The following is a 57,671-nucleotide window of genomic DNA, read 5'->3' on the forward strand; positions in this document are numbered from 1 at the left end:
GAAAGAACGAAGCAAAGCGCTTACAAGGAAGAGGTTCCTTCGGGGTTCGCGTTCCAGGCATCTTAAATGACTGCCCACGCTAGCTTGACACTGACTTCATCCAATCACCCTTTTTTTATTCGTACATCCGGCTGCGATACTGATTGTAAACCGAATTGGTTTTGTCTTCCTTGACTTCCAGAGCATCGATAAACTTGTTCAAAGCAGCCACCAATTTTTTTAACATTTGAACAACCTCCTCCCGATCTATAGCTTTATTATCGTATCTCCGTCAGGTTTTGACAAAGCCGATATTCCTCTATGAAAACGGCAATCATTTCCAATGAAAATCAATGAAAGCGGGTATCATGCCACCCGGTCTCAGGATTTTAACGAATTTCAGAGTTTTTCATCACTTTTCATAAAATCCGGTTTGAAACGGGGGATTTAACACTCCGCAAACATTTGAAGGGTATAGTGGTAACAAGGCATGTGGAGGTGGAATTCATGAAAAATTATCCGATCATCGCTTCGGTCACTAAGGAGGAGCAAATACAAAGCGTGCTGGACAGCGGCGTCAAACGGGTGAATCTGATGGCAGGACATATCGGTAATCTGGAAACGATCATTCAGCAAATCCATGACAGCGGCAAACAGGTTTACGTCCATTTGGAGATGGTCTCGGGCTTGGGCAGGGATTCGCACACCGTGGACTACTTGGCGAAGCAATTTAAGGTGGACGGGATCGTAACGACAAAGTCTAATGCGGTAGCTGCGGCCAGGCAAGCGGGAATCCAGAGCATTCAGCGCATCTTTGCCATTGATACGGCGGCCGTCCATACGGCCATTCGAATGATCGCCAGCACACAGCCCGATGAGGTCGAACTGATGCCCGGTTTGATGCCAAGGGTCATTCGCGAGCTGAAGAACACGATTAAGCAGCCGTTGATTGTGGGCGGCCTGATCCGTTATGAGGAGGAAATAATCGAAGCGCTGGAAAGCGGCGCGGATTTTATTTCCAGCGGCGATCCGTCCATGTGGCGGCAGCGGCCTTCATGGAGAAATTTACAAAACAACAACATGTCGTTTATCGCCCCTTAACAAAACGATCTTATGATCTACCTATAAGTAGAACAGATTTACTGGTGAATATGGGTTGAGAAGAGGAGAAAACCCTTGTTCAGTAAAATGCCAAAAAAGCCGGAGCATCTATCCGATGGTTCGATGACGCTTTTTTCATTTTCGGACAAGGGTTATTTTTTGTGGAAAAGAGGCACGAAGGTGACAGGATATTGGGCATATCGCAAAAGCAAGCACGATTTTAGGCGAAGGGAAGAGGCGAAGACCAAAGGGCAGTATGCCAAACGCCCCAAAAGTTTAAATGAATTTCATGGCTATTTGTTTGATCTGGACGGCACCGTGTATTCCGGTGATACCTTACTCCCGGGTGTGCTGTCCACGTTGAATCGTCTCCGCGAACAAAACAAATCGCTGCTGTTCGTGACGAATACGACCATACGTACGGTAGAAGAGGTGCGGATGCGTCTGGAGCAGCTTGGGGTCGCTTGCAGCGAGTCTGAAATTATGACAGCATCATGTGCTGCAGGCATGTATTTTCAGGAATATGAACCGGGCGCTAGGGTGCTGATGATCGGTGAACAGGCCATGAAGCGGGAGTTGGAGCGCTTTGACGTAGAAACGACCGAGGATGCGTCCGGTGCAACGCATGTACTGGTTGGAATGGACAGGCAGTTTACGTATGACCGGCTCACCCAAGGCATGAAGGCTCTTCGCAACGGGGCGCTGCTCATCGCGGCCAACCCGGACCCGTTCTGTCCGCTGGACGACGGGGCGATACCCGATACGTGGTCGTTGGTAAGGGCGTTGGAGACGGCAAGCCTGCGGCAGACGTTTACCGTGATCGGCAAGCCTTCGGCTTATTATGCGGAAAAGGTATTCCAGAAGCTGGATATCGCTCCGGAGGAGTGCCTGATGGTCGGCGACCGGATTGAAACCGACATCCGCTTCGGCAATGATCACGGCATGTATTCTGCGCTCGTCCTGACAGGAGCGGATTCACGCAAAGACATCGTGTTAACGGGGATCGAGCCGGATTATGTCCTTGCTTCCCTTAGGGATATACTGGCCGACTGGTAGGATGATACGGAGCGCGGTATGATGCTAACGGCAAGGATAAGAGATAGAAGACAATAGCAGGGAGAATTGAACGGCTGCGCGAATATGGCCATGCCTACGTCAGCGGCCATTTTTTTATGGCATTATTTTAATATTATGTAAATTTGATTTTCATTTTAAAAACGTAATAAAAAGATTGACTGGAAAATTATTCCTTTGATATAATTTAAATTGTCAAAATAATTATTTTTTTGGGAGGGGTCGTATGAAAAACTATTCGGGTGAGAAGTTCACGGTAGCTGCGGTGCAAGCATCTTCGATTTTGTATGATCGGGACAAGTGTTTGGACAAAGCCATATCGCTTATAGAAGAAGCCGCCAAGCAAGGGGCACAGCTGGTCGTGTTGCCTGAATCGTACATCCCCGGGTACCCGTATCACATCTGGCTCGGAACCCCCATGTGGTACCATGGGCTGTTTAAAGAATGGTTTTTGAACTCGGTTGAAATTCCAAGCAAAACCGTTGATGCCTTATGTGAAAGCGCTAACAAAAATAATATCCACGTGGTAATCGGCATATCCGAACGCGACGGGAATACATGCTACAACACGATTTTGTTTATCGATAACCGGGGGAAAATATTCGGCAAGCACAGAAAATTGATGCCGACCCATGTGGAGCGCGTACACTGGGGCATGGGAGACGGAAGCTACCTGAATGTATATGATACGGATCTGGGCCGGATGAGCGGACTCGTATGTTGGGAACATACCATGGATTTGGTGCGCCATTCTCTTATTGCCCAGCGTGCTCAGCTTCATTGCGCCGTTTGGGTCGGATTCTCGAGCATTACGGGATGGGAAACCCTGTTCGACATGTCCACGGAACTTTCCGCCCGCTATCATGCGCATGTGGGAGAATGCTTTGTCCTAAATTCCCAAAGTACGGTCGACAAAGAAAACGTTGAGAAATTGTCGCAGACCGATTATCAGGGGCAGTGGATCAAACCTGGCGGCGGTTGGACGGCCATCATCGCACCCGGCGGGGCGATTCTGGCAGGTCCTTTGAAAGGAGAAGAAGGAATTCTATACGCTGAGGTCGATTTGAACATGATCGCCGACATGGCTCATTGGCATGATGCAACCGGACACTATTCCCGTCCGGATGTGGCAAGCTTGTTATTAAACCGCGAGCCTTATAAAGTGACGCGGAACATGAACAGCATTTCCAACAAAGCGGGATCGGCGATAGGTTTCGGAGCCTCCCAACAGTCTTCGGACCAGCTTTTGAAAATGATGCAACAATTAGAGGGTAAATTCGGCGATTCGGAAGAATGGACACGAAAATTAGCGGAGTTGAAGCAAGAAGCTTTGCAGAAAAAGAAATAGAAAAACAATTCAGTAAGGAATAGCGGTTGAATGAAGCTCTATAAACGGGCTTCATTTTTATTATATGGAACAACTCTGCTTGCCAATGAGGATCTTTGGGAGTACCGACCAGAGCTAGCACGTCACAGCCGTAAGAGGTATGCTTCATACCGAGAAGCTGTAATATGTCTTAGGGAACGGGCAGTCCGTACTACTGCAAGAGAAAGCCAATATTTGACGGAGGTGCTATAATAGCATAGAAGTGATTTGGAAAGGGAATTCGGTATGGAAGCCAGTTCAGATTTTTTCAATCGAAAGCACAAAGACCACGGCGTGGCCTTAAATCATGTCCAGAAGCAGGCGGTTCTGCAGACGGAGGGGCCCTTGCTTCTTTTGGCGGCTCCGGGTTCGGGGAAGACGACTACGATGATTATGCGAATCGGCTATCTCATTGAAGTGAAGGGAGTGGCTCCGTCGCGGATCAAGGCGGTGACCTTCAGCCGCGCATCGGCGTCCGATATGAAGGAGCGGTTCACACGCTTTTTCCCAGATCTTCCACCTGTCGATTTCTCTACCATACACAGTCTGGCCTTTGAGATCGTCCGGGAGCATTTTCGTCAAACGGGAACAGCCTATCAAATGATTGAAGGGGACATCGAGTTGGAGGAGCGGGTCGATTTTGATTCGGAGCACCCGCCGCTGCATAAGAAGCATATTTTAAGACATTTATTTAATACGATCGTTGGCGAAATCATCACGGATGATCAAATGGACGAGCTGACTACGTATATCAGCTATATTAAAAACAAAATGATCCCCAGGGAAGAATGGCCGCTCGTGGAGTGCGATGTCAAGGAAGCTGAACGGATTCTGCGGGAATATGAGGCGTTTAAACGGTCGGGCTCGGATAAGCTGCTGATCGATTACGATGATATGCTGACTCTGGGAAATGAGATTCTGGAGCGGGATAAGGTACTGCTGTGCAAATACCAGCAGCGATACGATTATGTGCTTACGGATGAAAGCCAGGACACCTCGCTGGTGCAGCACGCCATCATAGAAAAACTGGTCCGCCGGCATGGCAATCTTTGCGTCGTAGCCGACGACGATCAATCCATCTACGGCTGGAGAGGTGCGGAGCCTTCCTATTTGCTTAACTTCAAGCAAGTGTATCCGAAAGCCGTTATTTTGTTTATGGAGCAGAACTACAGGTCGTCCAAAGACATTGTAAGTGCGGCCAACCAGTTCATTAAACGAAACAAAAGCCGGTATGACAAAAACATGTTTACCCATAACCCGTCTCATCAGCCGATTAAAATCAGGAGCTTGGCCGATTATCAAGATCAGGCCAAATACTTGGTTCAGGAGATCCAAAAGGTGGAAAGCCTGCGTGATGTGGCAGTGCTGTACCGGAACAATGCTTCTTCCATTCCATTAATGAACGAATTTGACCGGGCGGGGATTCCTTTTTACATGAAGGATGGCGATATTCGATTTTTTTCCCATTGGGTAGTGAAGGACATCTTAAACTTTATGCGGATGACCTTTACGGACAAGCGTGCGGATATTTTGGAAGAGATTCACACCAAGATCAACGGGTATATTACCAGACGGCAAATGGCCGCACTGAAGGAAATAACCAATAACGAATCGGTCTTTGATAATTTGCTGAATTACGTCGAACTCAAAGATTATCAGCGTAAACCGCTGCAGGAGTGCAAAGAGACCCTCCAACAAATGAAAGGAATTCCGCCGTTGGACGCCATACGTGCAATTCGGAGAAAATTGGGGTACGAGAAAGCCGTTGAAAAGATGAGCGAGCGTCTGGGATTCAGAAAGGAATACGTGTTCGGGATTCTGAACACCCTGGAAGAAATTGCCGACGGTCTTGAAACGATGGAGGATTTTGCGAAGCGGTTAAAGTATTTGGAATCGGTGATGAAAAGCTCAAGGTTCAATAAGAACCGCAATGCGGTAACCTTCTCCACGCTTCACAGCGCAAAAGGTCTGGAGTTTAAGCGGGTTTATATGATCGATTTGATTGACGGCATTATCCCTTCTAATGATGATTTGGAGAAAAACGGTGCAGGGAAGCAGGAGTTCATGGAGGAAGCGGTTCGTTTATTCTATGTGGGGATGACCCGGGCGAAAATGGAACTGGAGCTCATCACGTACCAAAAACGGGATGGCGAAAAGGTAAAAGAGTCCCTGTTTGTTTCGGATGTCCGCAGCATTATAGCTCCTCCAAAGCCGATGCAAACACAAGTGCCTAAAGAAGAACCGTCAAAGCCTCATAACCCGAAGGCAATCCGAAATAAAAATGAATTGAAATTGGGTAGCATCGTAGAACATCGTGTTTTTGGCCGGGGAGAAATTATTAAAATCAACGGGGAACGAATCCACATCCGCTTTCAAGCCGGCGTCAAGGCCTTGTCCATTCTTACATGCATCGAAGCGGGATTGTTGGAACCGGCGGTGCGGGTTGAAGCAACAAGCGGTGAAAACGGTTATCCGGTATGAAACGACAACGGTGCAAGCCGGGGGTTCTTCCCCTGCTTTTTTAAGTTTGGCTATTCTATTTGGTTATGATAAACAATGAGGAATATGAATGATATGCTTCTGCTCATTTGTGATACGCTGGAACCAAGCCGGATGAACAAATGGGATGAAGTTGTGCCGCAGCGATGCATGATCTGCTGCTGCGGTGGAGGAGGTGCAGATGAACAAATTGTCCGGAAATGCCACGGTGCTTAAGATTGTACTGCTGATCATGCTGGGATCTCAGCTGATGTTGAATATGTCCAGACCCGTGATCACTCTATTCGCTTCCAATCTCGGTGCAAGCACCCTTGAAATCGGCTTCCTTACCGCTTCCTTTGCCTTCTTACCCCTGCTGTTTGCTATTCGCGCAGGTAAAATAGCCGATCGGTTCGGTGACCGGCTGCCGGTCGTGGCTGGGGGGATCGGCTGTTCGCTGGGGATGGCGCTGCCTTTTGTTTTTCCGGCCATGTGGGCGTTGTTTGTATCCCAGGTCCTGGTGGGGTTATCGCATGTTTTTATTGCGATTTGTTTGCAAAATGTGCTGGGAAACGCGGCGGCGTCCAAAGAACAACGGGACCACTATTTCAGTATGTTAAGCATGGTGGTCGCCATAGCCCATTTTGTCGGACCTCTGGTGGGCGGTTATACGGCGGAGCATTATTCATACCGGACGGTATTCCAGACGGCCATGCTGATCGGCATGGTTCCCATCCTTATTTCATTTTACATTCCTGTGATGTTGAGAAAGAAAGAGGAGACGGACCCGGCACCGGATTCGACGACTTTGCTCAGTCTGTTGAAGCTTCCTGTCCTTCGGAATGCGTTGGCGACGAGCGCATTGGTCCTGTATTCCAGAGATATATTTGTCGCTTACTTCCCGCTGTATGGCGAAAGGATAGGCATGTCGGATTCAAGTATCGGGTGGATTATAGCGATTCAAGGTCTGTCCATGGTACCCGTCCGGTTATTTTTATCCAGACTGACTGCGGCCTTTGGCCGGGAGCGTATCCTGCTTCTTTCCATACAAATCGCCGGCTTTGCCTTTGTTCTTATCCCCTATGCGGGACATATATCCCTGCTGCTCCTGTTAAGTGTATTCATGGGAATCGGTCTAGGGTGCGGACAGCCGCTGTCCATGTCAACAACGTATAGCGCGTCCCCCAAAAATAAAACGGGGGAAGTGCTGGGACTGCGGCTTGCAACAAACCGCCTGTCGCAGCTCATTGCTCCCCTTTTCTTCGGGGTGGTGGGCAGTTGGATCGGGTTGGTCTCCGTATTTTACGTGAGCGGGGCATTTCTTATAGGAGGCGCTTTGCTGACTAAAACGAAAGCCGGCCACCAGGATCAGGAAGGGGTAGGGATGTAACCAGGGATGAATCAGGGATGGACAAAATCAACGGATTCGCTCATATCCTGCAGATCGGTGGTTTTAATAAAGTCGACAAACGCTTTGACGACATTGTTTTGCAGCGATTCCTCATAGTAAAACATCCATGTTTCCCGCTTGAGAGGAATATTGTCCTTATCCGTCAGCTCGATTTTATAAATATCCTGTACATCCCTTAAAAACCTCGACGGCAGGAAGGCATAGCCGAGGCCGTTTTTCACCATTTCCTTGCAGGTGTCCGCCCGGTCTACCTTGATAGCGGTAAGCGGCGCCCTGGTATAACGATCCGCCCACCAACGATCGATGAGGGATTTAAATAAGGTATCGGTATAATAGTCGATTCTAGGCGCTTGGGGAAGATCGTTCAGATCGATCTTTTCTTTGGAGACGATCCATATCTTCTCCTCAAATAAAAGATGCTTCTCACCCGGCCAGCTGTAATCTCCGCGTACGAAACCGATGTGAATATCACGGTGATAGGCCATCTGAAAAATATCTTTGCTGAATGCGGTGTCTAATTGAAAATCCACACGCGGATACTGATCCCGAAACCATTTTAATAAAGCGGGAAGCTCATATTTTCCAAAATAATGGGAGACGCCGATGCGGAGCGTTCCTGCAATGTCCTGATTCATGTTCAGCACGGCTTCCTTGATTTCGCGGAACGTGGAGATCAGCTGCCCGGCCCGTTTGGCCAAATACTCTCCCTGCGGGGTAAAATGGACGCCCCGGATTCCCCGATTGACGATTTTGACCCCGAATTCCTCTTCGATATGCATCAGCCGTTTGGTTAGCGCAGGCTGTGTAATATATAAAATTTGGGCGGTTTTTGTAATGTTTTTCTGTTCGTAGAGCACGTGCAGGATAGTCCAGTCGCGTTCGTCCATGACGTTGTCCCCCGTGTACATAGAAGTGTTAACTTCAGTTTACCCTGAACAGGCCATAAATGAAAATGGGATACTGGAACTCCCGTCTGCGGCAATGCTTTTGGTTTGGGATGAACAAAGCGTTGAGCCGGGAGCCCGTCACTTCAGATTCAAAAGCTGGGGAACGGTAAGCAGCTTATAGCTTCTGCCGCGCAGCGTTTGGATGACGACGGGAAGCGCGTCTACCGATCCCTGCAGGCTTTCGCCGACACCACCGGCGCTGTGCTGAAGAACAATCGATCCTGGACGGGTATGGGCGAGGATGTTGGCTGCGACCTGCCTGCCGCTCAACTGCATCCAATCGAGGCTGTCCACATTCCACAAAATGACTTTTTTCTTCGCTTTGACCGCTTCTTCTACGACCGTATCGCTAAGCGCTCCGTAAGGCGGCCGGAAGAGAACAGGAGTGATTCCCGTCAGTCTGCGGATCACTTCGTCTGTTCGTTGGATTTGGGAACGGACGTCTTCGGCGGCTGTCAGCTTCGCAAGATTGGGATGGTTCCAGCTGTGGTTGCCGATTGCGTGTCCCTCTCTGGCGATACGCCGCAGCACATCGGGATTGGATTCGCATCGGCGGCCGACGACGAAAAAAGTGGCCTTCACATGAAAGCGGGCGAGCGCATCGAGAACCATCGGTGTCCATAGGCCGTCCGGACCATCGTCGAACGTCAAGGCCGCTTCTTTGCGCAGCGGACCGTGAAGGATGACCTCGGTCGGATATTTGGACGACCAATCGAGATGTTCAATATGGGGGGCATGTTCTTCCGGTCTCTCGGGCCCCCCGATGTGAGGTTCCACCGGCGCAGGCTCCCGTAATCCGCCATGCTGAATCGGCACGGCGGGATGGCGGTTCCGCCAATCATATGCGGTGTATGGCGTTGCGCAGCGGGAAGGACCGTAAACAACAGAGCCTTGCCGATTCACCCAGGTAACCAAAGGGAAAGGCTTGCGCATCGTTATATCTCTCCTGAATGCTTTCCTGTTCCTGCGGAAAGCTTCGATGTCGGGGGGGCGAAACCTGCATCCAATATTGCAGCGGCTTGTGCGCCGATATGTTACAGCCTATGTACTAAAGCTTATGCAGGTTCCTTCGATAACAGATCTGTCCGGCTTTTGGACGGTCTGATTTGCCCATACCGAAAAAATCCATTTGTAACCGCATACATTGCCCGTATGAGTCAAAAGTCCTTGTTTTTGTCGAAATTTCATAAAAAATCCTGAAAAAATCTAAAAGTTAGGGAGTGCCATGTCGATATATAAATATAGCCGTGTAAATAAAAAAATAACAATCCTTACTTTGGTGGGGAAGACATCGGCATCGAGCGGTTTGTTACTATACATAATGGAGGAGAACGCATGAAATGGTTTAAAAATTCGTTTAATTGGTTTAATAATTTAAAAATTTCAATGAAGTTTGTTTTGAGTTTCTCTATCGTGCTGCTTATTTTGGTAGCCATAGGGTTATTCGGAATCACTAACGCCAACAGGATCAATAATAATCTGGAAGATATCTATGCCAACCGTTTGGTGGCCATTACCGAACTGGGGACGGTGTCCTCAAATTTGCATAGAATCAACAGCAGTGTCGGCAGTTATATGTTAAACACCGATCCGGAAAGCCGTAAAGCGGAAAAAGCGAAGATTGAAGAAAGCTCCAAACAGATCGAAGAGGCGTTGCAACGGCTCTCCACTGTCCGACTCACCGATGCGGAACTCAAGGAATTGAACTTGTTTCAAAACTTATGGAAGCAGTATCTGCCTGAAGTGGACAAGGTATATGGTTACATCAACAATAACCAGATGGAATTTGCGATAACCCATTATCAGAGACAAGTATTAAACCGAATGAGCGGGGTAGACAGAAGCTTCCAAAATTTCATTGAAATGAACAAAGAAAATGCTCACACGGCCTATGTGGAATCCAATAAAGTGTACCAGGGAGTCATTCAGTTCTCGGCGATTTTTATGGTGGTATCTTTTATCCTGTCGGCACTGCTGGGTTATCTGATGACGAACTCGATCCGCAGGCCGTTGAACCAGTTGTTAAGTCTTTCGGAGAGAATTGGCCGGGGAGATCTGTCTCAGACGATCAGCATCAAGCGGAAGGATGAATTCGGAGAACTGGCGGGATCATTTGAAAAAATGAGAGTGAATCTGATCGAGATCGTTGAGAACGTGAAGCATTCCTCCGCCATACTATCCGGCTTGTTTAATGAAATTCGGGATCATGCCGACAATACCGGCAAAGCGTCCACCATGTTCTATGAAGGTTTGCAGGAAAGCGCCGAAAAGTCGAGGGTTCAATCCGAGCAAGTCACCAACGATGCCGTTATTATCAAAGAGATGGCCCATGGTCTCCAGCAGGTAGCTGTCAGTATCGATCAAATCGGAATTCATTCCATTGAAATGGAACAGTCGTCTACCAGTGGAGTCGTTGTCGTTCAAAAAGCGGTTGAAAAGATTAGCCATGTGCAAAAAGAGGTCCATCATTCATTTGAAACCATGACTGAATTAATGGAGCTGTCCAAAGAGATTGGGCAGGTCATGCACACGATCAGAAATATTGCCGAGGAGACCAACCTGTTATCCTTGAATGCCTCTATTGAAGCGGCGCGTGCCGGCGAAGCGGGACGGGGATTTGCCGTGGTCGCGCATGAAGTCAGAAAGCTCGCGGACAACAGCAGCCAGGCGGCGAATCATGTGCAGACGATGATTTCCAGAATTCAGGAAAGCAGCGAGAATGCCATGCGGTCGATCGAGCTCTCCCTTCGTGAGATCGACGAAGGTCAAGCCAGTGTTGGTGAAGCGGGTGCCGCCTTTACCGAAATTCAAAACTGGATTCTTAACATCAACAATAACATTCAGGATGTATCGGCTTCCGTTGAAGAACTGGCAGCGGGGAGTCAGCAGATCAATGTATCCATTCAAGGGATCGAACAATTCTCTTCTCAAACCGCTCAATCGAGTCAGGAGTTTGCCGCCATTTCCGCCGAGCAGATCCATTCTATGGATCAGGTGATCAGCTCTATTAAGCAGCTGTACGAGACGACGCAGGAAATGAACAAGGCGATTAACCGTTTTGTTTTGAAATAGCAGCATAGCAAGGGAACGCCGGGGTCTTAGGAAGCCGGCGTTTGCTGTTTTGTTGAAAGAGCGGCTTCTGCATGCATCGCATGACCGCAAAAAGTATCGATACATGAATAAATTATTGTTGAAATTCCCCGAATGCAATGATAGAATACTTTTGGGTAAGGTGGTACTACCACTTATCCACTATACGACCCGATCAAAGTTAAAGGTGTGATAAACATGAATTATGCTCCGATAAAAAAACAAAAAGTACATGAGATTATCATAGGCAGAATTAAAGAGTCCATCGAATCGGGAAAGTTGAAGCCTGGAGACAAGCTTCCGGCAGAAAGAGAATTGGCGGCGATGTTTTCCGTCTCCAGAGGCCCTATTCGTGAAGCGATCAGCGTACTGGCTTCGAAAGGAATTATTACGGTAAAGCCTGGAAGCGGTATCTTTTTGAATCATAATGATGATTTGTTTTCGTTGTTCGATTCCATTCTGAACGATGGAGATCACGATATTTTTGAATTGCTGGAATTGCGTATTGGTGTCGAAAGCTATGCCGCCTTTTTTGCCGCCCAGCGAAGAACCGAAGAGGAACTGAAGCGAATCAAAAGCGCGCTTGACCAAATGGAAAGCTCCATCAAGCGGGGCGAGCTTGCCGTTGAAGAAGATTTTGCCTTTCATACGGCCATTATTGAAGCCAGCCATAACTCCCTGATGATCAACACGTTTAAATTAATCTCGGATATGTTTATTCGAGGGGTGTATCAGGCCAGGATCGATGCGCTTAAAATTCCGGGAAAAACGGAAGAGGTGTTTATTGAGCACAGACTGGTCTACGAAGCGATTCTTGCTTCCGATCCTGAAATGGCCCGGAAAGCGATGGCGGACCATATCGGCAATATCTCGCATCAATTGAACGCGATGGAAGAAATCTGATCTACGGGTTCTTTCCAAGCGATCTGGAAAAGGACACCGTTTTATATATATGGAAGACGGTCATGCTTGGGTTGACGCATGTTCGCCGCATGACCGCACAAAGGAGATAGAAAGGGGCAGGCGCAACTTGGACAGCTACCAATATTTTATGCCCACGCATATGGAGTGTGGGCAGGGACTTGCGAGGAAAACAGGAGAGTTTCTGAAACCGTATACCAAAGATAAAGTTTTGATTGTTACTGATCCGGGCGTGAGAAAGGCGAACATTCTGGAGCCGGTCGAAGCGTCTTTGAAGCAGTACAGCATCCCATATGATATTTTTGATGAAGTGGAACCGAATCCAACGAGCAAGGTGGTTGATAAAGCCACTGCGTTTTTACAAAAGAGCAATTATGACCTTATATTAGCCGTTGGCGGAGGAAGCAGCATCGATACGGCGAAGGCTATAGCTGTAATGGCCAATAACAGTGGAAGCATTCTCGATTATGAGGGGGTGAACAAAATACCCAATCCTTCTCTTCCGTTGGTTGCCATTCCTACTACAGCCGGAACGGGGAGCGAGGCCACGCCATCGACGGTGGTTACGAACACGCAGACCTTATTTAAAACGGCCATTCTAAGTCCGTATTTATATCCGAAGCTGGCGATATTAGACCCTGAGCTTACCTTAAAGCTGCCGCCTTCCATTACTGCCGCAACGGGAATGGATGCGCTTACTCACGCGATTGAATCTTATATCTCCAAACTGGCGAGTCCTGTAAGTCAGTCTTTTGCGATTCACGCCGTAAAAATGATCGGGGATAACCTGCACAAAGCTTACTTCGTAGGGACGGACATGGAAAGCAGGAAAAATATGCTGGTGGCTTCTTTTATTGCCGGAATTGCTTTTGCGCACTCGCGACTCGGCAATGTACACGCGATTTCACATACGTTTGGAGGCGTTTTCAATATTCCTCACGGTATCGCGAATGCCACTTTGTTGCCGTATGTTCTCGCATTTAACCTGCCTGCATGTCCCGAGAAATTCAAGGATATTGCCGTAGCCTTAGGGGAAGATGTGAGTGGTTTATCTGCGATGGAAGCAGGAGGGAAAGCGATTGAAGCGGTCGTAAAGATGAACAAGGCCTTTAACATTCCGAACAATATCAAGGATTTGGGAGTATCATTGGATTACCTCCCGCAAATGATCAAGGACTCTATGAGAAGCGGTAATGTGTTGGCGAATCCGAGGCTGACCAGTGATAACGATATTAAGCAAATTATTGAAAACGCTTATCAGGGCGTTATATAAAAAAGGGGGTCATGATATTGAAAAAATCGATCTTATCCATGGTATTCGTACTTTCCGCAAGCGCTGCATTGTCCGCATGTTCATCTGCAGGTTCTTCAGGGGATACAGGAGCCGGCTCGGGCAAAACGTATGAAATTAAGGTTGCGCACGCCGCTCCCGCCACGAATGACCGGCTTGAAACCTCTTTGCAGGAATTCAAAAAAGAAGTGGAAGCCAAAAGCAACGGCGCCATCAAAATCAACACCTTTCCAGCGAGTCAGCTTGGCGGAGAAAGAGAACAAATCGAGGGCGTCCAATTAGGCTCGCTGCATATGGCTGCTGTAAGTACGGGACCGCTTCCCGGTGTATTCAAGGACTCGATGGTGTTTGATTTGCCGTTTTTGTTTAACAATGAAGAACAGGCTTATGCCGTATTGGATGGTCCGGTAGGCCAGGAGCTTTTGCAAAATATGGCGGCGCAGACGGGGATTCGCGGACTGGCATGGGGCGAGAATGGGTTCAGACATTTTACCAATAATATCAGACCCATACAAAAACCGGAGGATTTGAAAGGCTTGAAGATCAGAACGCAGGAAAATCCTCTTCATATGGATATGGTGAAGGCTTTGGCCGCCAGCCCGACACCGATGGCATTTGGAGAAGTGTACTCGGCGCTGCAGCAGGGAGTGATCGACGGCCAGGAGAACCCCATCTCATTGATTGAAAGCATGCGCTTTTACGAAGTGAATAAATACGCTACATTAGACGGTCACGTATACAGCCCTTATGTGCTTATGATCAATGACGCTTTCTATCAAACGCTTCCGCAGGATCTGCAAAAGGTGTTGGCGGATGCAGCCAAGAACTGGAGTACGGTGCAGCGTGATTTGAACAAAAAGCAAGTGGATGCCGGAGTGGAAAACCTTAAGCAAAAAGGGATGAACATTATTGAATTGACGGATGAGCAAAAGGAAGCCTTCCGGAATGCGACGAAATCCGTCTATGACAAATATCGTAATGAACTGAGCAGCGGATTGATAGATAAAGTCTTACAGGCTGCCGAAGAAGCGAAGTAAATGGAATAAGCCAGTCCGGGGAGCGCTCTTCCTGGAATGGTTGAAACAGATTGGGGGGCAGTATTATGCGGAATCTGGTTAAAAGGTTAGATAATATTCTGACCAAAGTTGAAGAGAATCTGATTTTTGTTCTGATGCTCGCCATGCTTGTCGTCGTGTTTATTGGGATTATGAATCGCTTTATTTTAAAAGAATCATTGCCGTGGGCAGAAGAGCTTTCCCGGTATTTATTAATATGGTCTGCCTTGATTGGCGCGAGTTTGGGCGTAAAGCATTCCGTTCATATCAGCATCGATGCGGTTACGAACTTTCTGCCTGCGCGACTGCAGCGGGGCATCGTCATTTTGAGCTATCTGATTTCTTTTAGTTTTTGCGTAACCGTGTTGGTTATCGGAATCCCGTTCGTGCTGAGATTAATGGAAACCAATCAGCTATCTCCGGCCATGCGAATCCCGATTTACTTTGCGTATGCTTCTGTTCCGGTAGGTATTTTCTTCATGGCCATCCGTTATTTTTGCTTAACGGTTTATGAATGCACAACCAACCGTCACACGGTTGAAAAAGTCGAAACTGATAAGGAGGTTTTGGCAGGGTGAGCGCTACATTATTTGTCTCGATGCTGACGCTGTTGGCATTAAATGTTCCGCTGGCGATCGGGATCGCATTTGCATCGATTATCGCTATTCTATTTGCGTCGGATGTACCTTCCTTTGTTGCGGTTCAAAGAATATTTACGGGTCTGGATTCGTTTACGATTATGGCCATCCCGTTCTTTGTTCTCGCCGGGAAGATCATGGAAAAGGGAGGAATATCCCAACGTTTGATCGGACTTGCGGCAAGCATTGTAGGTTCCACAACAGGCGGTCTGGCGATTATCGCGATTCTTGCCAGTATGTTTTTCGCCGCCATATCCGGGTCTGCGCCGGCAACGGTGATTGCAATCGGAAGCATCATGGTTCCGGCCATGGTGAAAGCAGGGTATGAAAAGGGCTTCTCCATTGCGCTGATGGCTACGGCTGGGACCATAGGTGTGATCATTCCTCCGAGCATCCCTTTCATTACTTATGGAATTACGGCAAACGTCAGTATTGGCGACCTGTTTATCGCAGGCGTCATCCCGGGAATATTGATCGGGATATCATTGATGATTTACAGTTACTTCTATTCCAAGAAGCATGGATACCGCGGAGGAGAAAAAACCAGTTTTTCAAAATTTTTCAATCAATTAAGGGTTTCTATATTGGGCGTTCTCATGCCGGTGATTATTTTGGGCGGCATTTACGGCGGAATTTTTACTCCGACGGAATCGGGAGCAATTGCTTGCGTCTATGGTTTGATCGTTTCTTTTTTCTTTTATAAGGAATTAAAATTATCCGATTTAAAAGGGCTTTTTGTAGAAACTGGCTACATATCTGCGATGATTTTGCTGATTATGGCGGCGGCAAATATTATGAGCTGGATTCTGACAGCTGAGCAAGTGCCTAACAAAGTGGCGGAGATTGTGGGACCTTATGCTACAGACGGAATCATGTTACTGATTATTATTAACATTATTTTGTTAATTCTCGGGACTTTCCTGGAATTGAATGCAGCTATCATTATTGTCGTTCCTATCCTGCTGCCGTTACTGGCCCAGTTTGACATTAATCTTGTCCATTTTGGGGTTACTATGATTGTAAACATGGCCATTGGATTGTTAACCCCGCCGCTTGGAGTCAATTTATTTGTGGCCAAAACGCTGGGTGATATCAGTTTCAATACGATCGTCAGAAGGGTCGTACCTTTATTGGTTGTCGTATTGATCGATTTGATTTTAATTACTTTTATTCCAAAAATTTCGATGTTTCTGTTGGGATAGATGATATAATAAGAATGATTCTTCCGAATAGGGAATGAACAGGAGGCGGTTGACATGCTGTATATCAATGGGGAATTTTGTAAGGCAAAGTCCAATCAAACCTTTGACGTGATCAATCCGGCGACGGGTGAAATTGTGGAAAGCGTTGCCAAAGGGGGCGCGGAGGACGCGCAAGCCGCTATTGACGCAGCGCAGGCCGCACTGCAGCCCTGGTCCCGTTTAACGGCAAAGGAACGCTACGCGTATTTGACCCGGACGGCGGGAATCCTTCGCAGCCGTACCGAAACGATCGCGGAGCTGATCACCCGCGAGATGGGTAAACCGCTGGCCGAGGCGAGAGGAGAGATCGCTCTGGCCATTGACTACCTGGACTGGTATGCCGAAGAAGGGAAACGCATCTATGGAGATACCATACCGGCGTCGGCCCCGAACAAGCGCATCTTCGTTTTGCGTCAGCCGGTAGGTGTGGTCGGGGCGATCACCCCGTGGAACTTCCCGATCGCGATGATCACCCGCAAGCTCGCTCCGGCGCTGGCGGCAGGCTGTACGATCATTCTCAAGGCGGCATCGGCTACGCCGCTTGCGGCCATCGAGGTGTTCAAAGCGCTGCATGAGGCCGGTGTGCCCAAGGGTGTGGCCAACCTGGTCAACGGCTCCGCCTCCGAAGTGGTCGGTACGTTGATGGCCAGCCCCGTGGTACGCAAGATTACCTTCACCGGCTCCACCGAAGTCGGTAAAGAGCTCGTGCGCCAGTCGGCCGACACGATGAAGAAGGTATCGATGGAACTTGGCGGACACGCTCCGCTTCTCGTATTCGAGGATGCCGATCTGGAGAAAGCGGCAGAGGGCGCGATCGCCAGCAAGTTCCGCAACGCGGGCCAAACGTGTGTTTGCACCAACCGCATTTATGTGCAGAAATCCGTCGCCGAGTCCTTTGCCAACATCATGGCGGAGAAAGTCAAGAAACTGGTCATCGGCAACGGATTGAACGACGGCGTCCATATCGGTCCGTTGATCGACCAGGCGGCGGTGGCAAAAGCGCAGGAGCATATCGACGATGCGGTAGCCAAAGGTGCGACCATCCTGGCCGGCGGCAGCAAGCTGACTGAGGGCGAACTGGCCAACGGCTGCTTCTTCGCGCCGACCGTACTGCTGAATGCAACGCATGAGATGAAGATTTCCTATGAAGAAACGTTCGGTCCGGTCGCGCCGATCTTCACGTTTGAAACCGAGGAAGAAGCGATCCGCTATGCGAACGACACCGAATACGGACTGGCCTCTTACATTTATACCAAAGACGGCTCCCGCATGTTCCGGGTGGCCGAAGCGCTGGAGTACGGCATCGTCGGCATCAACGACTCGCTGCCTACCGTGGCGCAGGCTCCGTTCGGCGGGATCAAGGAATCCGGCGTCGGACGCGAGGGCGGCAAGTACGGTATTGAAGATTATTTGGAGTATAAATTCCTGTCCCTCCAGTTGGACCTGTAAAAGGATGATTGCTGTGGCTTACAGAAAAGTAGATTCGGACATCGTACGCAGAGTACGTGCCATCATTCCTGAACATAAGCGCGTGATGACGGAAAAGCCGGATTTGGCCGGCTATTCCTTTGACGGATCGTTTGGCACCTATATGCCGGAGCTGGTCGTGCAGCCCAAAAGCACCGCCGAGGTGGCGGCCATCGTCAAGCTGGCCTACGATGAAATCATTCCGGTGTATCCGCGCGGCCAGTCGACTTCGCTTTCCGGCGGACCGCTTCCTGTCGAAGGCGGCATTGTGCTGGACCTGTCCCGGTGGGATGAGAAGCTGGAGATTTACCCCGAAGATTTAATCGCTATCGTTTCCCCGGGCGTATTGACCTCAAGTATCCATGCGGCGGCGGAAAAGGCGGGGCTGATGTACCCGCCCGACCCGAGCAGCTCCGCCGTTTCGACCATCGGCGGCAACCTGGCCGAGAATTCCGGGGGCCCGCGCGGCTTGAAGTACGGGGTAACCAAAGACTATGTGCTGGGGCTGGAATTCGTCACGCCGCAGGGCGAAATTATCCGTACGGGCGGCCGTACGGTGAAGAACGTCACCGGCTACGATCTGACCAAGCTGATTGTCGGATCGGAAGGTACGCTTGGCGTCATTACGGAAGCGACGCTGCAGCTGATTCCCAAGCCGCCGAAAACGGCTACGCTGCTGGCGATCTTTGACGATATCGTGACCTCCGGGCAAGCGATCTCGAAGGTGCTGACCTCGGGCATCCTGCCCTCCAAGATGGAGATCATGGATCAGGCCTGTATTCACGCGGTGGAAAACTACGAGCCGAGCGGACTGCCTGTCGATGCGGAGGCGATCATCCTGATTGAGGTGGACGGTCATGCCCGCACGGTAGAGGAAGAAATTCGGGAAGCCGGCCGGATTTGTGAGGCCATCGGGGCCCGCAAGGTACAGATTGCCAGCACGGCAGCGGAGGAGGCCAATTTGTGGAAGGCGCGCAAAATGGTGTCTCCGGCGATCACCCGGGTCAAGCCGACCAAGATTTCCGAGGATGCCACCGTTCCGCGCAGCCAGATTCCGGCGATGTTTGCCCGGCTGAAGGCGATCCGCGAAAAATACAACGTCAACCTCGTCGTATTCGGCCATGCCGGAGACGGCAATCTGCATCCGAACATTGTCGCCGACAAGCGGGACAAAGAAGAGATGAAGCGTGTCGAGCAGGCCGTGACGGAGATCTTTGAGGCGGCCATCGAGTTGGGCGGCACGCTGTCCGGCGAGCACGGCATCGGCAACATGAAGGCGCCGTTTATGGAGATGGAGCTGGGCAAAACGGGGCTTCAAATGATGAAGCTGATCAAGGATAGTTGGGATCCGAAAAATATTATGAATCCGGGCAAGATTTTTCCTGCTCCCGGGCAGCGGCTCAACTTAACGGAGGGGTAGCGGCCGATGAAGCATACCAAAGAATTGCCATACGACGAAACGATCCAATGCGTCCAGTGCGGCTACTGTTTGCCGGCTTGCCCTACCTATGTGACCATGGAACGGGAGACCCATTCGCCTCGCGGCCGGATCAATCTGGTGAAGATGGCGGCGGAAGGACATCTGTCGCTTCATGAGCTGGAGGGGCCGCTCGATCTGTGTCTGGGCTGCCGCGCCTGTGAAACGGCCTGTCCGTCGGGCGTAGAGTACGGTAAAATTCTGGAAGGTGCGCGGGAAGTGCTGGCGGAGCATAAGGCCCGGCGCACCTCCAAGCCGCTGCGCAAGATGCAGGACGCCATGTTCCGGAACGTCTTTCCCGACTCGAAGAAGCTCAAGGTTGCGGCCGATATGATCTGGCTGTACCAAAAGAGCGGTCTGCAGAAGGTGGCGCACAAAGGAAAGCTGACGCGGGTTCTGCCCCAAAACCTGTGGGCCTTTGAGGAAGTGCTGCCGCAGGTGACTTCTCCCGCAGCGCGGCGCCATCGTCCGCGTCTCTTCGAACCGCCGCAGGGGACCAGGCCCAAATGGAAAGTGGCCTTTTTTACCGGCTGTATTATGGATGCGATGTTCGAGAAGATCAACCGGCTGTCTATGGAGCTGTTGGCACTGGCAGGCTGCGAGGTGCAGGTGATCGCCGAGCAGACCTGCTGCGGGGCGCTTCACGCGCATGCCGGACGCAAGGACGATACGGTGATGCTGGCCAAGCAGAATATTGAGGCGTTTGAGCGGCTGGATGTCGATTTCATTATCAACAATGCGGGCGGCTGCGGCGCGATGCTGGTGGAATACGATCACCTGTTCCATGGTGACCCGGAGTGGGAAACGCGTGCGAAGGCCTTTGTGGCCAAAACCCGCGATATTACCCAGGTGCTGGCGCAATGTGAGCTGCCGCTGGCCAAACCGGTCGACGAGATCGTCACCTACCAGCGTTCCTGCCATATGACCAACGTCCAGAAGGTGGTCAAGGAGCCTTTGGAGCTGATCAAGCGGATTCCGGGGATCACGTATAAGGAAATGGCCAACCCGAATATGTGCTGCGGGTCGGCCGGGATTTACAATGTGGTTAATTACGAGGAATCCATGGAGATCCTCGACGTCAAGATGGAGACGGTAAAGACGACCCAGGCGACGACGATCGTCACCACCAACCCGGGCTGTCTGCTGCAGATGAAGCTGGGCGTGCAGAGAGAAGGCATGTCGGCCAAGGTTCGGACGGTTCACCTCGTTGAACTGCTGGCGGAGTCCTGCGGTATTTCATAAACATCAAGGGGCTGTCCCATAAGTCATCCTGACTGAGGGACGGCCCTTGTTATATGAAAGAAACGACGATAGGGCAGGAGTAAGGGGGGAACACAATCTCATCCAAAAACGTTTTGACGCGTGCTTCCGCATGTTTCAGATTCATACGGGTTTGGCGATTCACAAGCCACGACCAGCGTATGAGCATGGCCCACCCTATGAAAGGTATTTTCAAATTACGATGGAAGCTCGGGGCTGGAACTTCCCGCAGCGCGGGATGGAATTCAATCGTTCCGGCATAGATGCTTTTCGCCGTTTGTGCCGCCCGTGTTAAGTCGCTTGAGCAGCAGCGGAGCCGTATCCATTTACTTCGGATCATAGAATGGATATCCTTTTTTCAAGGAGGAGGTTACATAAAAGAAGAGAGGACGGGGCATTTTACCTTTTGTCCTGCGTTTGGCAATTTGCGGCGGAAGGAAACGATCGGCCTATGAATGACTTCAGTCGGCACCAAGGCTATAGACGGATGTTTAAAGAAAATCATTTGACGCTGGGACTGTTCTTTCCTTTGGAAGCGTATGAAGGAAGTATTCCGGTCATGAATGTGGAGGAACAAGTCAAGCTGGCAAAGAAAGCGGAGCAATGGAATTTTGCTTCCTTATTTGTACGGGATGTTCCATTATACGATCCCAACTTTGGAGACACCGGACAAATCTACGATCCCTGGGTCTATCTCGGATATATAGCGGCTCACACGGAAAAGATCGCTCTGGGTACGGGAAGTATTATAGTCACGCTAAGGCATCCTTTGCATGTCGCGAAAGCGGCTGCTTCTACCAACCTTATTTCCGGCAGACGGCTGATTCTTGGCGTGGCTACCGGCGATAGGCCTATGGAGTTTCCCGGCTTTTCGGTTGATTTTGATCAAAGAGGGGAACGGTTTCGGGAAGCCTTGTCCGTCATCAAAAACGTATGGAATCAATCATTTCCCGTCATTCAAACCCCCAGGGTACATATGGTCGGCGGAGATCTGCTGCCGAAGCCGGAATTGCGCGACATTCCGGTTCTGGTGACCGGCCATAGCGGCCAGTCGATGGAATGGATTGCGGCCAACGCAGACGGATGGCTGTATTACCCGCGCAATCTCTTTCATCAAACGAGCCTGATTCGGGATTGGCGTTCTCATTTGGAGGTCTTCAAGCCCTTTACCCAGTCTTTATATATCGATTTGGCGGAGGATCCGGATGAAGCGGCCAGCGCCATTCATTTGGGGTTTCGAATCGGCCGCAGGCGCTTGATCCGATTCATTGAAAATTTAAAAGCTGCCGGAGTGAATCATGTCGTATTCAATTTGAAATACGGCAGCCGTCCTGCAGCCGAAGTCATAGATGAGCTGGGCGAAGAAGTGGTGCCTTTGTTTCCTGCTTTAGATGTTTAGATGGTATTCTGACATGTGAAGAGCATCAAAAATAAAAACGGACGGAGGGTTACCATGTTTGTAGTGAAACTGTATAATCAATCGGCGGAATGCCTGCATATCGGCCGTTTCGATGATCTTGCGTCATCGGAAGAAGCGGCCAAAAAGGGATTAAGATATAGTCATGTAGCGATCATATATGAAGGAGAAATGCCGGTAAAGCTGTATGATCAAGGCGAGTATAAAAACGGTTTTCCTTTAGGGGTCGGAAGCTATTAATCAAAAGACCGGCTAACCAAGCCAAAGTGAATCCAGGATCATCTATCAGATTCGCTTTGGTTTTTTTTATCCAGCAATTCCCGTATTGAAAAAAGAGGGAAAACCGGAGGGAACGAGGAACTATTACACTATTCAACTATTTCTCGACGATCTTAATAAGTTAAAGCAGAATCGATAAGGATTTTATATTATGATAATATAACGTTTGTTAACAAAACGCAATACAAATTTGCGAAATAGCTTGTTAGTTTGCTCCAATAGTCCTCATAAATACGAAATACACCAGATGGGTTAAAATAAAGCGAATAATAAACATAAGCGTGTAAGCGATTTCAATCGTCCCTTGCCTTTCCAATCACATTACGATATATAATCTTACGATAAAAAAACATAATACGGATGTAAAATTGAGCATTTTAAAGCATGTGTGAGATTTATCACAGGAATTGAGCCAAAACTACCCAAATCTATTCTTGATAATATTCAAACAATTTTGTAAATTATGTATTGTATACGTAAGTCAAAAAAACGTAATAGGAGGTTTTTAAACATGTCATCCGTATCTGTGAACAAGGAAACCGCACTGACACTTAAAAAAGAAAATGGAATCGCAGAAATTCATCTGCACGTGAACAAAACGAACTCCTACAGTCTGGACTTCTATCAAGAGTTGAATGCGGCGATTGACGATATCCGCTTTGATTCCTCGATTAAAGTTGCCATCCTCATGAGCGATGTACCGAAATTTTTCTCTGCCGGAGCGGATATTAACTTCTTGAAGGCGGCTGAGCCCCGTTTCAAAACGCAATTCTGCTTGTTCTGCAACGAGACACTGGATAAAATGGCGCGTTCCCCGCAAATTTTCATTGCCTGTCTTGAAGGACATACGGTCGGCGGCGGTCTGGAGATGGCGCTCGGGTGCGACCTTCGCTTTATGGGGGATCAAGCAGGTAAAATCGGTCTGCCGGAAATCTCGCTCGGGGTGCTCGCCGGAACCGGCGGAACGCAGCGGTTGGCGCGTTTGATCGGTTTCTCCCGCGCACTGGACATGAATATCACAGGCAAAACGATCTCGCCGCAGGAGGCGCTCGAAATCGGCCTGGTCAACGATGTGTTCCCGCAGGAGCAAACGCGCGAAAAAGTGCTGGAATACGCCAGAAAAATCGTCAACAGCGCATCCTATGCGGCTTCGAACATCAAGCTTTCCATCATGAACGGCAAAGAAATGCCGCTGAATGTGGCGATTCGTTACGAAGGCGAGCTGCAAAATCTGCTCTTCCGTTCCGAAGATGCTAAAGAAGGTTTAAGCGCTTTCCTGGAAAAACGGCAGGCAAACTGGAAAGGTCTGTAACAAATAAAACGGTTGTTACCCACAGTAGGCAAGAAAACCTCATAACGACGATATCCGCTGCAGCTTACAGCAGATATTGTCGTTATTCCTGCAGTCGTGCAATGAGTAATCCTGAACAAGAAGGTGGATATAACGATGGAATTGCGTGGAATCGGTTCTTCCTATAACGCGGCTACCCGTTTTATCGATGACAATGTGAGTAATGGATTAGGCGACAAAGCTGCTGTTTATTATAACGATCAGAGCATTACCTACAGTCAACTGCAAGAATTCGTTAATAGAGCGGGAAATGGGCTTAAAGAGCTGTCGGTTGAAATGGAGAATCGCGTTTTGCTGATATGCCACGATACACCGGAAATGATCGCCGCATTCTATGGTGCGGTCAAGATCGGAGCGGTTCCTATTCCGGTCAATACCATCATGGCGCCTGCCGATTATGAATATTTTTTAAATAACAGCAGAGCGAAAGCGGTTGTCGTCCATGAAGATATCTGGCATAAAATCCGTCATTTGCGTGACCGGTTTATTTATCTCAGGCATGTCATAGTGATTCATGATAGCGCTATCAAAGAGGCGGGCGTGATTGATTATCACGAATGGATCCAAGCGGCTTCGCCTCAGTTGGAGGTGGCTCTGACGGATCCCGGCGATTCGGCCTTTTGGCTGTACAGCTCGGGAAGTACAGGCAAGCCCAAAGGCGTGATCCATTTGCAGCACGATATGGAATGGGCTTATAACGCCTACGCCAAACAGATTTTGCAAATCAGGGGAGACGACATTACGTTTTCCGCCTCCAAGCTCTTTTTTGCCTACGGCTTAGGCAATGGCATGTATTTTCCGTTAGGTGCGGGAGCATCCACCGTATTATTGCGGGAGCGTCCAAAACCGGAGACGGTGCTTGAAACCATTGAGAAATACAAGCCGACGATCTTTTTCGGCGTACCGACGCTTTACGGTTCGATGATTGATTTAGTGGAGCGTTCGGGTAAAACGTACGATCTCTCTTCTCTCCGGCTTTGCGTATCGGCAGGAGAAGCACTGCCAGCTCAATTCATCAGGAAGTGGAGGCTGCTGTTCGGCGTCGATATTCTGGACGGAATCGGTTCTACGGAAGCGCTTCACATTTTTATATCGAACAGGGTCGGAGATATACGGGAAGGAAGCACAGGCAAGCTTGTTCCCGGTTATGAGGCCAAAATCGTGAATGAAATGGGAGAGGCTCTTCCTCCCAATGAAACGGGCGACCTGTTAATTAAAGGAGACAGCATCGCCAGCGCCTACTGGAATCTTCATGAGGAAAACAAAAACAAGTTTTACGGCGAATGGTTTCAAACCGGCGATAAATATTATATGGATGAAGAAGGCTACTTTTGGTATTGCGGCCGTTCCGATGACATGATTAAAGTCGGCGGCATCTGGGTCTCTCCTATTGAAGTTGAAAACGCTTTAATCCGGCATGATGCCGTGCTGGAAGTCGCCGTGGTAGGCGCGAAACTGGACAGCAACCTGGTACAGCCTAAGGCCTATGTAGTGTTAAAGGAGGGGGTAGCCCCGTCGGATAGCTTAATGAATGATATGAAGGATTTTTTGAAGAAGGAACTGGCACCCTATAAATATCCGCGAATCATTGAATTTATCGATGAACTGCCCAAAACGGCTTCCGGTAAAATTCAACGCTTCAAGCTGAGAATCAGTTAGGGGACGAGTCCGTACCGCGGCCACCGTAATCTTGAAATTTTCTGAAAACTGGCATAATCTATTATCAGTGATTACCATTTACAATGAAGAAGGAGAACTTAACAAGAATGAAACCCAGATCACTGATGTTTACATTGTACGGTGACTTTATTCAATATTACGGTGGGGAAATCTGGATCGGAAGTCTGATTCGAATGATGGCTGAATTCGGAATCTCCGAATCGTCGGTACGCGGCGCAACGCTCCGTATGGTTCAGCAGGATCTTCTGCAGGTGAGAAGAGTAGGGAATAAAAGCTACTACAGCTTGACGGAAAAAGGAAAACGCAGAATCGAGGACGGCGTCAGAAGGGTATATTCGATCAAAAGCCACAAGTGGGACGGTTTCTGGCGAATTTTAACGTATTCCATGCCGGAGGAAAAACGCGACTTGAGAAATCAGGTCCGCAAGGAATTAAGCTGGACCGGATTCGGGATGATTTCCAACAGCACCTGGGTAAGCCCCAACCCCTTGGAAAAACAAATATTGGAAATGATCGAAACCTATGAATTAAAGGAATATGCGATGCTGTTCAGCTCCAGTTCCCTCTTATCGCATGACCAGCAGTACATCATTGACAAAGGCTGGAATTTGCAAAGCATTCAAGAGGATTACAAAACCTTCATCGAGACCTACAGGCCCAAATACGAGATGCTGAAAGAACGCGTCTGGAACGATTCCTTGACCAGTCTGGAAGCTTTTGTAGAACGAACATACCTTGTTCATTATTATAGAAAATTCCTGTTTAATGATCCCGGCTTTCCTCAGGATCTGCTGCCGCACAATTGGAACGGGAACGAAGCGAGGGATTTGTTTTGGAATATGCACCAGCTTCTCTCCACACTTTCGGTCAAATATTTTGAAAGCTTGTTTGAGCAGGCCCCTGACCGGGAAATTCAGGCCAAAAGGGAGAAGGCCATCAATCCGTTCGCAGAAATATATATTTGACCCATATTTGAAGGTCAATGCGTAAGGAGGAGCTTGCTTTGAAATCACATGCAACAAGAGTTGAATTGATTGAAGTTGCACAAGGTCGCCGTCCCGCGGATCTGTTCATCAAGGGCGGTACGGTGATTAACGTGTACTCGGGCGAGTTCCTGCCGCAGAACGTGGCTATCTACAAAGACCGCATCGCTTATATCGGGAATAGCGAAGCGGCAATAGGGGAACATACCCGGGTGATTCATGCCGAAGGGAAGTATGTCTCGCCGGGCTTTATCGAACCGCATGCACATCCATGGGTTGTATACAACCCTGTCAGCCTCACGATGAAATCGCTTTCATCGGGAACGACTACATTAGTGAACGATAATCTGTTTTTTTATCTCCATATGGGTGCTAGCGGGTTTAAAGCCATGCTGCAGGACCTTAGAGAATTGCCCGGAAATAATTTATGGCTCGTACGCCTGGTTTCGCAGGCGGAGTACCCGAGTGAGCGGGATGAGTTTAACGCCGGGGACGTCCGTTCTTTGCTTGAGCTTGAGGAGGTCGTCGGTACGGCGGAGATCACCCGCTGGCCGCTCTTGTATAAAGGCGATCCGTTTGTGATAGATACGATCGAATATGCCAAGCGTCTGGGGAAAATATCGGATGGACATACGGCCGGCTGCTCCTATGAAAAGCTGAATTCGATCGTGGCTGCAGGCATTAGCGCCTGTCACGAAGCGATTACCGCGCAAGAAGCTTTGGACCGGCTGCGTTTAGGCATGTGGACGACGCTGCGCAACAGCTCGCTGCGTCCGGATTTTCCCGAGATTATGAAGCTGATCACAGAAAATAAAGTGAGTACGAATCGTATTTTGCTGACGACCGATGGCCCTCACCCTGCCTTTATCGAGGAACAGGGCTCTGTCGACGGACTGCTGAGAATAGCGGTGGAGCTTGGATTGACTCCGATTCAGGCTGTTCAAATGGCGACGATTAATCCGGCCACCTTTCTCGGCCTGGATCAGGAAATCGGCGGAATCGCTCCCGCCCGGCGGGCCGACGTGCTGATTTTGCCGAACCTGGTTGATTTTCGTCCGGAGCTGGTCATTTCCGCCGGTACCATCGTAGCGTCGAAAGGCCAAACGCTTGTATCTCCACCGGTCATCGATTGGATGAAATACGTGGCCAAACCGGCGTTTACCATGGAACGGACGTTACTGCAGCATCCGGATTTGTACCGTTATCCGCATACCTCTTCAGCCGAACCCGTACCGGTCATTTATTTTCAAAGCAACGTGATCACAAAGAAAAAAGATACGGAGCTGCCTGTTAACAACGGGTATGCAGACCTGTCAAAGCATCCGGGGCTGGTGATGGCCAACCTGATCGACAGGGAAGGCCAATGGATCACCAAAGGCATTATGGAACGCTTTGCCGTAGATCTAGACGGGATGGCTTCCACCTATAATACGACGACACAATTGCTTGTCATCGGCAGGGATGCAGAGGCGATGGCGAAGGCGGCGGCACGTGTCCATGAGCTGGGCGGCGGTATTGTCATCGTAGACCGTGGAGAAATCATTGTAGAGATTCCGCTTCCGTTAGCCGGAATGATGACCACCGACCCTGAGTTTCACAAGGCGGTAGAGTATCAGGAAGTGCTGTTATCCGAGCTGAAGAAAAGGGGATTTCCTTTCCACGACATCCTGTATACGCTGCTGTTCCTGACATGCGATTTTCTTCCCGGGCTGCGATTAATTCCTCTTGGTCTTTATGACGTCAAGGCTGGCGGAGTCATTAAACCGGCCGCAGCGATAGAAACAGAAAGGGTGTAAGCCGTGAGCGAATATCAATGGATCGGCTTCTCGATCGAAGACAAGGTTGCCACTCTTGTATTACGAAGAGCTCCAGTCAATGTCATGAACATGGAAATGATGGAGGAAATGGTTCACGCATTTAGTTCACTCCATGGCAATGAACATTTGAATGCGCTTGTCATCCGTGCGGAAGGAAAAGTATTCTCCGCAGGGGTTGCGGTGGAAGACCATCTGGGTGATAAAACGGAGCCGATGATTCATCTGTTTCACCGCATGTTCCACTGCCTTGCTGACGTTCCCTGCCCGACGATTGCCGTGGTCGACGGCGCAGCGCTTGGAGGCGGATGCGAGCTGGCTACGTTCTGCGATATCGTGCTTTCCAGCGAACGGGCGAAGTTCGGTCAGCCTGAGATTCATCTGGCGCTGTTTCCACCCGTATCCATCGTGACCTTCCCCTGGATGACCGGCTATAACAGAACGATGGAGCTTTTATTGACGGGTGAGAGCATCAGTGCGGCCAAGGCTTATGAGTGGGGGCTGGTCAACCGGGTCGTTCCTCCAAGCGAGCTGGACGGCGCTCTGGAGCAGCTGCTCTCGCACTTGCGCACCAAAAGCGCCCTGGCTTTGCGTTTAACGCGAAAAACGGTCCGCGAATCCATGGCCCCATCCTTTGCTTCGGCGATCAAACCCGTGGAAAACATCTATTTAAGGGAACTGGTTCAATCCGCAGACGCTCAAGAAGGCTTGAAAGCGTTTTTGGAGAAGCGTCGGCCCGTTTGGCATAACAAATAGAGAGGCGCGCTTGAAGATGGAGCAGATTAGAAAAGGGCTATTCCGAATACCTATTCCGGTGCCGTTCCCGATGAAGTACATCTATTGCTATCTGGCGATAGGACAGCAAGGGATTGTCATGATCGATGCGGGTTTTAACTATAAGGACGCACAAGAGGCATGGAAACAGGCGTTTACCGAGCTGAGGATTCAGCCGAAAGATATCGAGGTCATTTACCTCACCCATTTTCATCCGGATCATTTCGGTTTGTCGGGATGGATGCAGGAATGGACCGGCGCCCCGGTCTATATCAGTGAAGCGGACATGGCGATGGTGGACAGGGCATGGAGAAACGGCGATGTTCAAGCCAAGCTTGTGGGGCAAATGGGCAAAGAGAATGGCGTTCCCGAGTCGTTGGCCGAGCAAATTGTTGAACATATGCTGAAGCTCCATGACCATGTGCTTCCCCTGCCTGAGCTCAGGCCGATGACGATGACGGAAGTAAGACTGGGCGATGAACTCTGGCAGGTGATTCCGACACCGGGTCACAGCGACGGACATCGTTGCTTCTATCAATCGGAGAACCGGTTGCTGCTCGCGGGAGATCATATTCTGGATAAAATTACACCGAATATCAGCTTGTGGCCCGGAGGCCGGTCCAATCCCCTGGAAGACTACGTTCAATCGCTGCAGCAAACGGCGGTGCTTGATATCTCGCTGGCGCTTCCGGCGCACGGCAAGCTGATCGATAACATTCCACAACGGGTATCGCAATTATTGGAGCATCATCAGCAGCGGTTAGAGCAAATGCGGGGGCTTGTGAGGCAGGGGAGGACCGCTTATGAAGTGGCCTCGGATGTGTTCCGGCATAAGGAGCTGACCCCGCACCAATGGCGGTTCGCTATGGCGGAGACCCTTGCTCATCTGGAATGTCTGGCGTTTCAAGGAAGATTGAATAAAAGTAAAGACGGTCAACTCAACATTTACACCCAAGCGAATCCCGACGAAATGTTTCTATAAGGATTCCAACGAAAAAAATCTTTTTCCCTCCGTGTTCCATAGTTATAAAAATATATAGGGGTGATCAAGGATGAAAAAAGTAAAAGGGAGTTTATTGATCGTTTTGGCTTTATGTTTGGTATTCGTTACGGCCTGTGGCCAGTCGGCGGGAACAACAACCCCAAGTAACAGTCCCGGTACAGGCGACGCTTCAACTCCCACTGCAAATGGTAAGGACCCTGTAAAAGTAGGAGCCATTTTGCCTTACTCCGGTGTCTACGCTTCTCTGGGTGAGAATTTGACCCGAGGCATGGAGCTTTATTTTGAAAGCGTGAACTGGGAAGCTGCAGGTAGAAAAATCACGCTCATTAAAGAAGATGAAGAGAACGATCCTCAGGGGGCGCTTCGTAAATTACGCAAGCTGATGGAAAAAGACAATATCGATATTTTGACCGGTCCTGTAAGTACGGCTGTCGCTTACGCCTTGCGCGATGAAGTGGACAGCAAAAAGCTGCCGTTTCTCGTATCTCACGCCGGCGGCAACGATTTGACGAGAACCAAACGCAGCGACTACATTTGGCGTTCATCGTTCAGCTCCTGGCAAATCGGGAACTCGATGGGGAAATACGCCTATGATCACATTGCCAAAAAGATTTATGTAACCGCTGCCGACTACGCCTTCGGCAAAGAGGTGGCAGGCGCCTTCAAAGAAGCGTTTACGGCTGCCGGCGGCGAGATTGTCGGTGAAGTGTATCCGCCTCTGGGCTCGAATGACTATGCTTCTTACTTAACGCAGATCAAAGGCAAAAAACCGGAAGCCGTGTATGCTTTCTTCGCCGGCGCCGACGCCGTGCGATTTGTCAAACAGTATGAGCAGTACGGCCTGAAAGGACAAATTCCGCTGATCGGCTCCGGATGGTTAAATGCGGAGGACATTCGCCCTGAACAAGGCAATTCCCCGGAAGGCATCACCAGTACCATGTTCTGGGATTATCATCTGGATACGCCGGAGAACAAAGCGTTCGTTGCAGCCTATGAGAAGAAGTACAATGCGCGTCCGAGCATCGAATCGGTTGAAGGCTATGACGCCGCACGCGTCATTGTCGAAGCCTTGAAAAGCTTGAACGGAGATACGTCCGATAAGCAAAAATTGTCTCAAGCGATCGGCAAGGTTCAATTTACAAGTCCTCGCGGACCGATCCAATTCGATCCGGAGACGCATCATGTGATTCAAAAGTTGTACCTGATCAAAACAGAAATTCAAAACGGCAAGACAGAGAACAAGGTTGTTGAAGAGATCGGGGAAATTAAAGATCCAGGGAAATGACGGGAAGGCCTTGATAGCCCCGCACCATGAAGGAGAGGGATGGTCTTGGATATTATAGCTATACAGTTAGTCAACGGTTTGTCATATGGTCTGCTCCTTTTTATGATTACCATCGGTTTGTCGTTAATCTTCGGAATAATGGGCGTTTTGAATTTGGCCCATGGTTCTCTTTACATGATAGGGGCCTATCTGGCCCTTAGCATTACTCAGCATATTGCTCCCAACTTTATGTATGCGCTGCTTCTGGCTCCCATTTTTGTCGCCGTTATCAGTTTCCTGCTTGAAATTTGCCTGCTGCGCCCCACTTATAAATTAGGGCACTTGTCGCAAGTGCTTCTGACCTTCGGAGTAGCCTACATTCTTCACGATGTGGTTCGTTTAATCTGGGGCGCCAATGTCAAATCCTTGACGCTTCCCCCTTGGTTAAGCGGGTCCGTAGAGCTGTTCGGTCAAACCTTTCCTCTATACCGCATACTGATTATGGGCTTTGGTCTGCTGGTTGCCGCCGTCATGTGGTACCTGCAGGAAAAAACCAGATGGGGAGCCATTATTCGTGCCGGCTTAAGCAACCGCGAGATGGTAAGCGGGCTGGGCATTAACATCAAAATCGTGTTCTCCGTCGTCTTTGCCATCGGAGGACTTCTGGCCGGACTCGGCGGTGTGGCCGCAGGTCCGGTGCTGGGGCTCTATCTGGGAATGGAATTTGAAGTGCTGATCCTTGCGCTGGTGATCCTGGTGGTCGGGGGACTGGGGTCCATCACCGGCACATTGCTTGCCGGCTTGATTGTCGGCGTAGTGGAAACCTTCGGCAAGGTGCTGTTTCCGCAGCTGAGCTTGCTCATCATTTTCGGACTGATGGCTCTCGTTCTGGTTGTAAAACCTACCGGAATGTTAGGAAAGCAGGTGCATTGATGGCTGGATTGAAAAAGAACCCGGTGGTCTTCTTAGTCCTTTTGGTTGCGCTTTGCATTGCTCCTTTTATCATGTCCAATTATTTCCTCAGCATTCTGGTTGAAATCTTAATTCTGGGCATTTTTGCTCTCAGCTTGAATATCCTGGTAGGTTATACCGGTTTGGTATCGCTCGGACATGCGGCATTTTTCGGTGTGGGGGCGTATACCTCCAGTCTGATTGCGATCCATTACACCTCGAATGTATTCGTCACTTTAATTGCGGGAATCCTTTTATCGCTGATGATGGCCGGTATGATCGGATTTTTCTGCAACCGGGTCAACGGATTTTATTTTCTGATGCTTACCCTCGCTTTTTCACAAATGTTTTATGCGCTCGTGTATCGTTGGGGCAGTCTGACCCAAGGGGACAACGGATTATCCGGAATTCCAAAGCCTACGCTATGGGTCAATGGGCTGTTGGATAGTCCGATCGCGTTTTATTTCTTTATCCTGATCATCTTTTTGATCGTTTTCATCGGTCTGAGCGTGATTCTGCATTCCCCACTGGGCCAAATTTTCGTCGGCATCCGGGAGAACGAAACCAGGGTCAGAGTCATGGGCTACAATACGACGATCTATAAAAACATTTCTTTTATTCTGGCGGGAGGAATAGGCGGGTTGGCCGGAAGCCTGTATGCCTTTTTCAACGGATTTATATCTCCAAAAGATATTTATTGGACGATGTCCGGGGAAGTTCTGATTATGGTGCTGGTCGGAGGCGTCGGAACGTTGATCGGTCCGGTGCTGGGGGCGGCTTTTATCGTCATCCTGGAAACGTTCGTCAGCTCCTATACGGATATGTGGATGCTCATTGTCGGTATGACGTTCATCCTGTTCGTTATTTTTATTCCGAAAGGCATTGTCAGTATCGGGTCATTGTGGAATGAACGGAAAAACGTTAATCAGGGGAAGGGTAACGAGAAAGAGTTGAAGGTCAGGATGAGCGGGGTGATTCAGGATGAGAAATGAAGAGCATTCCATCGTGGCGGATCATGCGCTGCGTGTAGAAGGGATCGGCAAGCGATTCGGCGGTCTGGAGATATTAAAAGACATTACCTTTGCCGTTCAACCGGGTGAACGCCGAGCCTTCATCGGACCGAACGGAGCGGGGAAGTCGACCTTGTTTAACATGATTGCCGGAGATTTGGCGGCGTCCAGCGGAGATATTTACTATTTTAATGAGAATATTTCCCGGGTACCCAACCATCAACGGGTCAGAAAAGGCATGGTGAGGACTTTTCAAAAAAGCAATCTGCTTCAAGAGCTGACCGTGCTGGATAACCTGCTGCTGGTGCTGCAGGTGAAGTTTGGGCTCCATCATGTTTGGTTTCGCAAAAGAACCGCCCGACAATTTCCGGAGCTGTACAGCCGGGCAGAGCAGCTCTTGGATACTTGGGGGCTTGCGGACCGGAAGGACACCGTGGTCAAAAAGCTTTCCTACGGAGAGCAAAGGCAGGTCGAGATTATGCTGGGCATTGCGACGGAGCCCAAAGTACTGCTGTTGGATGAACCGACCGCCGGCATGTCCAACACGGAAACCCAGCATATTCTGAAGCTGCTGCAAAATATGCCCAGAGACCTGACGCTGTTGATCATTGAGCATGATATGGAGGTTGTATTCGGGCTGGCTGACCGCATTTCGGTTCTATATAACGGGAATATTTTCCTGGAAGGCGATCCTCAGATGATTAAGACGGATCTCAGAGTATATGAAATTTATTTTGGAAAGGAGGGGGCATAAGATGCTTCAGGTGGATAATATTCATTCCTATTACGGAGACAGCCATGTGCTGCAGGGCGTTTCCGTAAACGTGAAAAAAGGCTCGCTTTCCGTGCTGCTGGGACGTAACGGCATGGGAAAAACGACGACCATCCGCTCTATTATCGGCTTTACCCCTCCAAGACAAGGGAAAATCCGGTTTCAGGGAAACGAGATTCAGAAGCTGCCCTCGTACCGGGTGGCGCAGTTGGGAATCGGATTGGTTCCGCAGGGAAGAGGCGTGTTTCCCAATCTTACGGTAAAGGAAAATCTGACGATCGCCGCCCGGAACAGCTCCAGAAGAGGCTGGACATTAGACAGGATTTATGAGCTGTTTCCCCGTCTGAAGGAACGGGCGTCCTCCATGGGAGGAAATCTCAGCGGGGGCGAGCAGCAAATGCTGACCATAGGCCGTGCGTTAATGACCAATCCCGATCTATTGCTGCTGGATGAACCGTCGGAGGGCTTGTCGCCGCTGATGGTGCAGGAGGTCGAGAACATTATCTCCGCCTTGAAGCAGGAAGGCCTTTCCATGCTGATGGTGGAGCAGAATATATCTATGGCTTTGCATGTAGCCGATTGGGTATATGTGATGTGTAAAGGGGAAGTCGTATTCGATGGGTCCCCCGATGATTTAAAGCGGAATGACGAAGTAAAGCACAAATATTTAGGCATGAGCAGTTAACCGGACGAGGAACGATGGGGAAGATGGTGTTCATCAGGGCCTTCGCTGCTTTACCGCAGCCATAAAATAGGTTAGCCCATCATCGGAGGGATGTACTTGAATCAACTGTTAGCCCATTTCTGCGCCATAGCGCCTTTTTGGAATTCTCTTTCGCAGGAAGATACGACGATCGGCGTATCGGATACCGAAAAGTTTCTGGAGTATATTCCTGGCCGAACCTTTACTTTAGGTCTTAAAGCCGGCGACCCCATTAAGCCGGGAGGCATTACCCATCGAACCCTGACCAGCGGGACGCGGCAAATCGGGTATGTGCCCAGGGAAGTGTTTGGCGTGCCCACCATTGCGATCGGCCTGCCTGTTTATGACGGGGACCGCCTTGTCGGGTGCATATCCACGGCGATTACACGCGAAAAGCAGGAGCAGTTATTTCATGCCGCTGAACGATTGTCGTCGTCCATGCAGCATTTAGCCGCCACTTCGCAGCAGTTCAGCGCCTCCTCTGCCGAAGTGGAACGCATTATTTCGCAAATTGCGGACCAAACCGTACGCTTAAGCCAAAATATTGACGGCATTGAAAGCATCACCAACCTGTTAAAGGAAGTATCGGTGCGGACTCATCTGCTGAGCATCAATACCAAGATTGAAACGGCTCACTTGGGCGACAAGGGCAAGGCGATGGGCGTAGTAGCCCAAGAAATTAACAAACTGTCCGCCGATACGAAGGAATCTTCAACATCGATTGCACATATGCTTGCTGAAATTGCGTCGGCCGTACAAATGATCAATGACCGAATGCAGATGGTCCACAAGATTGTATCCGAACAGCTGGATGGAATTGTAGACATCGCCAGAACGACAAGCGATTTAGCGGAGCATGCCGAGAAACTGCACCGGTTGTCCGAATTTGTTGCCGCCGACTAATGTGGGCTGTGCTCTCCACAGCTTCACGGTAAAGGGGGAAGGTAACCAGTGGATAAAACAGAAAAAAACGGGTGCACAGTATATCCGATCACCGTTTCAACGCCGTATGACGTTGGAGACGTAAATATGTATTTAATGGAAGAAAACGGTAATCTTACCTTAATCGATGCAGGTATGGATTCCGATGAATGCTGGGATGCGTTCCATTTGACGCTGTCCCAAAACGGTTATTCCTTAAACGATCTGTCACAAATTTGGATTACCCATAACCATCAGGACCATATCGGATTGGTCAATCGCATAACCGCACGGAGGGAAATCCCTGTTTACGCGCACCGGGAATCGATTCCCCGGCTAAAGAGAGACCCCGAATTTCTGTCGCTGCGCATTCGTTTTTTCGAAAAATTATATCGGTCGATGGGCTGCGGTGCGGCCGGAGATCAGCATATTCTCAAGCTGCAGGAGGCCGTCCGGCGGAATGAACAGTTTAAAATCCATGCGGAAATCATTCCGCTTTCCGATTCAGAATATCTGGGAAATGTTCAAGTGATAGAAGTTCCCGGACACGCTCCGGATCACATTGCTTTTTGGGATGCCCAAAGGCAGTGGTTGTTTGCCGGCGATCATCTGCTGAAGACGATCTCCAGCAACGCCTTCATTGAGCCGGACCTGGAAGGAAACCGGAAATTCACCTTGGTTGAATATACCCATTCATTAAACAGATGCTTGTCTCTCCACGCGGACACCGTATTTCCGGGACATGGGGAGCTGATTGACGATCCCAAGGACCTGATTGAAAGAAGATTAACGCGAATCGGGCAAAAAGCAGAGAAAATACGGGAAATGATTCAAAGCGGCGGTTCGACGGCCTACGAGCTTGCTCAAAGCTATTATCCAACCAAGTATATCCACGTCTTTGCTCCAGTCATGTCCGAAATCATTGGCTTATTGGATTATTTAGAAATGAACGACCGTATTAAAAAGATATTGAAAAATGGCGTGTGGCATTATGAACTTCAGACCTCTTAAGTAAGAATAAATCCTTATTTAAGGGTTTTTTTTATGGGATAAAATGATCTTGACAGCGAAAAGAGTATATTATATTATTACGTTAAACGAACGAAAAATAAAAAAACATAATGAGGTGATAGCGATGCAGCAAGCTACATTGTTAAAAGAAAAGGTCAATGCGGGCTTCATGGTCGAACGGATAGAAGATATGGATGAGGAATATCTCAAAGCTTTGAAGCAGACGCTGGTGATTGTCGGCGACACGGAACTGCTTAGCGTTCCTCCTTTGTTAACCGTTTACAAACAAGCGCCTACGCTGAATAACAAAATTACGGCACTGGCTATAATGCAGGATGAAATCGGCCACGCGCATATCGCTTACCGTTTATTAAAGGACCTTGGCGTAGATGTGAACGAGCTGCTTTATGATCGGCCGGCGAATAAATGGAAGAATCCTTATGCTTTCGACTTCAAGCTTTCGAACTGGATTGAACTGGGAGTCTTCAATGCGTTGTTCGACCGCGCAGGCTACACGCTCCTTGGAGATGCGTACGAATTTACATCCTATGGACCGTGGAAGCGGGCGCTGGTCAAGGTGGATAAAGAGGAATTGTTCCATCTGCGCAACGGGGAAATTATTATGAGAGCCGCGATGGATAACCCGGAAACCGCCAAGCAGGTACAGAAAGCCGTGGATTGGATGTTCCTGATGGGGCTGGAGTTCTTCGGTGTAGCGGATGAATTGAAGAGCCGATCGGCTCAGCTGGATTATCGGCTCAAAGGCAGATCGAACGATGAGCTCAGGCAAAAATGGCTTTCTACCGCCGTTCCATTTTGCGAATCGATAGGGGTTAAGATACCGGCCCGCTGGAATGAGCAAATGCAAAAGTACGAGATTACCGTGCCATTTCCCTGTAAATTTGATGTTGAGAACAAAACATGGCTGCTGGATCAACCGGATACATGGGAAGGCGTCATCGCACGATTTAAAAAGAGAGGCCCGCAGAATGTGGAGTTCGTATCGCGTATCCAGCAAGGCGCCCACAAGATGGCGGCTCTCCGTAAAGAGGTGGGGTAGCATGCAGGATGTAAAGCAGGAGGTCAAGCGTTATTGGGAAGCTTTGAAAGAGGTAATGGATCCCGAATTTCCCGTTAGCGTCGTTGATATGGGGCTTATATACGAAATAGAAGAAACGGATGCGGTCGTCTCCGTTACCATGACGTACACGGCCGTCTCCTGCGCCTGTATGGAGTGGATCGAAGCGGATATCAAAAAAAGACTGCTGCAGGAACCGGGTGTGCGGGAAGTGCAAATCCATGTCGTGTGGAATCCGCCGTGGACCGTGGACCGTTTAAGCCCGGAAGCGCGCGAGAGAATGAAAAAATGGGGGGTTAGCGCCCGATGAGCCAAACAGGGACCCGATTTGAATATGAAGTGTTTACGCGGATCAAGAGAGGAGACAACCTGATCCATGTTGGAACGGTTGAAGCTCCGACGGATGAATTGGCCAAAGTATACGCGGGCTATATCTACGACGAGGAAGACTGGGTGGAGATGTGCGTCGTTCGCAGAGACAGCATCAAGTGGGTCATCCAGCCGGAGGGGCTACTTGTTAAAGAAGGAGCAGTGCGATATGAGTAACAAAACAGCCGGATTGGCCTCATTTATCGAAACCATCGAAACGATAGCGGATAATAAATACATTCTGGGAGATCTGTTGGTCGAAATCGGAGTCAGCGGCCCGGATCTTGAAGCGACCTTATCTACCATTGCCATGGCTCAAGGAGAGCTGGGCCATGCGAGACTGCTTTACAACTGGGCGTTCGATTTGAAAGGAATCAAGAAACAGGAGATCGAACGCCAAACTGGTAAAGCGTTTACATCCGTGGTTGCCGTCGACAACTGGATTGACTTAATCGGTTCTTTATATGTGGTGAATGTAGGGCTGGAGCTTGTGCTTAAAGCCATGCTGAATGGACGCCATACCGATGTGGTTAACCGCATCAACAAGCTGTTGAGGGAGCAAAAAGAGCATATTATGTATTCCAGAGGCTGGGTGGAACAGCTTCTCAGGGATCAAGGCGCAGTCCCGCGCAAAATGGACGAAAGCATAAAAAAGGTATTTCCGGAGGTACAGGCTTGGCTGAAGGGGCTGGAGGATTCCAGTGCTTTGATTGAAGAGGGGTATCTAAAGCCCGGAGTCAGACTTGTGGCTCCCTTTCAGTCGCAAATCGGGAGTGTGCAGGCGCAAAGGGCTGAATCCGATGTCGTCTAAAGATGAAAAACAACCCCATTGTTCCTTTTGCAATTCGACGAATGTCGTGCTGTTATCCCGGTTTGGGACGGCGCAGCTGGTCAGGCAATATTACTGCAACGACTGCCGCAGCGCTTTTGAATATATCCGGTGGCAAAATGAGGATGCCCGGTGACGCGAGGTGTAAAGCCCGATGAAGGTACAGACGGTCGGAGTGGTTGGTTCAGGCACGATGGGCGCCGGTATTGCGCAAATCATCAGCCAAAACGGTTTTAGCGTTCTGCTGTACGATATCAACAAGGAGATTGTTACGCGGTCCTTAACACGCATTTATTCCCAGATTGATAAATTATTCGAAAAAGGCAAGCTGACCGAGTCGGAGTCACATGATGTAAAAACAAGAATTCGTACAACGGTTCAGCTGGCCGATCTGCAGGTGTGCCAAATCGTGATCGAAGCGGCTCCGGAAATCATGGAAATTAAACAAACTATTTTTCAGGAGCTGGACCGGCACTGCCCGAACGAAACGATATTGGCTACGAATACGTCATCCTTCTCCATCACTGAAATTGCAGGGTTCACGGATCACCCGGAACGGGTTGCGGGATTGCATTTTTTCAACCCTGCCCCCTTGATGCCGCTCGTCGAGGTGATCAGCGGACTGCGGACCGGAGAGGACGTGATGGAGCGTCTTGCAGATTTTGCGCGGAGCATCAACAAGAGCCCTGTCACCTGTAAGGATACCCCGGGATTCATTGTTAACCGGATTGCACGCCCTTACTATAACGAAGCGTTGCGGATTATGGGCGATCAGATGGCATCCCCGGCACAGATCGACCGGATTATGACCAAAGCGGGGAAATTCCGTATGGGTCCTTTTGAATTGCAGGATATGATCGGCGTGGATATTAATTTTGCCACAACGGAATCTTTACACCAGGGATTTTTCGGCGATGCCCGATTTCGCCCGCATTATTACCAGCAAAGAATGGTACAGTCGGGACAGCTGGGCAGAAAGTCGGGGGGAGGGTACTACGAGTATGACAGATAGGCAGTACGTCGCTGTTGTAGGCACCAATTCACTTGCCGATGCGCTGAGAAAGCAGCTTAGTCCCGTGAACGGAGTGGAGGTCCTTGATCTTCAGGAGGCGAAGACGCGCTCCATTCCGCTCCATATCGTGATAGAAACATCGAACCTGGAGCTTGCGGAGAAAAAAGCCGGGCTTCAGAGCTTGGAAAAATACATTGCCGGCGATACGCTGATTTTGTCCTCGGTACTGGGGGCTACAGCGACTCAAGCGGCATCATGGCTGTCTCATCCTTCCCGGCTTGTAGGGTTTGCGGCGTTTGCCAACCTGGAACAAACGGAATTGATCGAGCTGTGCGCGGCGCTTCAGACGGATGCCGGGTACGCCAAACAAGCGGAAGCCTTCTTTACCGCCATCGGTAAAGAAACCGAGTGGGTGGAAGACGAAGTCGGATTAGTGTTCCCCCGCATATTGTCGATGATTGTGAACGAAGCCGCGTTTGCGTTGATGGAGAAAATCTCCTCGGCGGAAGAGATTGATACGGCGATGCGTAAAGGTACGAATTATCCGATGGGGCCGCTGGCTTGGGCGGATGAACTGGGATTGGATGACATTTATGCCGTGTTGTCCGGACTCCACCGCGATATGGGCGAAGACCGGTACCGGCCTGCTCCCCTGCTGCGTAAGCTCGTTCACGCCGGGTGGCTGGGGAAAAAGACAGGCAGAGGGTTTTATGTCTATGCCAATCAAGATGCAAAGGAGTCGATCGTATGAGGGAGGCCGTCATTGTTGACGCTTTGCGTACCCCGATCGGTAAATATAACGGCTCGCTGCAACATGTGCGTCCGGATGACCTGGCCGCCATTGTGATTCGTGAATTGCTCAAGAGAAATCCGCTCGACCCCTCTTTGGTGGAGGATGTATTCTTCGGCTGTGCGAATCAGGCGGGGGAGGATAACCGCAACGTAGCCCGTATGGCCGTCCTGCTCTCGGGGATGCCGGAATCCGTGCCGGGCGTTACCGTCAACCGGTTGTGTGCTTCAGGATTGGAAGCGATTAACCAGGCGGCGGCTGCGATCCATTCGAACATCGGCGATATCTTTATCGCGGGAGGTACGGAAAGCATGTCCCGTGCGCCTTACGTCATGCTGAAGCCGAATTTGAGCGGCGAACGGGGCAACCAGACGATGTATGACACCACGCTGGGCTGGCGCATGGTGAATTCTAAACTGGCGGAACAATATCCTCCGGTCAGCCTGGGGGAGACAGCGGAAAATGTGGCCGAGCGTTATGGCATTTCCCGGGAAGAACAGGACGAATTCGCATTATCCAGCCAGCTTAAGGCGCAGGCGGCCATCCAAAGCGGCCGGTTTAAGAGCGAGATCGTTCCGGTCGAGGTGAAGCAGGGCAAACAAACCGTCATGTTCGATACGGATGAACATCCCAGAGGGGACACGACCCTGGAGAAGCTGGCTCAGCTCAAACCTGCTTTTAAAGTAAATGGAAGCGTAACCGCGGGTAATTCTTCGGGCATCAATGACGGGGCAAGCGCTCTGCTGATCATGGAGAGGCAAACCGCGGAAGGCTTGGGCCTGACCCCAATCGCCAAAATTGTAACCTGGGCGGCATCCGGAGTCGATCCGGCCTACATGGGCATCGGCCCGATACCCGCCGTAACCAAAGCGCTGAAAAAAGCGAATTTGACGGTGAGCCAGCTGGATCTGATCGAAATCAATGAAGCGTTCGCATCCCAATCGGTCGCTTGTGTCAAAGAGCTTGGCCTCGACATGAGCAAAGTCAATGTGAACGGGGGAGCGATCGCTCTAGGGCATCCGCTCGGATGCAGCGGCGCCCGGATCGTGACTACCATGGTGCATGAAATGACCCGCACCGATTGCCGCTATGGCTTGGCTACTATGTGTATAGGGGTAGGACAAGGACTCGCCACGGTGATCGAAAAACTCTGAGGAGGATTACGATGTTGAAAGAATACTATCCGCTCTTTATTAACGGCAAGTGGGAAGACAGCAGCAATGGCGAGGTATTTGAAACGCATAATCCCGCGACGGGAGAAGTGCTGGCGAAAGTGGCGAAAGCGACCAAAGCCGATGTGGACAAAGCGGTGGCGGCGGCCCGGGAGGCATTCGAGAACGGCAAGTGGTCCAAATTTTCTGCGGCCAGACGCGCACGAGTGCTGAATAAGATCGCCGACCTTCTGCGCGGCAGATTTAATGAATTGGTTCAGCTTGAGGTGCTCAACAGCGGCAAGACGGTAGACGCCGCCAAAGGGCAGATTAACCAGGCGATCGAAGACTTTGAATTTTATGCCGCCGCCGCCATTACGCAGAGCGGTCAAGTGAACCAGGTACCTAACGGATTTTTTAACTATACGGTAAAAGAACCGGTCGGGGTATGCGGACAAATCATCCCGTGGAACTATCCGTTCATGATGGCGGCCTGGAAAGTGGCGCCTGCTCTGGCTGCAGGATGTACGGTGGTGCTCAAGCCGGCCAGCTTCACTCCGATAACCGCGTACGTGCTGGCAGAGGTTTGCCATGAAGCGGGAGTTCCCGAGGGTGTCGTGAATGTCCTGACCGGCAGCGGCTCAGAAATCGGGCCTTACATGACCGAGCATCCCGGGATCGACAAGATCGCATTCACAGGCGAGACGGAGACCGGTAAAGATATTATGGCCCGCGCGTCCGTCACATTGAAACGTGTGACGCTGGAATTGGGCGGCAAATCTCCGAACATCGTATTCGAAGATTGCGATATGGACGGCGCTGTGGACGGCTCGCTGTATGGGATTTTTTACAATACAGGTCAATCCTGTGAAGCCCGTTCCCGGTTGTTCGTTCATGAATCCATTTATGACAAGTTCATGGAGAAGTTCATTGAAAAGGCAAAGAAAATCCGCGTCGGCGACCCGTTTGCCGAAGGCGTGCATATGGGTGCGGTTATCTCCGCAAGCCATGAGAAGGTCATTGACGGCTATGTGAAGCTGGCTGTGGAAGAGGGAGCCGAAGTGCTTTATGGCGGTAAGCGCCCTGAAGGCCCCGAGTTTGACAAGGGACATTGGTATATGCCGACGATTATAGGCAATGTTCGAAATGACATGAGAGTCGCCCAGGAAGAAATCTTCGGTCCGGTCGTCGTCGTGATGAAGTTCAGTGATGAAAAAGATGTGATCAAGCAGGCGAATGATTCCATCTTCGGACTGGGGTCCGCGGTTTGGACCAAGGATCATGGAAGAGCCCATCGGGTTGCCGCCGCTATGCGTGCAGGCATTGTCATGGTCAACTCTCCGATTTCCGCATTCCCGGGCACTCCGTTCGGCGGGTACAAACAATCCGGCTTCGGCCGGGAGCTGTCGCTCGAAACGATGAATTTGTATACGGAAACCAAAAGCGTTGTCTCTTACGTAGGAAGCCGTCCGCTGAATCTATTCGGAATTCAATAATCCAAACCAACCTTTAGGAGGAATTCAAATGTCCAATTTGACGCTTAAAAAAGAAAACGGAATTGCAGAAATTCACCTTCATATCAATAAAACGAACTCTTACGGCCTGGAGTTCTACAAAGAGCTGAACGCCGCGATTGACGAAATCCGTTTCGATTCATCCATTAAAGTTGCGATTCTCATGAGCGATGTACCGAAGTTTTTCTCTGCGGGAGCGGATATTAACTTCTTGAAGGCGGCTGAACCCCGTTACAAAACCCAGTTCTGCTTATTCTGCAACGAGACACTGGATAAAATGGCGCGTTCTCCACAAATTTTCATTGCTTGCCTTGAAGGGCATACCGTTGGCGGCGGTCTGGAGATGGCGCTCGGCTGCGACCTTCGCTTTATGGGGGATCAAGCAGGTAAAATCGGTCTGCCGGAAATCTCGCTCGGGGTGCTCGCCGGAACCGGCGGAACGCAGCGCTTGGCGCGTCTGATCGGCTTCTCCCGCGCGCTGGACATGAATATCACAGGCAAAACGATCTCGCCGCAGGAGGCGCTTGACATCGGGCTGGTCAATGACGTATTCCCGCAGGAGCAAACGCGCGAAAAAGTGCTTGAGTATGCCGGAAAAATCGTCAACAGCGCATCCTACGCTGCAGCCAACATCAAGCTTTCCATCATGAATGGGAAGGAAATGCCGCTGAATGTGGCGATTCGTTACGAAGGCGAGCTGCAAAATCTGCTCTTCCGTTCCGACGATGCCAAAGAAGGCTTGAGCGCTTTTCTGGAAAAACGGGAAGCCAACTGGATTGGTGCATAGAACGAATTCAACTTGTATTGCGATATCGGCTGCCGTATGGCCGATATCGCCATTTTTTTAAAGGCAGGTGTTCCACTTTGATTCTGGCATTTAACGGGAAACAACCGAAGATCGCGGGCACTGCGTTTATTGCTCCTAATGCAACGATTATCGGCGATGTTACGATTGAAGACGGAGCGAGCATCTGGTTTGGCGCCGTGCTCCGGGGGGATTGCGGGCCGATCGTGGTAGGGGCGGGAACCAGTGTGCAGGATAATTGCGTCATCCATATGACCAATAGCGGTACCTTCATCGGGGAGGATGTTACCGTCGGACACGGCGCTATACTGCACAACTGCCGTATTGGCCGTAAATCCGTTATCGGGATGAATTCGGTCGTCCTGGATGATGCGGAGATCGGGGAAGAATCCGTTGTCGCGGCGGGCAGCATTGTGACCCCTAGAACCGTATTTCCGCCGCGTATATTGATTACCGGCAATCCCGCCCGGAAGAAAAAAGACATTGAAGGCTCTTCTCTCTGGTGGGTCCAGGAAGCGTCGAAGGTGTACAAGGACTTGACGAAGCAATATCACAGCCAAGGAATCGGCATATGGAAAGAGGAGGATCAAGGATGAACCCAAAGCCAATCGTATGGGAGCAGCATGGACATATCGGCTGCATCAAACTGAACAGGCCCGATGAATTAAACACATTTCATTATGAAGCGCTCGTCAGTCTGGGGGAGATCATTGAAGAAATCGAGCAAAATCCCCGGGATATACGTGCGGTTATCGTTTCGGGAGAGGGCCGCGCTTTCTGTGCCGGAGCCGATTTGAAGGAGCGCCGAACCTTAAATGAGCAGCAGGTTCGGCGAAATGTAAGAAAAATCCGCGACGTTTTTTCGGCGTTGGGGCGATTGCCGCAGCCGACCATTGCCGCCATCAACGGTTTTGCTTTCGGCGGCGGGTTTGAACTGGCGCTGGCCTGCGATTTTCGATTCGCTGTCAAAGGCGTGCTCATGGGACTGACCGAAGTGAGCCTGGGGATCATTCCCGGAGCGGGAGGAACGCAGCGTTTGCCCAGGCTGATCGGACCGTCCAAAGCGAAAGAACTCATCCTTACCGCCCGCAAAATCAGTTCCGAAGAGGCGCTGGATTTAGGTATTTTAAACGGTCTCGCCGAGGATCGGGAGCAGCTTCTGGAGATGTGCGAGCGGCTTGCAAACGAAATGCTGGCCAATGCTCCTCTTGCCGTTTATCAAGCTAAATATGCAATCGACCGGGGCTTGGGCGTTGACCTGCAGACCGGTCTGGATCTGGAATCCAAAGCGTACGAGGTCATCATCCCGACCAAAGACCGGATCGAGGCGCTGGAAGCGTTCCGCGAGAAGAGAAAGCCCAGGTTTACCGGTGAATAATTCAATATACAAGAAGCATTGAGGTGTGTCCATCATGTCCAGAGCCAGGGTTAGCGGAGTGGGATCTTATGTCCCGGAAAACATACTGACGAATAGTGAGCTGGAGAAGATCGTAGATACTTCAGACGATTGGATAGTGGAGCGTACCGGCATCTCCGAAAGAAGGATTGCATCGCCTGATCAGGCTACTTCGGATCTGGCCTTTTTTGCGGCGGCGGAGGCGATCGGGGATGCCGGGCTGCAGGCCTCCGACATCGACCTGATCATTGTGGCTACGGAAACTCCCGATCATCCTTTCCCGCCGGTCGCTTGTCAGCTTCAGCATCGGTTAGGGTGCCGCAGCATTGCAGCGTTCGATGTTCATCTCGCCTGTACCGGATTTATTGCCGCTTTGCATGTTGCGGAGAAGTTCATCAAATCCGGGTCATGCAGGCATGCTCTGGTGGTCGGCGCCGATACGTTATCCAGAATTACAGATTACACGGACCGCTCCACTTGTATTTTGTTCTCCGACGGCGCCGGAGCTTTTGTGCTGTCTGCCGGTGATGAAGCCTCCCCGGATGGCATTATTCATTCCGCGATTCATTCGAACGGAGAATATTTTGATGCGGCGATCGTACCGGGAGGGGGCAGCAGGCATCCTCAGCCGCACAGTGAGGAAACCAAATACAAGATTTTGATGAACGGCAACAGGATCTTCCGGCTTGCCGTAACACTCATGAGCCAAAGCATTAAAGAGACGCTGGAGCACAGCGGCTTGACTTTGGATCAGGTGGACTGGGTGATTCCTCATCAAGCCAATCAGAGGATTATTGACGCCGTCGGAAGAACCCTGGACGTTCCGCACGAGAAGATGATCAGCACGATCCGATATTACGGAAATAACTCGGCGGCTACGGTCCCGCTGGCTATGGATCATTCCGTCAAAACGGGCAAAATCAAACGCGGCGATATGGTGGCGATGGCCGCTTTCGGCGGAGGATTGGGCTGGGGATCCGCGTTATTGAAATACTAGAGGTGCGGCGGGCATTCGAACGTTATCATTCTTCATCACATGCCGGTGAAGAGATATACTGATTTAAGGATGTTCTATTTTTTGCAGGATACACGCGATAAGTTCGTCCATATCTTTGGCAACGCACAACGCATCATTTACTGCAAGAAGATGCCGGTGTTCGCATATCATGCACAGCTTCATGCAATTCGTTGCTTGCAAACTATAGTCGTGCTTATCTGCTTCCAGTAAAGCCTTGATTTGATCTGTATGCCGTCTCACTTCATTGCGGTAACAATAATATAATCGATTGCACAAGCGGATCACATCCTTGTTCAGGAAACAAAAGCCGCCTTCGGTGCGCTGAAAATCAGCGTAACAGAGATCTGACGGCGATGGCCTTGGCAAGGGTTCCCAACCCTTGTCATGTAGTCGTTTTTTTCATGGAACATAAGAGCCGTCCCTCGGTCATCCAGTTACTCCATCAGGTTGACTTATGGGACAGCCCCTTCTTCCTTTCTTTTTATGCGCCTTGAACTTGTCTGATTGGAAGCTTGTTCACTATATAGGCTCCGTCCTTCATGACCACATGGAGTTTGTCATGATCCTGGAGTATGGAGATATTATCGAGCGGGTTACCGTCTACGACCAGAATATCGGCAAGCTTACCCGCCTCAATCGTTCCGATTTTATCCTCCATCAGCATAACCTGGCCGCCGTATTTCGTGGCGGAGACAATGGCATCCATGGGCGTCATCCCGACCAGTTTGACAAAGTGTTCGAGATCCCGGGCATAGCCGCCGTGAGGGCACCATTTAAATCCATAGTCGCCGCCCGGCAATATTCGAACTCCGGCTTTGTAAAGGCGATTCATATTCGACAAGGCAATTTCCAATCCTTCCTTGTATCCGGTTGCATCTATAGCTTCCTGGCCGAAATATTGGGCCCCATGCTCTAATGTGGAGACAAGCCAGTTCAATGCGGGGACTACGAATAAACGGTTCTTATGTTCAACAAGCATTTCAAACGCTTCATCATCGATGAAATCGGCATGTCCGATAATGTCTACCCCGGCTTCTACACAAATCTTCACGGAATCGGATGAACGCGCATGAGTATATACCCGTTTTCCTCTGGCGTGCGCTTCTTCGACCGCTGCCCGTACTTCCTTCAACGTATAGAGCGTCATTTCACTCCGGGCGTGCGGAGTCAGACTCTCGCCGCTTACATTCAGCTTAACCAGATCGGCTCCTTCCTTGAGCAAGCTTCTTACGGTTCGCCGAACCGCATCCTCGCCATCGGCAAAAATAGAGAGACCGGAAACATGGACATGATTCGGATGCAGATCGACAAAGCTTCCGGTTGCGGAAATCTCGGCTCCATTGGCCAGCATCCGGGGCCCGACAATCAGCCCCTGATTAATGGCATCCCGAAGGGCAATGTCTACCCGTCCTCTCGCGGCAGCGCTTACACAAGAAGTAAAACCGCTTTTAATCATCGTTTGAGCGTTTAAATAACAACCAAGCATGGTTTCCTCAAGAGGTTTGAAATCGATATCTTGAATATAAAGGGAGTTTTGCCATGTGAAGTGGGTGTGGGCTTCTGTCATACCGGGCATGATGGTTTTGCCGTCCAGTTCAATCACGTCGACATCGGCCGGATCGTAATGGACGGGAAGAGAAAGATGAGTGCCTATCGAGGTGATTTGATGGCCTTCAATCAGGACATCCATTCCCGCCTGCGCATCTTTTCCCGTACCATCGATTAATAAACCGTTGCGGAGCAATACAGCTTTCATATTTGTAACCCCTTTCATGAAATGGAATAGCATGCGAATGAGATTTTATTCTTACAATCAGGGAAACCGGCATTAAAGTGTGGACAGGAAATTGAGAAGGCTTTTGTTGACGGCATCAGGCATTTCGATCGTAGCCCAATGTCCGCAATTCGGTATAATTTCCAGCTGCGCTCTGGGGAAACGCCGGCTCATGAGCTTTGACATCGAAAGAGGACTCACCTTATCCTCATCACCGACAATAAGCAGAACGGGGGCCTCGACTTTGGAGTGGTCGATCGCCTGCGCTTGGGCGAGCGCTCTGCAGGAAGCCGCATACGCTTCCGGATGATTGCGCAGCAGCAGATCCTTGGCCAATCCGATTAAAGCGCTGTTCGTATGCTTGGAATAGGAAGAGAAACCGCCTTCGATAATGGCATCGGCAACAGCGTCCATTCCATTGGTACGGACCACATCGGAGCGATCGTAAATTCCTTTCCTGGCCGCCTCCGAGGGCTCGGTAAAACCTCCTACGAGCGTCAGACTTTTGACCATGTGCGGATAGGAGACCGCAAAATGCTGAACAACAAGGGTTCCCAGCGAATGGCCTGCCAAATGTGCCGCCTCAATGTTTTCGCGCAGCAGCAATTCCTTTAGATCAGAAACCCACAGCTCGATCGAATACTCGCACTGTGAAAGACCGGTTCGCCCGGACCCGCGCAAATCGTAGGAAAGCGTTCTATAATACCTAGAGCAAACCGTTGTCTGGCTGTTCCAGATATGGAGACTGCCTCCCAGGCCGTGGACGAAGACAATGACGTCACCGTCGCCTTTACTTTCATAGTTAACTTTCAAATCATTGACCTGGCCTAACATCTCATACCTCCCCGAAATCGTATTTTTCAAAATTGGTTATTCCAAAACAACAAATTGGTTTAACCAATATCTACCCCTATAGTAAACGACGCCTATCCTTCCGTCAATAAAAAAATAAAAAACAAGCTCCATGACAGAGACATGGCAGCTTGTTTAAGTGAAAAGCTATTGTTCCAGCATATTGCTTCTTACCGTTTTTAAATGCTCCAAAGCGACAATTTCCGCTCTGCGGGCATCACGTTCGCTTATCGCTTGATAAATTTCAAAATGCTGTGCACTGTATGTTTTCATTCGCTCCGGATTTAAGCTCTTTTCTTTCAATGTTCCCCATAGCTTTTCCGAACGAACGTTATTCACGATGTTCATAATGTAAAGGAGAAATGAATTTTTGGAGGAGACGGCGATCATATGATGAAATTGGCCGTCCAATTGTTCAAATTGGCGAATATCGGCATCTTCTATCGCTTGATTCAACTGATCCATATTTTGTTTTAATTGCTGTAGATCTTCTTGCGTGGCGCGAAGTGCAGCCAAATGTGCGAGATAGGGTTCGAAGGCCATTCGGACTTCAAACACCTCGGAAGGACTCGTCTGCTTCGAGATCTCGGCGAATAAGCCATCCATGCTTGAAAAATTGGCGTTTTTAACGAAGGTTCCTTGTCCGACATGGCTTTCAATGACACCGATGATTTCAAGTGCGCGCAGGGCTTCCCTGACTGTTGCCCGGCTGGTTTGGAATTTCTCTGCCAGCTCCCGTTCGGAAGGCAAGCGGTTTCCCACTTTTAGCGCGCCTTTTTCTATGTGATCTCTGATTTGATTTGCAATTTCAAGAAAAGCTTTATTTTCACCTACAGGAAAAAAGGCAAGTTCAAATTCCGCCATTACATAGTCTCCCCTCATGGTCTTACCAATGATGCTTTCAAATGAGTCCGGTTATTGAAATAATTATTAATTATATCTATAGTATGATCCTATCGTCAATTCGCTATAAGCAGCAAACGATTTGAATTTATATAAAAGACGCTTGACTAAAAGCGGGGGAATGCTCTAAGATATGAATACATTATTGGTTAGGCCAATTGTACGATTGGCCGCTCGACTATGATTAAAGACCAGGGAGGATTTAGCATGTACTTAACATCATTTACTCACGCCGGGCAATTAAAGTATGGCTTTCTAACGCAAAACGGACAATCCGTCGTGGATGCGCAAGAAGCGGAAAAGCGGCTTTTTGAGGAAACTTTATTGCCCGGAAGTTTAATTGAAGTGATTGAAACCGGGGAGGCCTATTCCCGTCTGAAAGAAATCAACCGTCTGCTCCAAGACGGCGGGGACCATGCCTTACCGCTCTCTGACATTGTGCTTGAAGCTCCTATTCCTTTCCCCAGACGAGATATCATTTGCCTTGGTCTAAATTATAGGGAGCATGCGCTTGAGTATACGGACGCTATGGAGGAAGCGAAACATATTCCTCAGCATCCGATTGTTTTCAGTAAAGCGACGACAACCGTCATTGGACCGAACAAGCCAATCAAAAGCCATTCGGATGTGACGAAACAAATCGACTATGAAGCCGAGCTTGCGATTGTGATCGGAAAGGAGGGCACGAATATTTCCGAAGCCGACGCCTATGATTATATTTTCGGCTATACGATCATTAACGATGTCACGGCGCGTGACCTGCAAAAAAAACACAGTCAATGGTTTTTGGGAAAAAGTCTCGATACCTTCGGACCTATGGGACCTTATTTAGTTACCGCTGACGAAATTCCGGCTCCCGTCAAATTGGATATTCAATGCAGAGTCAACGGAGAAATAAGACAACATTCCAATACCGAATATCTCATTTTTGACATTCCTGCCATGATTAAAACGCTCTCCAGCGGAATAACGTTAAAACCGGGCGATATTATTGCCACGGGAACCCCGAAAGGCGTGGGCCTTGGCTTTCAGCCGCCAAAATTTTTGAATCCGGGCGATCGGGTAGAAGTGGAAATTGAAAAAATCGGGGTATTAAGCAATGTCATATCTTAAAGAAAGGTGAATGTCATGTTGGATACGATTCTGCTTGCCGAAATGACCAGCGGTTACTCGGATGAGGAACTGCAAGCCATCGCAAAGGGCTTTTGCCCGAAGTGCTCGCCGTATAATATCAGGTACCGTATTCTTGAAACCTGTTATAGCGAAAAGCAAGGCATGGATGTACATCGGGTGAAATGCAGTAACATTGTTCAATGTGATTGGGATGAAAGCATACCCGCAGCGCGAGTTGATAATGGATTGGAAGGCTTCTTTGAATTATAGCCCGGAAGCATTTGCCAATGCATCGTACAATGAATCCGTTGGAAAGCCCCTCTTACGGCATAGGCCAAGAAGAGGGGCTTTTTGCCGCCCCTATGTCCCCGCCGCGGGGCAAAAATGGTATAATGGTTTTTGGCATCAGCGTTTCCGGTTTGAAGCAGTGAAAAGGGGGGAATATATGACCGTATTGCGCCGTTTGATGAGCCGTTTTTTCCATAGGAGGAGTATGCAGTATCAGCTTTTCATCACTTATTTAGGCATCAATCTGCTTCCTCTTCTTATCGTGGGAGCGCTTTCTTATCAAATTGCTTCTTTGGCGATCGTTCAGGAAGCGAGACGGAATAACGATCTTTTATTAGAAGCGATAAACAGAAACATCAACTTCTATATAAGAGAAATAGAGGATAAATCCACGATATTTTCCTCTGTTTTATTACAAAATCATACATTAATGGATAAATATGATAATTCCCGTGATATTTTCAGTCCGGAGAATCTGCTCAAGATCAGAAGGTATGTTACCTCCACCGTGGCATCGGGCGATGAGTATGTCAGTATAAGAGTTTATTCGGACAATGGCCGGCTTATTGACAAGGCGCTCCATAAAAATACATACACACATGCCTATAGTTCACCGGCAGAGCTGGCATGGCAGCAAAGAATGAAGGAAAACACAAGCGATGAGCTTATTTTCGATTTGCATCAGCTGGATATTAACGGGATCTACAGCTTCACCGCGTCCAGGGCGATTATGGATCCCAATACGAACCGGAGGATCGGCTATATTAGCTATGATAAAACGTTATCCTCCTTCTCATCCATGTTCAAACAAATCGAATACCGAAGCGGAGGCGTAACGCAGGTCATCAAGAAGGATGGGACCCTTCTGTATCATTCGAACAATGCTTTAATCGGCAAAAAGGCGGACAGAAGCCTGTTGGAACGCTTTAATCGAATCAGCGCCGATACCTTTATTGAACAAATAAAGGGCCAGGATGTCGTCGTCACCTTTAACAGAGCGGCGGGCGGCAGCTTGTACGTGGTAGGTTCGGTCCCGCTTTCTGCGCTGACCGAGGCGATCAAGGATTTACGCAATATGACGATCATCGTCAGCTGTCTGTCCATGCTTCTGGTGCTGATCCTGTCTTATTTCCTTTCCATTTACATGATCAAACCGATCAAGAAGCTGAACAGTTTAATGTCCAGGGTGGAGCGGGGAAACTTTAATGTCCGTAGGGAAAACATGGTGAACGTCAGTAAAGAAATCAATCAATTAAACAACAGCTTTCATACCATGGTAGACACCATCAACCATTTGATTAAAATTCAATACGAAACGGAGCTTCATAAGAAGGACGCGGAGCTTAAGGCTTTACTGATGCAGATCAATCCTCATTTTCTCTACAATACGTTGGAGGTGATCAATGGGATTGCCGATTATGAAGGGGTAACGCAAATCTCTGAGATTACCCAATCGTTAAGTAAAATGCTGCGCTATAACATCGATTTGAATCGGGAGCATGTTCAACTTTCCGCCGAGTTGGAACATTGCCGGCATTTCTTTCTGATTTTGAAAAGCCGGTTTGAAGACCAATTGATCGTGGACTGGGATGTAGATCCGGAGGTAGGCTCCTACATGATCGTCAAAATGGTCCTGCAGCCGTTATTGGAAAACTCGATTAAGCACGGGGTGGAGAAGAAGCTGGGAAAAGGGTTTATCAAACTGTCCGCTAAAAAATACGAGAAACGGATCGAAATCGAAATAACGGATAATGGCGTCGGTTTTGATACCGATAAATTGAAAGATTTTGAACAATATAAACGCCAGTCGTCCAACACTTATGCTGACTTTACTTCGGCAAGACATTTGGGACTCAAGAACGTATACACGAGACTGCGCATTGTTTTTGGGGATGAGGTTACCTTTCATATTAACAGCATACAAGGAGAAGGAACAACGATCACGATCAACATTCCGGCGGTGAAGCGCATCGATGACGGGGGGGAACTTGATGACGGGACAAAATAATCAGCATATCAACGTATTTATTGTAGAGGACGAAATTGCGGTCAGACGGAGTTTAATCGGTAAAATTCCATGGGGCTATTTGGGAATGAATCTGATGGGGCAGGCACAAAATGCTGAAGAAGCCTATGAGGCCATCCGGCTGGAGAGACCCGATATTATCCTGCTTGATATGCGGATGCCCGGTATGGGCGGTATGGCGTTTCTGGAAATATTGAAAAGACAGTTTCCGGCGATCGAAGTGATCGTATTAAGCGGATATTCCGATTTCGAGTATGTGAAGCAGGCATTAAGGTGCGGAGCAACCGATTATTTGTTAAAACCGATCATAAAAGAAGAGCTGGAGAAAGCGCTGATCCAGGCCATGGACAACATCAAGGCTGACAGGCAAAAAAAACAGGAGAGGATGCAGCAAAATCTGCTGCTCAATCAAAGCATCCCCTATTTTAAACGCAATTTGTTAAACACACTGGTACGGGGCGTTTATATGGATTGTTCGGAATTGCTTAAAAAACTAGCTTTATTGCATGTCAAGCTGACATATCCTCATTACCTGCTTGCGATGATTAATATCATCGATTTCGAACAAATCAAGCGGTATTATCGAAGTGACGTTTCGCTTGTTTTTTTCGCTCTGGAGAACGTGATGACGGAAAGTACGGGATATGCTCAACGCTTTATCGGCTTTAAGAGCGAGCTGAGAGAAAATGAATATATTTGCCTGCTCGGATTCGAAGAAAAGGAAAACATTCGCCATCAAGTACAGGAAATATTCCGGAAGACCATCTTGAATATTGAAAAGTACAATAAATGGCATATTCATATTTCGGTCAGCCAAGCGTTCAGCGAAATCACGGAGGTTCATCAAATATATAAACAACTCTCGTACGTATGGCATGAACAACAGGACGGTAAGGCATCGCGCCTTCTCTTTTATGAGGATCTTCAACCGGAGGCAGCCGATGCGGAGTCAAGCCTATGGAGCTCTGAAGCGGCTTTGGAATGGGGCGAACTCATGGCGAAAAGGGATTGGAAAGGATTGACCCGTGCGATTCATCATCTTTTTTTGCAATTGAAGTCCCGGTATAATGACGATCTTCGGATGTATAAGAAAGCGGCCGCACGGATTTACCGGATGATGGAGGAAAAAGTGCAGCAGATGCCGCTTCGTTCGCATGGCCAAGCTGCTCCGGATCATCCGGCCTTTAACGAATGGGTGTCTAAGTATACGAATATTGACGATCTGAAGTACGGTTTGATCGCCTTGCTGAATGATGCGGATAGTCCGAAAAATAAAAACGGTCAAACCAAAAAGCTGATTGAACAGGCAAAGGAATATATTGATCACTACTTTTATGAAGATTTGTCGCTTGATTTTATGGCCCAGAAATTTTATATGAACCGCACCTACTTTAGCGAACTGTTCAAACAGGAGACGGGTTGTTCGTTCAAAAAATATTTGATTCAAGTCAGGATCGACAAGGCTAAGGAGCTTCTGGCGGGACAGAAAATGAAAGCGGTGAATGTGGCTTTATTGGTCGGGTTTAAGGATCCCGTTTATTTTTCGACCGTATTCAAGAAGTCGACGGGACTTTCCTTTAAGGAATATGCAGACCAAATATAACAACCGAAAAAATTCAATGTTTTTTCCGAAGTTTCTACATGTCCATATCGCGGAATTGAACATATAATCTAAATATCCTTAAACAAGGAGCGAAGAGCGATGGATGAACATCAATACGTTCTGCAAATGAAAAATATTTGCAAGACATTCCCGGGGATCGTAGCGCTGGACCAAGTCTCTTTACATATAAAAAAAGGCGAAGTGCATGCTCTGATGGGGGAGAACGGGGCGGGCAAATCCACCTTGATGAAAATCCTGGCTGGCGTGGAGCAGCCCGATAGCGGAGATATTATCCTGAACGGCCGAAAAGTGTTTTTTAACCGGCCGTTGGATGCGATGAATCACGGAATCAGCATGATTCATCAGGAATTGAATTCCATTTTGGATATGACTATAGCGGAAAATATTTTTATCGGGAGAGAACCGTGCTATAAGCTGGGCATTGTCAATACCCAAGAGCTGAAGGCCAGAACGCGCGAGCTGTTCCAGTCCGTGGGTATGGATATCAATCCGGATAAGAAGCTGGTCGAGCTGAGTGTAGCGGAAATGCAAATGGTCGAAATTGTGAAAGCGATATCATATAATGCAAACATTATCATTATGGATGAGCCGACATCGGCGATTACAGACCGCGAGGTCGATAAGCTGTATGAGATCATCAGGAAGCTGACCGGCCAAGGCAAATCGATCATTTATATCTCCCATAAAATGAACGAGATTTATAAGGTTTGCGATGCGATTACCGTGTTAAGGGATGGCCGGTATATCGCGACCCGCCCGACGGAGGAATTAAACCAGCAGCAGTTGATCTCCCTGATGGTCGGCAGAGATTTGAAGGACATGTATGTCAAGCAGTCTTCGCGTATCGGCGAAACGTACCTGGAAGTGAAGGGCTTGACCCGCAAAGGGAAGTTTAGCAATATCCATCTTCATGTACGCCAGGGAGAAATCTTGGGCATCGCCGGATTAATGGGAGCGGGAAGAACGGAACTGGTGGAAACCATCTTTGGAGCTTATAAAGCCGACGCAGGCGAAATTTATGTCAAACAAAAGAAAGTCGATATGTCTAACCCCGGCAGTGCCATCTCCAACGGTATCTCGCTGGTAACGGAGGACCGGAAGCTTTTCGGGCTTAATCTCAAGTTTTCCGTCAAGGATAACACGACCTTGGCGAATCTGAAAAAGTTTACAAGGTTCAGGCAAATTATAAATTTCAAGGAAGAAAAGCAAACGGTTGATCACCAGATGAAATATTTAAATATTAAAGCCTCAAACCGCAATACCATGGTCAACACGTTAAGCGGAGGCAATCAACAGAAAGTAGTGCTGGCGAAATGGCTTTTGTGCAATCCGGACCTTCTGATTCTGGACGAACCGACAAGGGGAATTGATGTAGGATCGAAGGCGGAGATTTACAAAATCATCAGCCAACTGGCCAATGAGCAAAAAGCCATTATCATGATTTCGTCGGAAATGCCGGAATTGCTCGGGATGAGCGACCGCATTATCGTTCTTCACGAAGGAAAAATAACAGGAGAATTTCTGCGGGAGGAATTCGATCAGGAAAAGATCATGGCCTGTGCCGCAGGCTTTGAAAAAGAGCGAAGCATCGTTTGATTATCGTTAGGGGGAAGTCCGGTATGGTATTGAACAGGGAGTATATGGGCAGATTTCTGGCCAAATACGGTATTTATGCAGCCTTTTTATTGTTGGTTATCATCTTATCCATCACTTCATCGTCTTTTTTGACCGTGCAAAATATTTTCAATATTTTGAGGCAGGCATCCATTAGCGGAATTATAGCGGTGGGTATGACCTTCGTCATTATTCGAGGCGGGATCGATCTATCTGTAGGTTCGATTCTTGCCTTTTCGGCCGTGGTCGCCAGCAGCTTTGCACAAGGCGATGCCTATCCTCTCATTGTGCCTGTTGCCTTAGGTTTATTGGCCGGGTTGCTGCTTGGAGGGATTAACGGAATCATCATTTCACGTTGGAATGTCGCTCCTTTTATCGTTACCCTGGGGATGATGACGGCTGCAAGGGGACTGACCATGGTGTATACCGACGGCCGACCGATCATCAATCTTAATGACAGCTATAACCGGATGGGGGGAGGATATGTGGCCGGGATTCCGATTCCGGTACTCATCTTTATTCTTGTGATTCTGCTGGGCATTTTTATCCTGCATATTACCAAGTTCGGGCGCCATGTGTATGCGGCCGGGGGCAACGAGCATGCAGCCAGATTGTCCGGCGTCAATGTGAATTATGTTCAAGTTGCGGTATATGCGATCTCGGGTTTGGCTGCAGGGCTGGCCGGCATTCTTCTCTCCTCGAGGGTCATGACGGGTTCGCCTGTATTGGGAATAGGCTATGAATTGGATGCCATCGCCGCCGTCGTTATTGGAGGCACCAGTCTCG

General features: G+C 49.2%; 54 protein-coding genes (1 of these 54 running past the window's edge). 48 read left to right on the top strand and 6 right to left on the bottom strand.

Annotation, left to right across the window (positions count from 1 at the left end):
- Positions 1 to 486: 486 nt before the first annotated feature.
- From BLT35_RS19130 to BLT35_RS19150, 5 genes are all read left to right on the top strand, one after another.
- The gene (locus BLT35_RS19130; RefSeq protein WP_054817412.1) at positions 487 to 1,080 is read left to right on the top strand and encodes a glycerol-3-phosphate responsive antiterminator; all 594 of its coding nucleotides are present in this window, start codon (positions 487 to 489) and stop codon (positions 1,078 to 1,080) included.
- Positions 1,081 to 1,260: 180 nt separating this feature from the next.
- Positions 1,261 to 2,136 (top strand): HAD-IIA family hydrolase, encoded by an 876-nt coding sequence (locus tag BLT35_RS19135; protein WP_235594151.1) that lies wholly within the window; start codon positions 1,261 to 1,263, stop codon positions 2,134 to 2,136.
- A gap of 244 nt (positions 2,137 to 2,380) precedes the next feature.
- A complete protein-coding gene (locus tag BLT35_RS19140) occupies positions 2,381 to 3,502 on the top strand; it encodes a carbon-nitrogen hydrolase family protein (protein WP_054817413.1) in 1,122 nt (373 codons plus the stop codon).
- 264 nt (positions 3,503 to 3,766) lie between these two features.
- Positions 3,767 to 6,001, top strand: coding sequence for an ATP-dependent helicase (locus BLT35_RS19145; protein WP_074729504.1), 2,235 nt, complete (start codon positions 3,767 to 3,769; stop codon positions 5,999 to 6,001).
- A 199-nt stretch (positions 6,002 to 6,200) separates the two neighbouring features.
- The gene (locus BLT35_RS19150) at positions 6,201 to 7,388 is read left to right on the top strand and encodes an MFS transporter (RefSeq protein ID WP_074729475.1); all 1,188 of its coding nucleotides are present in this window, start codon (positions 6,201 to 6,203) and stop codon (positions 7,386 to 7,388) included.
- A gap of 11 nt (positions 7,389 to 7,399) precedes the next feature.
- On the opposite strand, the gene BLT35_RS19155 is transcribed toward BLT35_RS19150, so the two are convergent.
- Positions 7,400 to 8,296 carry a LysR family transcriptional regulator gene (locus BLT35_RS19155; protein WP_062409581.1) on the bottom strand — a complete coding sequence of 299 codons (897 nt, stop codon included), beginning with the start codon at positions 8,294 to 8,296 and terminating at the stop codon, positions 7,400 to 7,402.
- Between the two features lie 138 nt (positions 8,297 to 8,434).
- Complete coding sequence (locus BLT35_RS19160; RefSeq protein WP_082660853.1) at positions 8,435 to 9,289, bottom strand: polysaccharide deacetylase family protein; 855 nt, start codon at positions 9,287 to 9,289, stop codon at positions 8,435 to 8,437.
- Positions 9,290 to 9,691: 402 nt separating this feature from the next.
- On the opposite strand from BLT35_RS19160, the gene BLT35_RS19165 reads away from it, so the two are divergent.
- The 9 genes from BLT35_RS19165 (at position 9,692) to BLT35_RS19205 (ending at position 20,778) form a co-directional block, all read left to right on the top strand.
- Positions 9,692 to 11,428 carry a methyl-accepting chemotaxis protein gene (locus BLT35_RS19165; RefSeq protein ID WP_054817414.1) on the top strand — a complete coding sequence of 579 codons (1,737 nt, stop codon included), beginning with the start codon at positions 9,692 to 9,694 and terminating at the stop codon, positions 11,426 to 11,428.
- Positions 11,429 to 11,644: 216 nt separating this feature from the next.
- Complete coding sequence (locus BLT35_RS19170; protein WP_062409580.1) at positions 11,645 to 12,349, top strand: FadR/GntR family transcriptional regulator; 705 nt, start codon at positions 11,645 to 11,647, stop codon at positions 12,347 to 12,349.
- Between the two features lie 127 nt (positions 12,350 to 12,476).
- Positions 12,477 to 13,640 carry an iron-containing alcohol dehydrogenase gene (locus BLT35_RS19175; protein WP_074729476.1) on the top strand — a complete coding sequence of 388 codons (1,164 nt, stop codon included), beginning with the start codon at positions 12,477 to 12,479 and terminating at the stop codon, positions 13,638 to 13,640.
- Between the two features lie 17 nt (positions 13,641 to 13,657).
- Positions 13,658 to 14,695: a TRAP transporter substrate-binding protein gene (locus BLT35_RS19180; protein ID WP_217634728.1), complete on the top strand. Its 1,038-nt coding sequence runs from the start codon at positions 13,658 to 13,660 to the stop codon at positions 14,693 to 14,695.
- Between the two features lie 65 nt (positions 14,696 to 14,760).
- Positions 14,761 to 15,291 (top strand): TRAP transporter small permease, encoded by a 531-nt coding sequence (locus tag BLT35_RS19185; RefSeq protein WP_074729478.1) that lies wholly within the window; start codon positions 14,761 to 14,763, stop codon positions 15,289 to 15,291.
- Positions 15,288 to 16,553 (top strand): TRAP transporter large permease, encoded by a 1,266-nt coding sequence (locus BLT35_RS19190; protein WP_074729479.1) that lies wholly within the window; start codon positions 15,288 to 15,290, stop codon positions 16,551 to 16,553. Before BLT35_RS19185 ends, BLT35_RS19190 begins: the two co-directional genes overlap by 4 nt.
- 54 nt (positions 16,554 to 16,607) lie before the next feature.
- Positions 16,608 to 18,041: an NAD-dependent succinate-semialdehyde dehydrogenase gene (locus BLT35_RS19195; protein ID WP_074729480.1), complete on the top strand. Its 1,434-nt coding sequence runs from the start codon at positions 16,608 to 16,610 to the stop codon at positions 18,039 to 18,041.
- A 4-nt stretch (positions 18,042 to 18,045) separates the two neighbouring features.
- Positions 18,046 to 19,479: an FAD-binding oxidoreductase gene (locus BLT35_RS19200; protein WP_074729481.1), complete on the top strand. Its 1,434-nt coding sequence runs from the start codon at positions 18,046 to 18,048 to the stop codon at positions 19,477 to 19,479.
- A 6-nt stretch (positions 19,480 to 19,485) separates the two neighbouring features.
- Positions 19,486 to 20,778: a (Fe-S)-binding protein gene (locus BLT35_RS19205; RefSeq protein ID WP_074729482.1), complete on the top strand. Its 1,293-nt coding sequence runs from the start codon at positions 19,486 to 19,488 to the stop codon at positions 20,776 to 20,778.
- A gap of 49 nt (positions 20,779 to 20,827) precedes the next feature.
- Here the strand turns inward: BLT35_RS19205 and BLT35_RS19210 are convergent, their stop codons facing one another.
- Positions 20,828 to 21,136: a histidine phosphatase family protein gene (locus BLT35_RS19210; RefSeq protein WP_074729483.1), complete on the bottom strand. Its 309-nt coding sequence runs from the start codon at positions 21,134 to 21,136 to the stop codon at positions 20,828 to 20,830.
- Between the two features lie 111 nt (positions 21,137 to 21,247).
- Between BLT35_RS19210 and BLT35_RS19215 the strand changes: the two genes are divergently transcribed.
- The 28 genes from BLT35_RS19215 (at position 21,248) to BLT35_RS19345 (ending at position 46,670) form a co-directional block, all read left to right on the top strand.
- Positions 21,248 to 22,195, top strand: a complete 948-nt coding sequence (locus BLT35_RS19215) for an LLM class oxidoreductase (protein WP_074729484.1) — start codon at positions 21,248 to 21,250, stop codon at positions 22,193 to 22,195.
- A 54-nt stretch (positions 22,196 to 22,249) separates the two neighbouring features.
- Positions 22,250 to 22,453 carry a hypothetical protein gene (locus BLT35_RS19220; protein WP_054817419.1) on the top strand — a complete coding sequence of 68 codons (204 nt, stop codon included), beginning with the start codon at positions 22,250 to 22,252 and terminating at the stop codon, positions 22,451 to 22,453.
- Between the two features lie 550 nt (positions 22,454 to 23,003).
- Positions 23,004 to 23,804: an enoyl-CoA hydratase/isomerase family protein gene (locus BLT35_RS19225; RefSeq protein ID WP_074729485.1), complete on the top strand. Its 801-nt coding sequence runs from the start codon at positions 23,004 to 23,006 to the stop codon at positions 23,802 to 23,804.
- 135 nt (positions 23,805 to 23,939) lie between these two features.
- On the top strand, positions 23,940 to 25,502 hold the full coding sequence (locus BLT35_RS19230; RefSeq protein ID WP_062409572.1) for a benzoate-CoA ligase family protein: 1,563 nt from the start codon (positions 23,940 to 23,942) through the stop codon (positions 25,500 to 25,502).
- A 107-nt stretch (positions 25,503 to 25,609) separates the two neighbouring features.
- The gene (paaX, locus tag BLT35_RS19235; RefSeq protein WP_074729486.1) at positions 25,610 to 26,488 is read left to right on the top strand and encodes a phenylacetic acid degradation operon negative regulatory protein PaaX; all 879 of its coding nucleotides are present in this window, start codon (positions 25,610 to 25,612) and stop codon (positions 26,486 to 26,488) included.
- Positions 26,489 to 26,526: 38 nt separating this feature from the next.
- Entirely contained in the window at positions 26,527 to 28,302 is a 1,776-nt protein-coding gene (locus tag BLT35_RS19240) for an adenine deaminase C-terminal domain-containing protein (protein ID WP_139170827.1), read from the top strand.
- A 3-nt stretch (positions 28,303 to 28,305) separates the two neighbouring features.
- Positions 28,306 to 29,076: an enoyl-CoA hydratase/isomerase family protein gene (locus BLT35_RS19245; RefSeq protein WP_054817421.1), complete on the top strand. Its 771-nt coding sequence runs from the start codon at positions 28,306 to 28,308 to the stop codon at positions 29,074 to 29,076.
- A 16-nt stretch (positions 29,077 to 29,092) separates the two neighbouring features.
- Positions 29,093 to 30,076, top strand: coding sequence for an MBL fold metallo-hydrolase (locus BLT35_RS19250; protein ID WP_074729488.1), 984 nt, complete (start codon positions 29,093 to 29,095; stop codon positions 30,074 to 30,076).
- Positions 30,077 to 30,146: 70 nt separating this feature from the next.
- Complete coding sequence (locus BLT35_RS19255) at positions 30,147 to 31,382, top strand: ABC transporter substrate-binding protein (protein WP_074729489.1); 1,236 nt, start codon at positions 30,147 to 30,149, stop codon at positions 31,380 to 31,382.
- Between the two features lie 45 nt (positions 31,383 to 31,427).
- Positions 31,428 to 32,294: a branched-chain amino acid ABC transporter permease gene (locus tag BLT35_RS19260; protein WP_054817466.1), complete on the top strand. Its 867-nt coding sequence runs from the start codon at positions 31,428 to 31,430 to the stop codon at positions 32,292 to 32,294.
- Positions 32,294 to 33,304, top strand: a complete 1,011-nt coding sequence (locus tag BLT35_RS19265; protein ID WP_062409568.1) for a branched-chain amino acid ABC transporter permease — start codon at positions 32,294 to 32,296, stop codon at positions 33,302 to 33,304. The genes BLT35_RS19260 and BLT35_RS19265 overlap by 1 nt, the downstream gene beginning before the upstream one ends.
- Complete coding sequence (locus BLT35_RS19270) at positions 33,294 to 34,076, top strand: ABC transporter ATP-binding protein (protein ID WP_074729490.1); 783 nt, start codon at positions 33,294 to 33,296, stop codon at positions 34,074 to 34,076. Before BLT35_RS19265 ends, BLT35_RS19270 begins: the two co-directional genes overlap by 11 nt.
- 1 nt (position 34,077) lies before the next feature.
- Positions 34,078 to 34,779: an ABC transporter ATP-binding protein gene (locus tag BLT35_RS19275; RefSeq protein WP_074729491.1), complete on the top strand. Its 702-nt coding sequence runs from the start codon at positions 34,078 to 34,080 to the stop codon at positions 34,777 to 34,779.
- Positions 34,780 to 34,875: 96 nt separating this feature from the next.
- Complete coding sequence (locus BLT35_RS19280; RefSeq protein WP_062409565.1) at positions 34,876 to 35,700, top strand: methyl-accepting chemotaxis protein; 825 nt, start codon at positions 34,876 to 34,878, stop codon at positions 35,698 to 35,700.
- Positions 35,701 to 35,748: 48 nt separating this feature from the next.
- Complete coding sequence (locus tag BLT35_RS19285) at positions 35,749 to 36,729, top strand: MBL fold metallo-hydrolase (RefSeq protein ID WP_074729492.1); 981 nt, start codon at positions 35,749 to 35,751, stop codon at positions 36,727 to 36,729.
- Positions 36,730 to 36,853: 124 nt separating this feature from the next.
- A complete protein-coding gene (locus BLT35_RS19290; protein WP_054817427.1) occupies positions 36,854 to 37,789 on the top strand; it encodes a Phenylacetic acid catabolic protein in 936 nt (311 codons plus the stop codon).
- Between the two features lies 1 nt (position 37,790).
- On the top strand, positions 37,791 to 38,117 hold the full coding sequence (locus BLT35_RS19295) for a metal-sulfur cluster assembly factor (protein WP_062409563.1): 327 nt from the start codon (positions 37,791 to 37,793) through the stop codon (positions 38,115 to 38,117).
- On the top strand, positions 38,114 to 38,353 hold the full coding sequence (locus BLT35_RS19300; RefSeq protein WP_054817428.1) for a hypothetical protein: 240 nt from the start codon (positions 38,114 to 38,116) through the stop codon (positions 38,351 to 38,353). Before BLT35_RS19295 ends, BLT35_RS19300 begins: the two co-directional genes overlap by 4 nt.
- Positions 38,346 to 38,987 (top strand): Phenylacetic acid catabolic protein, encoded by a 642-nt coding sequence (locus tag BLT35_RS19305; protein ID WP_054817429.1) that lies wholly within the window; start codon positions 38,346 to 38,348, stop codon positions 38,985 to 38,987. Before BLT35_RS19300 ends, BLT35_RS19305 begins: the two co-directional genes overlap by 8 nt.
- Positions 38,977 to 39,141, top strand: coding sequence for a PaaD-like zinc ribbon domain-containing protein (locus BLT35_RS27120; RefSeq protein WP_171005986.1), 165 nt, complete (start codon positions 38,977 to 38,979; stop codon positions 39,139 to 39,141). The genes BLT35_RS19305 and BLT35_RS27120 overlap by 11 nt, the downstream gene beginning before the upstream one ends.
- Positions 39,142 to 39,159: 18 nt before the next feature.
- A complete protein-coding gene (locus BLT35_RS19310; protein ID WP_074729493.1) occupies positions 39,160 to 40,017 on the top strand; it encodes a 3-hydroxyacyl-CoA dehydrogenase NAD-binding domain-containing protein in 858 nt (285 codons plus the stop codon).
- Positions 40,007 to 40,768 (top strand): 3-hydroxyacyl-CoA dehydrogenase family protein, encoded by a 762-nt coding sequence (locus BLT35_RS19315; RefSeq protein WP_062409561.1) that lies wholly within the window; start codon positions 40,007 to 40,009, stop codon positions 40,766 to 40,768. The genes BLT35_RS19310 and BLT35_RS19315 overlap by 11 nt, the downstream gene beginning before the upstream one ends.
- Positions 40,765 to 41,961 (top strand): thiolase family protein, encoded by a 1,197-nt coding sequence (locus tag BLT35_RS19320; protein ID WP_062409560.1) that lies wholly within the window; start codon positions 40,765 to 40,767, stop codon positions 41,959 to 41,961. The genes BLT35_RS19315 and BLT35_RS19320 overlap by 4 nt, the downstream gene beginning before the upstream one ends.
- Before the next feature lie 11 nt (positions 41,962 to 41,972).
- Positions 41,973 to 43,454 carry an aldehyde dehydrogenase family protein gene (locus tag BLT35_RS19325; RefSeq protein WP_062409559.1) on the top strand — a complete coding sequence of 494 codons (1,482 nt, stop codon included), beginning with the start codon at positions 41,973 to 41,975 and terminating at the stop codon, positions 43,452 to 43,454.
- A gap of 28 nt (positions 43,455 to 43,482) precedes the next feature.
- The gene (locus BLT35_RS19330; protein ID WP_074729494.1) at positions 43,483 to 44,259 is read left to right on the top strand and encodes an enoyl-CoA hydratase/isomerase family protein; all 777 of its coding nucleotides are present in this window, start codon (positions 43,483 to 43,485) and stop codon (positions 44,257 to 44,259) included.
- A gap of 77 nt (positions 44,260 to 44,336) precedes the next feature.
- Positions 44,337 to 44,873 (top strand): gamma carbonic anhydrase family protein, encoded by a 537-nt coding sequence (locus BLT35_RS19335; RefSeq protein ID WP_062409557.1) that lies wholly within the window; start codon positions 44,337 to 44,339, stop codon positions 44,871 to 44,873.
- Entirely contained in the window at positions 44,870 to 45,655 is a 786-nt protein-coding gene (locus BLT35_RS19340; RefSeq protein WP_062409556.1) for an enoyl-CoA hydratase-related protein, read from the top strand. Before BLT35_RS19335 ends, BLT35_RS19340 begins: the two co-directional genes overlap by 4 nt.
- A 34-nt stretch (positions 45,656 to 45,689) precedes the next feature.
- A complete protein-coding gene (locus BLT35_RS19345; RefSeq protein WP_054817431.1) occupies positions 45,690 to 46,670 on the top strand; it encodes a beta-ketoacyl-ACP synthase III in 981 nt (326 codons plus the stop codon).
- Positions 46,671 to 47,172: 502 nt separating this feature from the next.
- On the opposite strand, the gene BLT35_RS19355 is transcribed toward BLT35_RS19345, so the two are convergent.
- From BLT35_RS19355 to BLT35_RS19365, 3 genes are all read right to left on the bottom strand, one after another.
- A complete protein-coding gene (locus tag BLT35_RS19355; RefSeq protein WP_062409554.1) occupies positions 47,173 to 48,447 on the bottom strand; it encodes a metal-dependent hydrolase family protein in 1,275 nt (424 codons plus the stop codon).
- Between the two features lie 72 nt (positions 48,448 to 48,519).
- Positions 48,520 to 49,299, bottom strand: a complete 780-nt coding sequence (locus BLT35_RS19360) for an alpha/beta fold hydrolase (RefSeq protein ID WP_062409553.1) — start codon at positions 49,297 to 49,299, stop codon at positions 48,520 to 48,522.
- Between the two features lie 165 nt (positions 49,300 to 49,464).
- Entirely contained in the window at positions 49,465 to 50,181 is a 717-nt protein-coding gene (locus BLT35_RS19365) for a FadR/GntR family transcriptional regulator (RefSeq protein WP_054817433.1), read from the bottom strand.
- Between the two features lie 246 nt (positions 50,182 to 50,427).
- Here BLT35_RS19365 and BLT35_RS19370 point away from each other — a divergent pair, with 246 nt between their 5' ends.
- The 6 genes from BLT35_RS19370 to BLT35_RS19395 all read left to right on the top strand — a co-directional run.
- Complete coding sequence (locus tag BLT35_RS19370; RefSeq protein WP_062409552.1) at positions 50,428 to 51,333, top strand: fumarylacetoacetate hydrolase family protein; 906 nt, start codon at positions 50,428 to 50,430, stop codon at positions 51,331 to 51,333.
- A 15-nt stretch (positions 51,334 to 51,348) separates the two neighbouring features.
- The gene (locus tag BLT35_RS27125) at positions 51,349 to 51,603 is read left to right on the top strand and encodes a hypothetical protein (protein ID WP_062409551.1); all 255 of its coding nucleotides are present in this window, start codon (positions 51,349 to 51,351) and stop codon (positions 51,601 to 51,603) included.
- A gap of 223 nt (positions 51,604 to 51,826) precedes the next feature.
- Positions 51,827 to 53,629 (top strand): sensor histidine kinase, encoded by a 1,803-nt coding sequence (locus tag BLT35_RS19380; protein ID WP_074729495.1) that lies wholly within the window; start codon positions 51,827 to 51,829, stop codon positions 53,627 to 53,629.
- The gene (locus tag BLT35_RS19385; protein WP_074729496.1) at positions 53,613 to 55,250 is read left to right on the top strand and encodes a response regulator transcription factor; all 1,638 of its coding nucleotides are present in this window, start codon (positions 53,613 to 53,615) and stop codon (positions 55,248 to 55,250) included. Before BLT35_RS19380 ends, BLT35_RS19385 begins: the two co-directional genes overlap by 17 nt.
- A gap of 99 nt (positions 55,251 to 55,349) precedes the next feature.
- Entirely contained in the window at positions 55,350 to 56,867 is a 1,518-nt protein-coding gene (locus tag BLT35_RS19390; RefSeq protein WP_074729497.1) for a sugar ABC transporter ATP-binding protein, read from the top strand.
- 23 nt (positions 56,868 to 56,890) lie between these two features.
- A protein-coding gene (locus BLT35_RS19395) for an ABC transporter permease (protein ID WP_074729498.1) crosses the window boundary here: on the top strand, positions 56,891 to 57,671 show its 5' portion. 161 nt of this gene lie beyond the right edge of the window; the window shows 781 of its 942 coding nt (coding positions 1-781); it begins with the start codon at positions 56,891 to 56,893; its stop codon lies beyond the right edge, outside the window.

This window comes from Paenibacillus naphthalenovorans (assembly GCF_900099895.1).
Taxonomy (GTDB): Bacteria; Bacillota; Bacilli; order Paenibacillales; family NBRC-103111; genus Paenibacillus_G; species Paenibacillus_G naphthalenovorans.

Excerpts from the sequence above, each read along its gene's own strand:
- BLT35_RS19195 (WP_074729480.1), top strand. The coding sequence starts at position 16,608 with ATGCTGTATATCAATGGGGAATTTTGTAAGGCAAAGTCCAATCAAACC.
- BLT35_RS19360 (WP_062409553.1), bottom strand. The coding sequence starts at position 49,299 with ATGTTAGGCCAGGTCAATGATTTGAAAGTTAACTATGAAAGTAAAGGC.
- BLT35_RS19130 (WP_054817412.1), top strand. The coding sequence starts at position 487 with ATGAAAAATTATCCGATCATCGCTTCGGTCACTAAGGAGGAGCAAATA.
- BLT35_RS19355 (WP_062409554.1), bottom strand. The coding sequence starts at position 48,447 with ATGAAAGCTGTATTGCTCCGCAACGGTTTATTAATCGATGGTACGGGA.
- BLT35_RS19300 (WP_054817428.1), top strand. The coding sequence starts at position 38,114 with ATGAGCCAAACAGGGACCCGATTTGAATATGAAGTGTTTACGCGGATC.
- BLT35_RS19200 (WP_074729481.1), top strand. The coding sequence starts at position 18,046 with ATGATTGCTGTGGCTTACAGAAAAGTAGATTCGGACATCGTACGCAGA.
- BLT35_RS19225 (WP_074729485.1), top strand. The coding sequence starts at position 23,004 with ATGTCATCCGTATCTGTGAACAAGGAAACCGCACTGACACTTAAAAAA.
- BLT35_RS19170 (WP_062409580.1), top strand. The coding sequence starts at position 11,645 with ATGAATTATGCTCCGATAAAAAAACAAAAAGTACATGAGATTATCATA.
- BLT35_RS19185 (WP_074729478.1), top strand. The coding sequence starts at position 14,761 with ATGCGGAATCTGGTTAAAAGGTTAGATAATATTCTGACCAAAGTTGAA.
- BLT35_RS19365 (WP_054817433.1), bottom strand. The coding sequence starts at position 50,181 with ATGGCGGAATTTGAACTTGCCTTTTTTCCTGTAGGTGAAAATAAAGCT.
- BLT35_RS19250 (WP_074729488.1), top strand. The coding sequence starts at position 29,093 with ATGGAGCAGATTAGAAAAGGGCTATTCCGAATACCTATTCCGGTGCCG.
- BLT35_RS19385 (WP_074729496.1), top strand. The coding sequence starts at position 53,613 with ATGACGGGACAAAATAATCAGCATATCAACGTATTTATTGTAGAGGAC.
- BLT35_RS19325 (WP_062409559.1), top strand. The coding sequence starts at position 41,973 with ATGTTGAAAGAATACTATCCGCTCTTTATTAACGGCAAGTGGGAAGAC.
- BLT35_RS19295 (WP_062409563.1), top strand. The coding sequence starts at position 37,791 with ATGCAGGATGTAAAGCAGGAGGTCAAGCGTTATTGGGAAGCTTTGAAA.
- BLT35_RS19390 (WP_074729497.1), top strand. The coding sequence starts at position 55,350 with ATGGATGAACATCAATACGTTCTGCAAATGAAAAATATTTGCAAGACA.
- BLT35_RS19255 (WP_074729489.1), top strand. The coding sequence starts at position 30,147 with ATGAAAAAAGTAAAAGGGAGTTTATTGATCGTTTTGGCTTTATGTTTG.
- BLT35_RS19220 (WP_054817419.1), top strand. The coding sequence starts at position 22,250 with ATGTTTGTAGTGAAACTGTATAATCAATCGGCGGAATGCCTGCATATC.
- BLT35_RS19290 (WP_054817427.1), top strand. The coding sequence starts at position 36,854 with ATGCAGCAAGCTACATTGTTAAAAGAAAAGGTCAATGCGGGCTTCATG.
- BLT35_RS19140 (WP_054817413.1), top strand. The coding sequence starts at position 2,381 with ATGAAAAACTATTCGGGTGAGAAGTTCACGGTAGCTGCGGTGCAAGCA.
- BLT35_RS27125 (WP_062409551.1), top strand. The coding sequence starts at position 51,349 with ATGTTGGATACGATTCTGCTTGCCGAAATGACCAGCGGTTACTCGGAT.
- BLT35_RS19145 (WP_074729504.1), top strand. The coding sequence starts at position 3,767 with ATGGAAGCCAGTTCAGATTTTTTCAATCGAAAGCACAAAGACCACGGC.
- BLT35_RS19305 (WP_054817429.1), top strand. The coding sequence starts at position 38,346 with ATGAGTAACAAAACAGCCGGATTGGCCTCATTTATCGAAACCATCGAA.
- BLT35_RS19275 (WP_074729491.1), top strand. The coding sequence starts at position 34,078 with ATGCTTCAGGTGGATAATATTCATTCCTATTACGGAGACAGCCATGTG.
- BLT35_RS19205 (WP_074729482.1), top strand. The coding sequence starts at position 19,486 with ATGAAGCATACCAAAGAATTGCCATACGACGAAACGATCCAATGCGTC.
- BLT35_RS19315 (WP_062409561.1), top strand. The coding sequence starts at position 40,007 with ATGACAGATAGGCAGTACGTCGCTGTTGTAGGCACCAATTCACTTGCC.
- BLT35_RS27120 (WP_171005986.1), top strand. The coding sequence starts at position 38,977 with ATGTCGTCTAAAGATGAAAAACAACCCCATTGTTCCTTTTGCAATTCG.
- BLT35_RS19215 (WP_074729484.1), top strand. The coding sequence starts at position 21,248 with ATGAATGACTTCAGTCGGCACCAAGGCTATAGACGGATGTTTAAAGAA.
- BLT35_RS19150 (WP_074729475.1), top strand. The coding sequence starts at position 6,201 with ATGAACAAATTGTCCGGAAATGCCACGGTGCTTAAGATTGTACTGCTG.
- BLT35_RS19380 (WP_074729495.1), top strand. The coding sequence starts at position 51,827 with ATGCAGTATCAGCTTTTCATCACTTATTTAGGCATCAATCTGCTTCCT.
- BLT35_RS19165 (WP_054817414.1), top strand. The coding sequence starts at position 9,692 with ATGAAATGGTTTAAAAATTCGTTTAATTGGTTTAATAATTTAAAAATT.
- BLT35_RS19210 (WP_074729483.1), bottom strand. The coding sequence starts at position 21,136 with ATGATCCGAAGTAAATGGATACGGCTCCGCTGCTGCTCAAGCGACTTA.
- BLT35_RS19155 (WP_062409581.1), bottom strand. The coding sequence starts at position 8,296 with ATGGACGAACGCGACTGGACTATCCTGCACGTGCTCTACGAACAGAAA.
- BLT35_RS19230 (WP_062409572.1), top strand. The coding sequence starts at position 23,940 with ATGGAATTGCGTGGAATCGGTTCTTCCTATAACGCGGCTACCCGTTTT.
- BLT35_RS19320 (WP_062409560.1), top strand. The coding sequence starts at position 40,765 with ATGAGGGAGGCCGTCATTGTTGACGCTTTGCGTACCCCGATCGGTAAA.
- BLT35_RS19340 (WP_062409556.1), top strand. The coding sequence starts at position 44,870 with ATGAACCCAAAGCCAATCGTATGGGAGCAGCATGGACATATCGGCTGC.
- BLT35_RS19345 (WP_054817431.1), top strand. The coding sequence starts at position 45,690 with ATGTCCAGAGCCAGGGTTAGCGGAGTGGGATCTTATGTCCCGGAAAAC.
- BLT35_RS19160 (WP_082660853.1), bottom strand. The coding sequence starts at position 9,289 with ATGCGCAAGCCTTTCCCTTTGGTTACCTGGGTGAATCGGCAAGGCTCT.
- BLT35_RS19310 (WP_074729493.1), top strand. The coding sequence starts at position 39,160 with ATGAAGGTACAGACGGTCGGAGTGGTTGGTTCAGGCACGATGGGCGCC.
- BLT35_RS19270 (WP_074729490.1), top strand. The coding sequence starts at position 33,294 with ATGAGAAATGAAGAGCATTCCATCGTGGCGGATCATGCGCTGCGTGTA.
- BLT35_RS19370 (WP_062409552.1), top strand. The coding sequence starts at position 50,428 with ATGTACTTAACATCATTTACTCACGCCGGGCAATTAAAGTATGGCTTT.
- BLT35_RS19265 (WP_062409568.1), top strand. The coding sequence starts at position 32,294 with ATGGCTGGATTGAAAAAGAACCCGGTGGTCTTCTTAGTCCTTTTGGTT.
- paaX (WP_074729486.1), top strand. The coding sequence starts at position 25,610 with ATGAAACCCAGATCACTGATGTTTACATTGTACGGTGACTTTATTCAA.
- BLT35_RS19330 (WP_074729494.1), top strand. The coding sequence starts at position 43,483 with ATGTCCAATTTGACGCTTAAAAAAGAAAACGGAATTGCAGAAATTCAC.